The organism is Streptomyces zhaozhouensis, assembly GCF_900230195.1.
Taxonomy (GTDB): domain Bacteria; phylum Actinomycetota; class Actinomycetes; order Streptomycetales; family Streptomycetaceae; genus Streptomyces; species Streptomyces zhaozhouensis.
Genome location: NZ_OCNE01000008.1, coordinates 169,205 through 223,136, shown reverse-complemented (window position 1 = coordinate 223,136; position 53,932 = coordinate 169,205). Strand labels below are relative to the sequence as shown.

Genomic DNA, 53,932 nt, shown 5'->3' with positions numbered 1-53,932 from the left:
GTTGGCCTCGGTAGCCGACGGGGCCCTCGCCGGGGAAGCGGGCCGTGCCCTGGAAGGTGTTGCCGTCGTCGAAGAAGGTGACCGAGGCGTCTCCCTGGTCGCCGCTCCAGGTGACCGTGGTGCCGGTCGAGGGCGCGCCGTCCTCGGGAACGACGTCGCCCCGGTTGGTGATGCTGATGCTGAGGGGTTCGTCGGCCTGCCAGCCTCCGCCGCCGGTGTGGATCTCCGTGTGGTAGGTGGCCATGTGGTGTGTCCTGCCTTTCGTGTCGCGCCGGTTCGTCCGTGCGGGCCGCTGCGCCGCTGGCCGCTGCGCGAGGACAGAGGTGCCCGCGTCGCCGTGGCGCATTCGCGCGGCGGGTGGGGTGGTTTCGTAAACCACCCGGGAGGTGGGTGGGTGGGTGACGGGGTGTCGCGGGCGCTCCCGGCGGTCGGGCGGTGCGGGGGCTCGGGTTGTGGGGGCTCGGGCTGTGAGGGCTCGGGTTGTGGGAGCTGTGCGGTGGCGGGGGTGGAGGGGCGGGGGTACGCCGCTTCGCGGGGTGGGCCCGGCCCGGCGGGCGCGGAATAGGGAGGGTTCGCGGGGTGGTTGCGAGCGGCATGAACACTTCTGACAGGACCGTTGTCGTGCTGGGTGCCACCGGGCAGCAGGGAGGGGCGGTCGCCGCGGCGCTGCGCGCCGGGGGCTGGGCGGTGCGGGCGGTGGTGCGGGATCCGGCCGGTGCGCGGGCTCGGGCGTTGTCGGCCGCCGGTGTGGAGGTCGTGCGGGGTGATCTCGGCGACGCGGGGTCGCTGCGGGCGGCTTTCTCGGGTGCGTACGGCGTCTTCAGCGTGCAGCCGAGCGCGGGGCAGCCGGGTTCCGGGGTGTCCGTGGAGGAGGAGTTCCGGTTCGGGACGCGGGTCGTCGAGATCGCCGAGCGGTCCGGGGTGGCTCATCTTGTCTACAGTTCGACGGTGGCGGCGGGGCCGACGGAGACGGGGGTCGCCCATCTCGACGTGAAGAGCCGTGTCGAGGAGCGGGTCCGCGCGTCGGACGTCGCCGCGACGATCGTCCGGCCGGCCACGTTCATGGAGATCCTGACGCTTCCGGGGGCGGGGCCCGGGCGAGAGCTGTCCTTTCTGATGCGGCCCGACCAGGCCATGCAGTTCATCGCGGTGCGCGACATCGGGCGGGTCGTGGCGGGGGTCCTCGCCGCTCCGGACCGGTACGCGGGTCGGACGAGGGAGATCGCCGGGGACGCGCTCACCGGGAGGGCGCTGGCCGAGGCGCTGACGCGGGCCGCTGGCCGGCCGATCGGTTACGGCCGGCTGCCGGACGCGGTGTTGGAGGGGGACGAGGTCCTCGGTAGGACGGCCGCGCTGGTCGACAGCGGCAGGCTGGTGGGGCACGCGGATCTCGACGCGTTGCGGGCGGAGTTCCCGTTTCTGCTGCGGTTCGACCAGTGGCTGGCCGGTCCGGGGGCCGGCCTGGTGCGGGAGGCGTCGCGCTGAGCCGGGCGCGCCCCTGGTGACCGCCTGAACCGCCTGTGGTGTGGCGGGTGTTGGGGGCGGTGGGGGCGGTGGGCCGCTTGTAGGGTGAGGTTCCGGTTGGGCGAAGGTCGGCTCGGCCGGAGCCCGGGCCTCCCCCGCAGTGTCACAGCGTGAAGGACGTCATGAAGATAGGTTTCGCTCTCCCGCAGTTCCACCACCAGGCGTACGGTGTCGCGCGGACGGCCGCGTTCGCCTCCGCGATCGAGGAGGCGGGGGGCGCCAGCTTGTGGGTGGGTGACCGGAACCTGGCGGCGGTGCGGCCCCGGGTGGGTTACGGGGGGCAGGGCGACACCATTCCGGAGGAGTTGAATCCGGCCGCTGACCCGTTCGTTCTGCTCTCCGTTGCCGCGTCGGCGACGCGTCGGGTGCTGCTGGGTTCGCATGTGCTTGTCGCCCCGCTCTATCCGCCCGTGCAGCTGGCCCGGTCGCTGACGACGATCGACCTGATCAGCGGTGGGCGGCTGCTGCCGGGGTTCGGGGTCGGCTGGTCGCCCGAGGAGTACCAGGCGGCCGGGCTGGACTTCACGCGGCGCGGGGCCCGTATGGAGGAGCTGCTCGACGCGCTGGAGGCCGTGTGGACGACGGATCCCGCCCGGTACGAGGGGGCGCAGATCTCCGTGCCGGAGCATCACGCGCCGTTGAAGCCGGCGCGGCGGCCGAGGCCCCCGTTCTATCTGGGGGCCATGTCGGAGCGGGCGTTGCGTCGGGTCGCGCGGCGGGGGGACGGCTGGTTGCCGCTGGTCGTGGTGCCGAGTTATGTCGATGTCGACGGGCTGGTGGCGCAGCGCGCGCGGCTTGAGGAGTGGGCGCGGGAGGAGGGGCGGGACCCGGGGGCGATCGACACGGTGCTGCGGGTGAACATCGACGCCGGTACGAGCACGGCGCGGGTCGCCGACGCGATCAGGGAGATCCACGAGCGGACGGGCATCGAGCACTTCATGGTCGACTCGATGTACGACGTGGAGACGGTGGACGGCTCCGTGGAGCACGCCCGTGAGGTGCTGCGGCTGGTGGCGCGGGGCTGAGCGGGGGCGTCGCGGCGGGGGTCGTCCGTCCGGGCGGCCCCCGTCGGCGTCTTCCGCGTCGGGTCGTGGGGGTGGCCTCGGGTGTCGTCGAGGGGCGGGCGGCGGTGTTCCTTCGTGTCGGGCGGGCGGTGGCGTGAAAGGTGAGGTCGGTGGGGGCAGGGCGTGCTTCGCTGGGGGGATGGAAGCTGTGGCCACTGGTCTCATAGCCGTGCTCGGCACGTTGCTGGGCTCGTCGGTGACGTATCTGTTCCAGCGGCGTGCGGCGTTGCGCGCCGAGCGGTTCACCCGCGGTGAGCGGCTGCGGGAGGAGCGCATCGACGCGTACTGCGCGTACGGGGGTGCGCTGGCGAACTACCGTCGTGGGCAGTTGGACCAGTGGTTCGCGCGGCACGAGGGCCGTGGGGGCGAGGAGGCGCAGGAGCTGCGTCGGGAGACGCAGCGGCTGCGGACGGCCGCCATGGAGGCGATGTTCCGGGCCGAGTTGCTGACGGACGCGGCGGATCTGGAGGATCTGGCCCGGAAGGCGCTCAAGGAGATCGACCGTATTCCGACGGCGCGGTCGCGGGAGGAGTTGAAGGGCGCCCGGGATGTCTCGCGGTCCGCCATCTACGCGTTCGTCGCGGCCTCCCGGCGGCACGTTCCCGGGTTGGGCGGCGTCCCGCCACGGGGCGTTTCCTGAGGGTGGGGCGGCGTGGGTGCCGTCCACGGCGTCCGTGCGGCGTCCGGCGTCGAGGGGTGGCCGGGAGAGGGAAGTGAACGGGGCGGGGTGGGGGTGGTTTTCGGCCGCGCTCACGCACCGGGGCGGCGGACTGTCCGGGTCCGCCGTGGCGTGGGCCGTCTCAGCGGGGGTGCCCACCTGGGTGGGTGGGGGCGGCGGACGGCATTCCGCTCGTCGGTGTGCTCCCGGCCGTGGGGTCGCGTGGGGCAGCCGGGTCCGGCGGTCAGGGGCCGGGCTGGTCGCAGTCCTCGTCGGCCGGGGTGCTCGGGCGGCCGCCGATCGGGGGTGTCGTCGACGGGGCGGGGCGGGGGGTGGTGAGGAGGACGGCGAGGGTGGCGGCGCCCATGACGGCGGACAGGGTGGCGAAGCCGGTCGCGAAGGTCGCGGTCTGGGCGGCGAGGCCGAGGGCGAGGGAGCCGAGGCCGGTGCCGGAGTCGTAGCCGATGTTCCAGGCGACGGACGTGGTGTGCCGGTTGTCGGGTCCTGCCTGGCGGAAGGCCTGCACGAGGGTGACGCTCTGCAGCCCGCCGTAGGCCGCTCCGAGGAGGAGTGCTCCGGCGAGCAGGGCGGGGGCGGTGGCCGGTGCGGCGACGCCGGCGGCGGTCAGGGCGAGTCCGGCGCAGGCGGCGAGCAGGAGGGCGACGCCGATCGGCCGGGGTGGGACGCGGTCGGCGAGGATGCCGCAGGCCCAGCGGCCGGCGGCGGCCGTGGCGGTGAGGGTCAGCAGGCAGGCGGCCGCCGTGGTGGGGTCGGGGGTGAACTGCGGGGCGAAGGTGAGGACGGCGCCGCCGCCTGCGGTGACGAGCAGCAGCACGCACAGCGGCTGGCGGATGCGCCGCAGCACGGTGGGGGTGGGCGTGGCGCGGGGGGCGCCGTCCCGGGGGGTGTGGCTGGCGTCGTGGGCGGCGACGGCGCGGCCGAGGGCGGGGGTGAGGGGAAGCGCGAGAACGGGCAGGGCCCCGCAGGCGATGATGGCGGGGAGGGCGAACGTGTCGACCAGCCACGGCGCGGCCGGGGTGAGGACGACCTGCGGCAGGGCGATGGCGAGGCCGTAGACGCCTATGGCGGCGCCCTGCCGGCCGCGGGGGGCGAGCGCGGCGACGGCGGTGGAGCCGCAGACGGTGAGGATGCCGAAGCCGGCGCCGCGCAGCGCCGTGGTCGCCAGGATCGCGGGCAGCGTGTCGCTGAGGGCCTGGAGGGGGGCGGGCAGTCCGAGGAGCAGCGCGCCCAGGGTGAGGGTGCGGGGCCAGCCGACGCGGCGCAGTACGGCCCTGACGCGGAGTTGGGAGAGGACGGTGGCGGCCATGAGGACGGCGGTGACGAGGCCGGCGCCGAACTCGTCGGCGCCTCCGGCGACGGCCCAGGTCGGGGAGACGGGAAGCAGCAGGGCGAAGCCGGAGAAGCAGCAGAGGACCACGGCCAGCAGGTGGGTCATGCCGGGGGCGCGGAGGACGGATGCGTCGGGGGGTGCGGCCATGCGTCGGGGCGTCCTCGGTCAGGTCGTGCGCCGTCGTGGGGCGCGGTGCGCCGTCGTGGGCGCCGGGGCGTTCGTGCGTTCGCTCTCCGATGGTAGGGGCGGGCGCCGGCGCGGGGTGGCGGGGGTTCGGCCCGCCCCCGCGCCGGCGGCGCGGGGGCGCGGGGTCAGTCGCGTCGCCGCGGTCGGGACGCGGCGGCGAGGGTGGTGATCGAGGTGAGGAGGATCGCGGTGCCGGCGACGGTCGCCGAGGTGAGCCGTTCGCCGAGGAGCGCGACGGCCAGGACCGCGGCGCTGACGGGTTCGAGCAGCATCATCACGGCGGCGGTGGCGGCCGGGACGGCGGCGACGCCGGCGAAGTACAGCGGGTAGGCCACGGCGGTGGTGACGGTGGCCAGGTAGAGCAGCACGAGCGCGGCCTCGGCGCGGTGGTCGCCGTGCGGGACGGGGCCCTCGGCCCAGGCGGGGAGGAGCAGTGCGGCGGCGCCGACGAGGAAGGACCACAGGGTGAGGGCGAGGGGGTCCTCGCCGGTGCCGTGGCGGCCGGTGCGGCGGCCCAGCACGTGGGAGAGGGTGTAGCCGGTGGCGGAGAGCAGCGAGGCGGCGACGCCGGCGGGCCGCACGACGCCCGGTTCGTTGCCGAGGACGAGGACGGCGAGGCCCGTGAGGGCGCCGGCGAGCGCCCACAGCCCGCCGCGTCCGACGCGTTCGCCGAGGAAGAGGCGTCCGGCGGCGGCGGTGAGCACGGGGGCGGCGCCGAGGGTCACGACGGTGCTGACGGCGAGGCCGGTGGCCTGGACGGAGACGAAGTACGCGCTCTGGAAGACGGCCAGGCCGAGTCCGGTGCCCAGGAGCAGCGGGGCGCGGCGGCGCGCGGGGGCGGGGGTGTGGACGGGGCGTCGGCGGGTGCGGGTGAGCGCCCATGCCGGCAGCAGGAGTGCCGCGCCGGCCAGGAAGCGCCAGAACGACAGGGCCAGGGGCCCCATGTCGCCGGTGCGGTAGAGGAGTTCCGCGGCGGCGCCGGTCGTTCCCCAGGCGAGGCCGGCGAAGGCGAGGAGCGCGAAGCCGCGCCGCGGCGGGCGGGGCGTCGTCGGGGCAGGGGTGGGTGCGACGGTTCTCGACACAGAAGGTTCTCCAGAGGAAGCGGAGGAACGTGGTGCTTCTGTGCGGGCACGCCCGTGGCGCGCGGCGCGGACGGTGTCCGGCGCGCGGGTTTCGCGGTGGCCCGCTAGCGGGCCAGTGGCGGGGAGAGAACCGTGTGCGGCATGGGGTCACTCTAACGGCCGTCTCGCGGCGCGTGGTCGGGGCCCCGGCGGGGTGTTCCGGGGGTGGGGTGGCGGGGTGGGGCTCAGGTCGCCAGGGTGACGCCGAGGAGGGCGGTGGCGAGGACGAGCAGGGTGGACAGGGCGGCGAGGAGGAAGGGGCGGGGGCCGACGCGGGCCAGCTCGCCCAGGTGGACGCCGCAGCCGAGGGCGAACATGGCGGCGGTCAGCAGCGCGCTCTGGAGGAACGCGCCGGCGTCGAGGACCGGCGCGGGGAGCGGGACGAGGGAACGCAGCAGCACCGCCGCCAGGAAGCCGACGACGAAGAGCGGGACGGGAGGCGGGCGCCGCGCCGCCGGGGCCGGGTGCCCGGGGGCCCCGGCCGCCGTGGCGGGGGTGCGGGAGCGGTGGTGGAAGGCGAGGAGGGCGACGGCGGGGGCGAGCAGCAGCACGCGGGCCAGCTTGGCGAGGACCGCCGCGGTCAGGGCGTCGTCGCCGAGGACGCCGCCGACCGCGACGACTTGGGCGACCTCGTGGACGGAGCCGCCGGCCCACAGTCCCGCGGTCCGGGGGGCCAGGCCCAGCGCTCCGGCGGCGAGCGGGAGGAGGGGGATCAGCGCCGTGCCGAAGACGACGACGAGGGCGACGGCCGTGACGGTGTCCCGTTCGCTCCGCTCGTCGCGGTCGAGGGCGCCGGCGGCGCCCGCGACGGCGGCGGCGCCGCACAGGGAGAAGCCGCAGGCGATCAGCAGCGTCAGGCGGTGGGGCACGGCCAGCAGGCGGCCCAGCAGCACGGTGCCGAGCAGGCCGACGGCGACGGTGGCGGTGAGGGCCGCGAGGACGGGGGCGCCGAGTGCGGCGATGTCGGAGAGCGCCAGGCGCAGTCCGAGGAGGACGATGCCGGCGCGCAGCAGGTTCCGCGCGCAGAAGGCGAGGCCCGGCGCGAGGCGGGCCGGCGGGCGGACGATGTGGGCCAGGGCGGCGCCCAGCGCGATGGCCAGGAGCAGGGGGCTCGCGCCGGGGGCGAGAAGGCCCAGTCCATGGCAGGCGGCGGCGGCCGCGCCGGCGAGGGCGACACCGGGCAGGAGGGAGGACGGGGACGGGGGCGCCATGCCGGCCACCGTCGCAGGGGCGGTCGGGCGCCGGTAGCCGGCGATCCGCTACCGGGTCATATCATCGCGATATGGCTGCTCACCGCTCCCCCGCCGACGTGCCGAGGCTGCCGGACCTCCAGGCGTTGGCGCTGTTCGTGGCGGTGGTCGACGAGGGCAGCCTGGGGGCGGCGGCGCGGAAGCTGGGGCTGCACCAGCCGAACGCCAGCCGTCTGATCGCGCGGTTGGAGGCGGAGGCGCGGGAGCCGCTGCTGGAGCGTCATCCGCGCGGGTCGCGGCCGACGTCGGCCGGGTTGCTGTGCGCGGCGCATGCGCGGGAGTTGCTGGAATCGGCGCGGGAGTTCGACGCGTGGTTCCGGCACGGGCGGGACGGTGACGTCGTGCCGCTCGGGGTGGGGGCGAGCATGACGATCGCGGAGAACCTGCTGCCGGCGTGGCTGGCGGAGTTGCGGCGGCGCAGCCCGCGGGTGCGTGTGGAGCCGCGGGTGGACAACTCCTCGCGGGTGCTGGAGGCGGTGCGGGAGGGCGCGCTGCGGCTGGGGTTCGTGGAGACGCCGCGCGTTCCGCCGTCGTTTCACGCGCGGGTGGTGCGGGAGGACGAGCTGGCCGTGGTGGTCGCGCCCGGGCATCCGTGGGCCGCGCGGCGGGGCCCGGTGAGCCTGGCGGAGGTGGCGGCGACGCCGCTGGTGGTGCGGGAGGGCGGGTCGGGGACGCGGGAGGCGTTCGAGGAGCTGGTGGGCGGCGCGGAGTTGGCGCCCCCGGCGCAGGTGCTGCACAGCAACGCGGCGGTGCGGGTCGCGCTCGCGTCGGGTGCGGGGCCGGCGGTGCTGAGCGCGTTGGCGGTGGCCGCGCAGGTGGAGTCGGGTGAGTTGACGCGGGTGCCGCTGGCGGGTGCCCCGCCGCGGCGGCCGCTGACGGCGGTGTGGCGGGGGCCGAGGCGGCTGTCGGGGGCGGCGGCCGAACTGGTCGCGGTCGCCGCGGGGGCGCGGGGCGCGCCGGGGGCGGTGACCGCCGGCGCGGGGTGACGCGCCGGCGGCTTCTCCCGGGTCGGGTGTCTTGCGGGGGTGGTGCGGCGGGCGTGCGCGGCGGGGATGGCGCGGCGGGCGGTGGGCCGGCCCGGCGCCGCCCGGTCACCAGGTGACGGGAAGCCGGGTGAGGCCGTTGACCATGCTGCCGCGCCGCCATTCCAGCTCGTCCGGGGGGACGGCGAGCGCGAGCCCGGGAAGCCGGTCGAGCAGCACCCGCAGCGACTCCTGGAGTTCGACGCGGGCCAGGTGGGCGCCCACGCAGAAGTGCGGGCCCTTGCCGAACGCCAGATGGGGGCCGGCCGGCCGGTCCACGAGCAGCGCGTCGGGCTCGGTGAACGCCTCCGGGTCGCGGTTGGCCGAGCCGAGGACGCCGATGACCGGCTCGCCCGCGCGGACGGTGACCCCGCCGAGCGCGACGTCCTCGACGGCGTAGCGGGCGAACGAGAAGCCGCTGAGGATGGGGACGAAGCGCAGCAGCTCCTCGACGGCGCCCGGCACCAGGTCGGGCTTGAGCCGCAGGAGCGCCAACTGCTCGGGGTGGCTCAGCAGGGTGGCGAGGAAGTTGGCGATCTGGTGGGAGGTGGTCGCGAACCCGGCGTTCAGCAGGTCGGCGGCGACCGCGAACATCTCCTCCTCCGTGATCTGCCCCTCCTCGTCGCACGCCCGCACCAGGGTGCTGAGCATGTCCTCGCGCGGCCGGGCACGGCGTTCGGCGACCATGCCGCCCATGTAGGCGAAGAAGTCCCGCACCGCGGCGAGCACGGTGTCGCCCGGCAGGTCGTTGGCGAAGATGGTCTCCGCCCAGGTCCAGAACCGGTCGTGGTCCTCGGCGGGCGCGCCGATGATCTCGCAGATCACGGTGGTCGGCACGGGGATGGCGAACTCGGCCAGGAGGTCCGCCGGTTGACCGCCCGCCAGCATGGCGTCCACGCGGGCCTCGGCGACCTCCCGCACCCGGCCGCGGATCCGCTCCATCCGGCGGGCGCTGAAGTCGCGGCCGACGACGGACCGCAGACGGGTGTGGTCGGGCGGGTCCATGGAGAACAGGCCCCTGGCGGCGCGGGCCCCCTCCCGCATCCGGGGCTGGTCGCGGTCGACGGCGGCGGCGATGGAGAACCGCGGGTCGGACATCACGAGTTGGACGTCGGCGTAGCGGGTGGCCAGCCAGGCGTCGTCGCCGTGCGGCAGCCGGACCCGGCCGAGGGGGGCGCCGCGCAGCTCGGCGTAGGAGGGGTGGAGGGTGAAGCCGTGGTTGGTGGGGAAGGGGCAGGGCCCCTGCTCCTGAGGTCCGGGCACGCTGATCGCTGGCCTTCCTGAGCGGAAACGGCTGTCCGTGGGAGTCCGGCCACGCCGGGCCGGCCCTCAGTATCGGTGGCCCGGGGGGCGGTGGGGCGGCGCACCGGGCCGGGATCACCCCATCGAGCGGTGCCGCGGCCGCACGGTGACGCGGGGTCGTGCCGCGCGCGTCGGGCCCCGCGCGGGGCGTTTCCCCGGTGCGGGGGAAGGCGTTGACGACGGCGTCCACGCGGGCGTCGCCGCACGCGCCGAAGAGGCCGCGCCGGCGGCCGGCGCACCCGCCTCGGTCAGCAGCGGGCCGGTGGCCTTCCGTTGGGGCGGCGCCGGCCAGGAGGGCAGCGGCCCTCTTGCAGGACCGCGAAAAAGACAACGGGGCGGGGGCGGCGCTGTCCCGGGCTGTCCAGGGGGCGGGCGGCCGGGGTGGGGCGCCGTGGGAGCCGGTCGGCGCGCGGCCGGGTGCTGGACTCTCCCACGGGGGGAGGGTTCACGATGGTCGCGTGCGAGATGACCTTCTGACGATCGGGCGCTTCGCCCGCCTGTGCCGGCTGAGCGTGAAGCGCCTGCGGCACTACGACGAGGTGGGGCTGCTGGCCCCGCTGCGGGTGGACGCGCGGTCCGGGTACCGGTACTACGCGCCGGAGCAGGCGCGGGACGCGTTGACCGTGGCGCTGCTGCGGGACGCGGGGCTGCCGTTGGCGGCGATCCGCGACGCGCTGGCGGCCGGGCCGGACGCGCGGGCGCGGCTGCTGCGGGAGGAGCGGGAGCGGCTTGCGGCCCGGATGCGGCGGGACGCGGAACGGTGGGAGATGGTGGACCGGCTGGCGCGGGAGGGGCTGGACGGGTACGAGGTGTCGGTGGGCCCGGAGCCCGGGCTCCGGCTGGGGGTGGTGCGCTCGGCGGGGGGCGGCGGCGCGGTCGGGGACCGGGTCGGGGGGTGTGTGGTGCGGCTGTTGGCGGCGTTGGACGGGGCGGGTGCCGGGTGGGAGCCGCCGCTGTGGGGGCTGTATCCGCTGGATCCGGACGAGGGGATGGAGGTCGCGGTGGGGGCCGGGTCGCCGTCCGTGGAGGTGGCCGGGCTGGAGCGGGTGGCGGTGCCGGCCGGGCGTGCGGCGGTGACGACGCACGTGGGGCCGTACGGGCAACTGCCGCTCGCCTACCACGCGTTGTTCGGCGAGGTCTACGCGCGCGGGCTGCGGCCGCGCGGCCCGGTGCGGGAGGGGTACGTGGTGGGTCCGGGCGCGGCCGCGCCGGAGGGCTGGGTGACGCGGCTGGTGGTCGCGGTCGAGGAGGGCGGGAAGTGAGCGCGCGGGTCGGGGTGGAGGCGCGGGGCGGGCTGCACTGCGAGACGTCGACGCTGGGGGTGCTGGCGCGGCACCGGGGGGTGGGGCTGTCGGAGCCGATGCTCTTCGGGCTGGGCGCGGGGCTGTCCTTCGTGTACTGGGACGCCAAGGCGATGGACTTCCCGTTTCTCGGGGGCCGGGTGCGGCCGTTCGAGGTGACGCGTGTCCTCGCCGCGCGCCTCGGGTGGGGGCTTCGGGTGTGGGAGACGGCGTCCCCGCGCCGGGCGTGGGAGAACGTGGCGGGGGTGCTGGAGGCGGGTGATCCGGTGGGGTTGCAACTGGACAGCTCCCGGCTGGAGTACTTCTCGTCGCGGGTGCCGTTCGCCGGGCACGTCGTCGCGTTGTACGGGCATGACGGGCGGGACGCGTTCCTGGTGGACACCGGGCAGCAGGGCGGGGCGGTCTCGACGAGCCTGGCGAGTCTGGCGGAGGCGCGGGCGGCGCGGGGCCCGATGTCGGCGCGGCACCGGTCGTTCGCGCTCGACGTTCCCGAGGGGTTCTCCGCGTCGCCACAGCGGCTTCGCGGCGCGGTCCTCGACGCGATCGTGGCGTGCGCGGAGGCGTTCCTGCGTCCGCCGATCGCCAATCTGGGGTGCCGGGGGATCGAGAAGGCGGGCCGGTTGGCGCCTGGCTGGTGGGAGCGGGCGCGGGAGCCGGGGTGTGATCTGCCGTTGGCGGCGTCGTTGATGGAACGGGGCGGCACCGGTGGCGCGTTGTTCCGCAACCTGTACCGCGATTTTCTGGCCGAGTGCGCGGAGTTCGTGGACGACGGGGCGCTGCGCGCGGGGCATCGGGGGTACGCGGAGGCGGCGGTGCTGTGGTCGGAGGTGGCGGCGGCGCTGGCGCGGGCCGGGGAGACGGGTGACCGGGGCGCGTTGGTGCGGGCGGGCGCGGTGTTGGGCGAGGTCGCGCGGGTGGAGCGGGAGGCGATGGGGGCGTTGCGCGGTCTGGGAGGGTGAGGGGCGCCGCTCCCCCGCCGGCTACGGGGCGCCCTGGGCGCGGGGCTTGTGCCGGCGGCGGGCGGCGCGGGTGCGTTCGACGACGAAGACGCCGGGGTGCAGGCCACCGGTGGAGACGGTGACCTCGCGCAGCAGCCGCACGTTGCGGGTGGCCTCGACGGAGGCGCGCAGCAGTCGTTTGTCCTCGGTGAGCAGCACGGCGCGGCCCTCGGTGGTGAGCACGCGCTCCACCTCGCCGAGGAAGCGGGGGTAGAGCCGCTGGTTGGTGGCGTGCGAGCCGACCCGCTTGCCGAAGGGGAGGTTGGCCAGGACGCGGTCGACGGCGCGGTCGCGGGCGGGCAGCGCGGCGGCGTCGGCGCGCAGCAGGGTGCCGGTGGGGAAGAGCGGGGCGTTGCCCCGGGCGGCGGCGAGCGCGTCGGTGGAGATGTCGGAGCCGACGAGGGTCAGGTCGCGTCCGGTGTGGGCGGCCTCGACGAGCAGGGTGCCGGCGCCGCAGAACGGGTCCCAGACGACATCGCCTTCGCGCGGCTTGAGCAGCCGCACGAGCAGGGCGGCGACGACCGGGTTGGTGGAGGCGGGAATGCGCCGCATTTCGGGGAAACGCCGCGAGAAATACAGCGCGCCGATCTGGGCGAGCAGCAGCTTTCCGCGGCGGACGATATTGATCTGCCAGTCGCGGGGGGCGTTCCGCCATTTCAGTCCGGATTCGATCGCGTGGCGGAGGGTGGCCCTGTCGGGCAGCGCGTCGACGCGGAAACGGATCGGCTCGTCGTCCCGCGCCAGAAGCCCGATGACGCCGCTCTCACGGGAGGCGCGCAGGGCCGCGACGGCGTCGGCGTGGTCGTCCTCGCCTCCTTCCCAAGGGCCGAGGACGACGGAGAACGCCGAGTACAGGCGGAGTTCGGCCAGCGGGCGCAGGGGACCTTCCAGGCTGGCGACGACGGAGTCGGGGTAGGTGAGGGAGATCGAGGGGAGGGTGGGCTTCCCGATGTCGTGGCACTCCTGGAGCAGTCGCTCGGCCACTCCGGAAACCCCCTCCAGATGAATGGAGTCCGTCACCGCAACATCGAGCCTGAAATCAGGAACCACAGTCATCCAAACCGAGAAAACACCGACAGCGCCGAAGAGTTGACCCTACCACGGGCAATAGGCGTCGAAAGAAACGCGGGCGGCGGAATGGCGTCGGGTGGAATGCGCCGCTGCCGGCCACCGGTCGGGGTGGCGGCCTGGCGGCCCGGGGCCTGTCGGCGGGCCGCCGGCCTCGCCCGGGGAGGGCCCGGCGGAGAAGTCGCTGGCGGGGAACGGGATGCTCGTGGTGTGCTGCGCGGATGTACGTGGTGCGGAGACTGACGGCGGAGCACGCGGCGGCGGTGCTGGCGTTCGAGCGGGAGAACCGGGCGTTCTTCGCCGCTTCGGTGGGCGACCGGGGGGACGCGTACTTCGCGTCGTTCGAGGAGCGGCATCGCGCGTTGCTGGCGTACCAGGACGCGGGGACGGACCACTTCCACGTGGTGCTCGACCGGGCGGGGGCCGTGCTGGCCCGGGTCAACCTGATGGACGTGGCGGACGGTTCGGCGACGCTGGGCTACCGGGTGGCGGAGGCGGCGACCGGGCGCGGGGTGGCGACGCGCGCGGCGCGTGAGGTGTGCCGGCGGGCGGGCGCGGAGTACGGGCTGACCGAGCTGCGGGCGGTGGCGGCGTGGGAGAACGTGGCGTCGCGGCGGGTGTTGGCGCGCGTCGGTTTCGAGGAGACGGGCCCGACGCTGGTGAGCGGCCGGCCGGGGCTGGCTTTCCGGCGGGTGCTGGAGGGCGCGACGGGCGCCGCCGGTGTCGACGGCGATAACGGGGTGCGGGGCGCGGCGCGGCGTGGCTAACTTCCGTGCCATGGACGAGGACGAGTGGCTGCGGCTGAATCGTGAGAACTGGGACGACCGGGTGCGGGTGCACGCGGACAGCGCGTTCTACGACCTGCCGGGGTTCCGGGCCGGTGCCGACCCGCTGCGGCCGGTCGAGGTGGCGGAGGTGGGGGACGTGGCGGGGCTGCGGCTGCTGCACCTCCAGTGCCACATGGGTCAGGACACCCTGGCGTGGGCGCGGCGCGGCGCCGAGGTAGCGGGGGTGGACTTCTCGGCGGAGGCGGTCCGGGTGGCGCGCGGGCTGGCCGAGGAGGCGGGTCTGGCGGGGCGGGCGCGGTTCGTGGTGTCGGACGTGTACGCGGCGCGGGAGGCGTTGGAGGGGGAACGCTTCGACGTGGTGTACACGGGCGGCGGGTCGCTGGTGTGGCTGCCGGATCTGACGCGGTGGGCGGCGGTGGTCGCGGACTCGCTGCGGCCGGGCGGCTTCCTGTACCTGGCGGAGTTCCACCCGGTGACGGACATGCTGGACGAGGCCGGTGAGCGGGTGGCGTACGACTACTTCGACACGGCGCCGGGGCGCGAGGATCATCCGTACACCTACACGGACGGGCCGGAGTTGGAGCGGACGGTCTCGGTGCAGTGGCGGCATCCGCTGGGCGAGGTGGTCTCGGCGCTGGCGGGCGCGGGGCTGCGCATCGTGTTCCTGCGGGAGCGGCCGACGACGATGTTCCAGCGGTTCACGTCGTTGGAGCGCGGCGCCGCCGGGGAGTTCGCGTTCCCGGCGGGCCGGCCCTCGGTGCCGTTGATGTACGCGGTGCGGGCGGTCAGGGAGTGACCGTGGCGAGGTGGTCGCGGAGCGCGGCGATGACGGCGGGCGCCTGGTCGTTGAGGTAGAAGTGGCCGCCGGTGAAGGTGGTGAGGCGGAAGTCGCCGGTGGTGGTCAGCTTCCAGTCGCGCGCCTCGTCGAGGGTGGCCAGGGGGTCGTCGTCGCCGACGAGGGTGAGCAGCGGGCAGTCGAGGAGGGGCCCGTCGGCGTGGCGGTAGGTCTCCACGGCCTCGTAGTCGGCGCGGATGGCCGGCAGGACCATGGCCTGGATCTCGGGGTCGTCCAGCAGCTGTATCTCGGTGCCGCCGAGGCGGCGTATCTCGGCCAGGACGCCGGCGTCGTCGCGGCGGTGGACGTTCTCCTCGCGGTGGCGGCTGGGCGCGCGGCGGCCGGAGACGACCAGGGTCACCGGCGGGGTGCCGGCCTTGGTCAGGAGCCGGGCGGTCTCGTAGGCGACGCTGGCGCCCAGGCTGTGGCCGAAGAGGGCCAGCGGGCGGTCGGTGTGGGGCGCCAGCGCCTCGGCGACGCCTTCGGCGAGGGCGTCGACGGTGCGCAGCGGCGGCTCGGCGCGGCGGTTCTGCCGGCCGGGGTATTGGATGGCCAGCACCTCGGCGGCGGGGCGGAGCGCCGCCGAGACGGGGTGGAAGTAGCTGGCGGAACCGCCTGCGTGCGGCAGGCAGACGAGGCGGACGGGCGCCTCGGGCTGCGGGTGGAATCGTTGGACCCATGCGCTGGTGGTGGCCACCGCGTCCCCCTGTTTCGGTGTGGTGTGGCGGCGCGACGCCGGGCTGGTGCGTCGGGCCTCGTACCCCCGTACGTTAGATGCTCGCCGGGTGCGGCCGCCAGCCCCTTCCCGCTGGTGAGGGGGGTGTTGACGGGCGGTCAGCCGCGGCTGCCGAGCTCGGCGAGGTACTTGTTGTAGGCGGCGAGCTCGGCGTCCCCGTCGCGGTCGGCGGCGCGGTCCAGGCGGCGGGAGGTGCGCTGTTCCGAGACGTACCACTGGAAGACGAGGGCGAGGAGCACGATGACGGTGGGGATCTCGCTGAACGCCCAGGCGATGCCGCCGGCGGCCGACTGGTCGGAGAGGGCGTCGGTGCCGAGCGAGGCGGGGATCTCGGCGTAGGTGTCGATGAGCGGTTCGCTGGCCATCATCAGGGCGATGCCGAAGAAGGCGTGGAACGGCATGGTGGCGAAGAGCTCCAGCATCCGCATGAGGTGGCCGGCGCGGCGGGGGCCGGGGTCGACGCCCATGATGGGCCAGAAGAAGACCAGGCCGACGGCGAGGAAGTGGAGCATCATCCCGAGGTGGCCGAGCCTGCTGCCCATGAGGAAGTCGAAGAGCGGCGTGAAGTACAGCGCGTAGAGGCTGGCGATGAAGAGCGGGATGGTGAACAGGGGGCTGCTGACGGCGCGGACGTAGTGGCTGTGCAGCAGGGTGACGAGCCATTCGCGCGGGCCCCTGCGGCCCCGGCCGGCGGCGGGCAGGGCGCGCAGCAGGAGGGTGACGGGGGCGCCGAGGAGCAGCAGGATCGGGGAGACCATGCTGATCACCATGTGCTGGATCATGTGGGCGCTGAAGAGCACCATGCCGTAGTCGTTGAGGCGGGTGGCGGTGACGGCGGCGACGGACAGGACGCCGAGGGTGAAGGCGACGACGCGGCCGGCGCCCCAGCTGTCGCCGCGCCGCCGGAGGCGGGCGACGCCGATACCGTAGAGGGCCAGGACGAGCAGGCAGCCGACGAGGAAGAAGGAGTCGCCGCCGAGCTCGAGCGCGCGTCCCGGTGTGAGGGGTGGCAGGTCGCCGTGGCCGCCGTGTTCGCCGTGCCCCATCGTGTCACTCCCTGTGCTGTGCGCGGTACACCCGCAACCTTAGGGAACGCGCCGGTGGGGGTGGTGGCCGGGGTCCCCTCGTCGGGGCCCCGGCGAAGGGTGTCAGGCGGGGGCGGTGGCGGCGGCGATGCGCTCGGTGCGCAGGGCCTCGTACCAGCGGTCGTCGACGGGGGGCAGGGCGTTGACGTCGAGGGTGAGCTTGACGAGGAGGTCGGCGATCTGGGGGTTGCGGGCGAGGACGGGGCCGTGCATGTAGGTGCCGAAGACGGTGCCGTTCCACGCGCCCTCGGTGCCGTCCCCGGTGCCGTTGCCGTTGCCGAGGCGGACCTGGGCGAGGGGGCGGGCGGCCGGGCCGATGCGGGTGATGCCCTGGTGGTTCTCGAAGCCGGTGAGCTGCGGCAGGCCGAGCTGCGGGTCGATGTCGCCGAGGACGTCGCCGACGCAGCGCGCGCCGGTGCCGCGTTCGCTGATGACGTCGAGGAGGCCGAGGCCCTGCTGGCGCTCGCCGAGGTCGTTGATGAACTCGTGGCCGATGATCTGGTAGCCGGCGCAGACGGAGAAGATGATGGCGCCGTTCTCGACGGCGCGGGTGAGGCCCCCGTCGCGCAGCAGGCGTTCCGCGGCCAGCCGCTGGGGGCGGTCCTCGCCGCCGCCGATCAGGTAGATGTCGCCCGAGGTGGGCAGCGGCTGGTCGGAGCGGACGTCGACGCGCTCGACGCGCAGGCCGCGCTGCTGGGCGCGGCGTTCGACGACGAGCACGTTGCCCTGGTCGCCGTAGGTGCTCAGGAGGTCGGGGTAGACCCAGACCAGGCGGAGGCCTGAGGTGCTCATGGTCGCTGTCGTTCCTCTCGTCCGGGGGCGTTCGCGGGGGCCGTGGCGGCGTCAGTTGCCGACGATGCGGCGCAGGTCCTGGAACGCGGTGTAGTTGGCGATGGCCTCGATGCGGCCGGCGGGCAGCTGGGCGATGGCCTGGTCGAGGGTGTCGTAGACGCCGAAGTCGACGTTGGCGACCTCCAGGCGGACCGCGAGGTCGAGGCGGCGGTCGCCGATGACGGCGACGGGGCGGCCGGCGAGGCGGGTGTAGTCGACGTCCCACAGCCAGGAGGTGTCGGTGCCGTCGGCGCCGCGGGCGTTGACGGACAGCAGCACGGGGGCGGGCGCGGGGTCGATGAGGGAGAACGTCTCCAGCCAGCCGGCCGGGTTCTTGGCGAGGAGGAGGCGGATGTCGCGGCCCTGGTAGCTGACGACGTCGTAGCGGCCGGCGACGGCGGCGACGGACTCCATGCGCTGGAGGGCGACCTGGGGGTGGATGCCGAAGGTGGCGGCGACGGCCGCTGCGGTGGTGGCGTTGGCCTGGTTGGCGCGGCCGGGCAGCTGAAGGCGGATGGGCCAGGCGGAGCCGTGCGGGTCGATGACCTGCCCGTGGGAGAGGACCCAGGTGGGGGCGGGGCGGCCGAAGCCGCACTCGCCGCAGGCCCAGTGGGTGTCGTCGGGGCGGTGCATGACGCCGCCGCAGGCGGGGCAGGACCAGGCGTCGTCCTTCCACTCCTGGCCGGCGGCGACCCAGACGACGTTGGCGGAGGAGGAGGCGGCCCAGACGACGAGCGGGTCGTCGGCGTTGGCGACGACGGTGGCCTTGGAGTCCTGGAGGCCCTCGCGCCAGCGTTCGGCGAGCATCCGGGTCTCGGCGGCGCGGTCGAGCTGGTCGCGGGAGAGGTTGAGCAGCGCCACGATCTTGGGGTGGACGTCCTCGGCGACGGTGGTGAGGTACTTCTCGTCGACCTCGATGACGCCGTACCGCGCCTCGGCCCCGCCGGAGAGGGCGGAGGTGATGCCGGCGGGCATGTTGGCGCCCAGGGCGTTGGAGACGACGGGGCCGCCGGCGCGCAGGGCCTCGGCGATGAGCCGGGTGGTGGTCGTCTTGCCGTTGGTGGCGGAGACCAGGACGACGTCCAGGTGTCCGGCGAGGCGGGCGAGCAGCTCGGGGTCGACGCGCAGGGCGACCTTCCCGCCGATCACCGACCCGCTGCCTCGGCCGGCTGCCCGGGAAACGGCCGCCGCGGCCTTGCCGGCCGTCACGGCGAACTTGGCGCGCGCGGACAACGGCTGGGTGCTGTCTGCCATCGGTTTTCTTCCTCCTCGCCCTCGAACAGAGGCCAGCCTATCGACCTCTGGGACGGGTGCCGCACCGTGGCGCGGTGTGGGGCGCTGACGGGGTGTGAGTTCGTCACGGCGAGGGCTGCTTTCCCCCATATGACCTTTTCAACTGATATTTGGCTTTTACTCTGCTTAGAGTGCTTCTCAGAACGCCGTCGGCCGCTTGGGGAGTGAGTACTCATGGTCCTGTCCATCTCGGGAGTCGTGCTGCTGGGGATCGTGGTGTTCCTCTTTTTCCGCAAGGACGGGCTGAAGCCGTCGCACGCGGTGGTCTGCGCCCTCTTCGGCTTCTATCTGGCGGGCACCTCGGTGGCGCCGGGCATCCACGAGGGCGGGGCACGGATCGCCCAGATGCTCGGCGGGATCGCGCTGTAGTCGGCACGCGGCCCGGGGACGAGGAGCGCGCGATGCGGGCGACGGCGCACGGGAGCGAACGGCGGGGAGCGCTGGGATGGCTGGCGTGGCTGCCGTGGGTGGTGCTGCGGGGGCTGGCGCGGATGGCGGTGGCGGCGTGGTGGTGGGGCGCGCGGGGGCGGCGGCGGTTGCCGGCCGCCGCGGGGGCGGTCGGGCTGTGCGGGGTGGCGCTGTGGCTGCCGGCGGTGGGGGCCTGGCTGGTGGCGGCGCTGGTGGCGGGGGCCGTGGCGCTGGGGTGGCGGGAGGGACGGCCGGAGTGGCCGCCGCCCGAGGAGGGCCGGGACGCGGACGTCGAGCCGGAGGGCGCGGCCGTCGGGCCGTGGCCGGCGGAGGTGGTGGCGCAGCGGTTCGTCGCGGGGACGGGCGAGGTGGTGCTGGGGTGCACGGACCGCGCGGCCGCCGACCGCACGGTGCCGGCCATGGGCGCGGGGATCGTGACGGAGATGGCGCCGCTGCTGTGGCGGACGGGCAGGCGTTCCGGGGAGCCGCATCTGCTGGCGGTGGGGGCGCCGGGTGCCGGGGGGACGGGGTTGCTGCGGGCCGTGGCGTTGCAGGCGTTGGGGTGGGGTGAGGCGGTGCTGGTGGACGGCGCCGGGTCGGGCGGTTTCGGCTGCTTCGCGGGGCGGGCGGGGGTGTGGGGGGTGGAGTCGACGCCCGAGGGCGCGGTGACGGGGCTGGCGTGGGTGGCGCGGGAGACGGAGCGGCGGCTGCTGCTGGACGCGGGGGACCGGGCGACGCTGCCGCCGTTGTGGCTGCTGGTGGACCGGCCGGTGCTGCTGGCGCACCGGGCGTGGGCCGCGGGGGCGGGCGACCCGAGCGGCTGGCTCGACGTGCCGCTGCGGTACGGGCGGGAGGCGGGGGTGACGGTGGCGCTGGCCGAGCAGGTGGGGGTGTGGGAGCGGCTGGGCGACGGGGTGCTGGGGTGTCTGCGGGCGCGGGTGGCGCTGGGGGCGTTGGACGCCGCGCAGGTGTCGGCGGTGCTGGGGCGGATGCCGCCGCCGGGGCCGGCCGTGGCGGTGGGTGCGGGGTACGCGCGGTTGGGCACCGGGCCGGTGTGCCGGCTGCGGGTGCCGGCGACGCCCGATCCCTGGGACGACGAGGCGGAGCCGGCCCAACGGCGGGCGGTGTGGCGGCTGTTGCCGGCTCCGCTGGGGTCGGGAGTGGAGCAGGTCTGAGGGGCGGGTCAGGCGGGGAGGGCGGCCAGGGGATCGTCGAGGACGGGCTGCCAGGCGAGTTCGGCGGCGCCCACGAGGCTGTTGTAGTCGAGGGTGCAGGCGGCGAGGGGGACGGTGCCGCTTCTCCCCCACAGACTGCCGGCCTCGATCAGGCCGCGCAGGCGGTCCGGGTCGGCCTCCAGCAGCCAGCGGTGCAGTCCGCCGAGGATGATGCGGTCGGGGTTGAGGATGTTGACCAGGCCGGCGAGGCCGAGGCCGAGGCGGTCGATGACCGCGTGGGCGGCGCCGCGCACGGCGGGGTCGGTGGCGTACTCGGTGCGCAGCAGCTCACGGGTCTGGTCCAGCAGGGAGCCCTCGGGGCCCGGGGTGCGGCCGGCGGCCTCCAGCAGGGCGAGCGGGTCGGTCTCGACGTCGAGGCAGCCCCGACTGCCGCAGTGGCAGGGGCGGCCCGCGGGGTCGACGGTCAGGTGGCCGACCTCCAGGGCGAGGCCCGCGCTGCCCGAGTGCAGTCGGCCGTCGAGGACGAGGGCGCCGCCGACGCCCCGGTGGCCGGTGGCGACGCACAGCAGGTGGGCGGCGCCCTGGCCGGCGCCGTGGCGGTGTTCGGCGAGGGCGGCGAGGTTGACGTCGTTGCCGCAGTAGCCGGGGGCGTCGACGCCGGCCTCGGCGAGGCAGTCGTTGAAGAGGTCGCGCACGGGGGCGCCGGCCGGCCACGCGAGGTGGAGGGGGTTGAGGGCGGTGCCCTCCGGCTCGGCGACGGCGGACGGGACGGCGAGGCCGGCGCCGACGCAGTGGCGGCCGGTCTCGCGCAGCAGGTCGGCGCCGGCGGCGACGACCTGACCGAGGATCTCCTTGGGGTCGGCGGCGACGGTGGTGCACGCGGGGGTGGTGGCGTGGAGGTGGCCGCCGAGCCCGACGAGGGCGGCGCGGAACCCGTCGGCGTGCACCTGGGCGGCCAGCGCGACGGGTCCGCCGGGGTCGATGGCCAGCCGGTGGGAGGGGCGGCCGTGGCTGCCGGTGGCGCCGCCGGGGCGGGAGTCGACGGTGATGAGGCCGAGCGTCTGGAGTTCGCTGGCGACGGCGCCTGCGGTGGCGCGGGTGACGCCGAGAGCGGTGGTGAGGACGGCACGGGTGGGGGCGCGGCCGGTGTGGACGAGTTCGAGCGCGGGGCCCAGCGCGTTTCGGCCACGTTCCAGTCTGGTGCGGGTGTGGGTCACGCTCCTATTCTGGCTTTGTGTCTCCCATAAACAAACTGCGGGCGCTGGTGTCGCCCGCCGCAGGTGGCGGCGGTGCCGGCCGCGGGCCGACGCCGCGTGAACTGGTGCGCGCGCGGGCGGCGTTGACGGCGTTCTTCGCGGTCGACGGGTTCGTCTTCGCCGGCTGGGTGGTGCGGATTCCGGACGTGAAGGAGCAGACCGGGGCCTCCCCCAGCGCGTTGGGGCTGGCGCTGCTGGGGGTGTCGGTGGGCGCGGTGGTGACGATGACGCTGACGGGGCGGTTGTGTCAGCGCTTCGGGACCCACCGGGTGACGGTGCTGGCGGGCGCGCTGCTGGTGGGGAGCGTCGCGCTGCCGGCCCACGCGGGGTCGGCGGTGGGGCTCGGCGCGTTGCTGCTGGTGTTCGGGGCGGGGTTCGGCGGGGTGAACGTGGCGGCGAACAGCGCCGCGGTGGACCTGGTCGCGGCGCTGCGGCGGCCGGTGATGCCGTCCTTCCACGCGGCGTTCAGCCTGGGCGGGATGGTGGGCGCGGGGTTGGGCGGGCTGGTGGCGGACCGGCTGAGCGCGGCGGTGCACCTGGCGTTGCTGGCGGCGCTGGGGATGGCGGTCGTGGTGGGGGCGGGGCGCACGCTGTGGCGGTCGACCGCGCGGGGCGGGTCCGGGGCGTCCGCGTCCGGGGCAGCGGCGCCCGGGGCGTCCACGTCCGGGGCAGCGGCGCCCGGGGGCGCGGGGGCGCGCGGCGCGGTGGGGTGGCTGGTGGCGGTGCTGGGGCTGATCGCGCTGTGCACGACGTACGGGGAGGGGGCGATGGCGGACTGGAGCGCGCTGCATCTGAAGGACACGCTGGGGGCGAGCGCGGGCGTGGCGGCGGCCGGCTACGCGCTCTTCGCGCTGGCGATGACGGTGGGTCGGCTGACGGGTTCGGCGGTGCTGGCGCGGCTGGGGACGACGCGGGCGCTGGTCGCGGGGGGAGCGCTGGGGGCGTTCGGGATGCTGCTGGGGGCGCTGGCGCCGACGCTGTGGCTGGCGTTGGTCGGGTTCGCGCTGACGGGGCTGGGGCTGGCCAACGTCTTCCCGATCACCATCGGCACGGCGGGGCAGTTGGCGGGGCCGCGCGGGGTCGCCGCGGCGTCGACGATCGGGTACGGGGGGATGCTGGCGGGGCCGGTGGCGATCGGTTTCCTGGCGGACTGGTTCAGCCTGGCGACGGCGCTGCTGACGGTGGCCGCGCTGGCGGGGGTGGCGGCCGTGACGAGTTGGGCGGCGCGGGGTGCGCTCGGTCATCCGGGCTCGTGACGGATGTCATTACCGACGGGTAACCGGGTCTGGTAGTTTTCGGGTCATGGCCCTACGTTCCGTCACTCCCCGCTGGTTGTGCCGCCTGATGCGCTGGTGGCCGCCGTTCCGCGCGGCCGGGATCAAGGTGGAGCACATCGCCGACGACTGGACCTCGGCCCGGGTGCGGATGCGGCTGCGCCGGTTGAACCGCAACTACTTCGGCACCCAGTTCGGCGGCTCGCTGTACTCGATGTGCGACCCGTTCTGGGCGATGCTGGTGCTGCACCGGTTGGGTCCCGGGGAGTACGTGGTCTGGGACAAGGCGGCGGAGATCGAGTACGTGGCGCCGGGGCGGGGCGACGTGACGGTGGAGTTCGTGCTCGACGACGCCCGGGTCGCGGAGATACGCGAGGCCACCGCCGACGGTGCCAAGGCGCTCCCCTGGTTCGACTGCGTGGTGCGGGCCGAGGACGGTTCGGTGGTGGCCCTGGTGCGCAAGCAGATCTATGTGCGGCGGAAGCGTCCGGCGGTTCAGCCCAGCCAGCCGGGGCGGACCAGCCCGGACTCGTAGGCGGCGACGACGAGTTGGGCCCGGTCCCGGGCGCCCAGCTTGACCATGGCCCGGCTGACGTGGGTCTTGGCGGTCAGCGGGGAGAGCACCAGCCGGCGGGCGATCTCCTCGTTGGACAGGCCGAGGCCGACGAGGGCCAGGACCTCGCGCTCGCGGTCGGTGAGCCCGGCCAGCGGGAGGGTCTGCTCGGGCGCCTTGGAGCGGGCGGCGAACTCGGCGATGAGGCGGCGGGTGACGCCCGGCGAGAGCAGGGCGTCGCCGGCGACCACGGCGCGGGTGGCACGCAGCAGTTCGTCGGGTTCGGTGTCCTTGACGAGAAAGCCCGAGGCGCCGGCGCGGAGGGCCTCGAAGACGTAGTCGTCGAGTTCGAAGGTGGTCAGCATCACGACGCGGACGGAGGTGAGTTCGGGGCGGGAGGTGATGCGGCGGGTGGCGGCCAGGCCGTCCAGGACGGGCATCCGGATGTCCATCATGACGAGGTCGGGGCGCAGTTGGCCGACCAGGGTCAAAGCTTCGCGGCCGTCGGCGGCCTCGGCGACGACCTCGATGTCGGGCTGGGCGTCCAGCAGCGCGCGGAAGCCCGCGCGGACCAGGGCCTGGTCGTCGGCGAGCAGGACGCGGATCATCCGTTCTCCCGTGGGGTGGTGTCCTCGTGGGCGGGCGGGCCCGGGGGGCCGTACGGCAGGTCCGCGGTGACGGTGAAGCCCCCGTCGTCGCGGGTGGTGGCGGTGACGCCGCCGCCGAGGGCGGCGGCCCGCTCCCGCATCCCGACCAGGCCGTTGCCGCCGGCGCCGCGCGGGTCGCCGGTGGCGGGCCCCTCGTCGTCGACGGTCAGCCGCAGCCCGTCGGGAGTGTAGGCGAGCCGGACGCGGGCGGTGCGGGAGGCGGAGTGCCGCACGGTGTTGGTCAGGGCCTCCTGCACGATGCGGAAGGCGGCCAGGTCGGCGCCGGGCGGCAGCCCGGTGGGGCGGCCCTCGGTGGTGAGGGTGGCCTCCAGCCCCGCGTCGCGGGCCTGGGCGAGGAGCTCGGGCAGCCGGTCGACGCCCGGCGAGGGGGCGCGGGGCGCCGCGCCGGGTGCGCGCAGCGCCTGGAGCACCTGGCGGACCTCGCCCAACGCCTCCTTGCTGGCCGCCTTGATGGTGGTCAGGGACGCGCGGGCCTGTTCGGTGTCGCTGTCCAGGAGCGCCAGGCCCACGCCGGCCTGCACATGGATCACGGAGATGCTGTGGGCGAGGATGTCGTGCAGCTCGCGGGCGATGCGCAGCCGTTCCTCGTCGGCACGGCGTCGGGCGGCCTCGGCGCGCTCCCGCTCCTCGCGCCGGTGGCGTTCCCCGCGCGCCCTGGCCAGTTCGGCGAGGGCGAGCAGGGCGACGATCCAGGCGGCGGTCGCGGTGTCGGAGGCCCAGTCGACGGGGCCGTCGTCCTCGGGCGGCAGCCAGCGGTGGAGCCAGTGGCCGCTGATCAGGCGGCCCAGCCACAGCGTGCCCAACGCGCCCCAGGCCGCGGACCGTTCGCCGGCCACGGCGGCGCCGAAGGTGGCGACGAGCACGCTGAGGAAGACCGGCCCGTAGGGGTACCCCGCGCCCAGATACAGCAGGGTGAGCGCGGCGGTGCCCCAGGCGGCGGCCGCCGGGTGGCGCCGGCGGGCCAGGAGCAGCAGTGGCCCGGCGGCGAGCAGCGCGTAGCCGCCCGGGTCGAGGGCGACCCGTTCCGGCTGGTCCCGGGCGGCGAAGTGGCTGCCGACCAGCTGCACCAGCAGCACGGCCGCCGTGGACGCCCACGGCAGCCGTGCGACGGCGGTCAGCGGCGAGGTCATGCCGGTCACCGTAGCGGCCGGCGCCCCGCCGGGGCGTCAGCCCGCGGGCGGCACCGCCGCTACTCCCTCCGTCGTACGCGCCGCCGGGAGCGGGGCCGGGGCGGGCGGCGGCTCCTCGCTCAGCCCGATCCGTTCGTGCAGCCTGCGCAGCGGGCGCGGCGCCCACCAGTTGGCGCCGCCTGCCAGCCGCATGAACGCGGGCAGCAGCACGGTCCTGATCAGCGTCGCGTCGACGAGGATGACCAGGGCGGTGCCGACGCCCAGTTCCTTGAGGAAGACGATGCCGCTGGTGGCGTACGTGGCGAAGGTGACGACGAGGATGCCGGCGGCCGCGGTGATCAGCGGCGCGGTGCGGCGCACGCCGGCGACGACGGCCGCCTGGGTGTCGCCGGTGCGGCGGTGTTCCTCGGCGATGCGGGACAGGAGGAAGACCTCGTAGTCCATCGACAGCCCGTAGGTGACGCAGAACATCAGCAACGGGATGCTGGGTTCGATGGAGCCGGTGGGGGTGAAGCCGAGGACGCCGGAGAGGTTGCCGTCCTGGAAGACCCACACCAGGGCGCCGAACATCACGCCCAGGCTCAGCAGGTTCAGGACGGTGGCCTTCAACGGCAGCAGGACGCTCCCGGTCAGCAGGAAGAGCACCAGCGCGGTGGCCGCGAGGACGAGCAGGGCCAGCAGCGGCACCCGGGAGAGCAGTTCCGAGCGGAAGTCGCTGGTCTCCGCCGGGTAGCCGCCGACCTCGGTCGCTACCGGGGCGGGTACCTGCCGCAGGTCGGCGACGAGCCCGGGGACGTCCCCGGCCATCGCCCGCTGGGTGGGCACCACGGTCAGCAGCGTGGAGCCGTCGTCGCCCGACATCCCGGCGGAGGCGGCGCCCGGCGCAGCGGCGAGTTCCCCGTCGCGGTGGGTGCCGGCGGGCGAGAGCACCTGGAAGACGCCGGGGTGGCGGGAGAGCGCGGCGGCGTAGGCGGCGGTGTGCCGCTCGCCGAGGCGGCTTCCGGGCGCGGTGACGACGAAGAGGGTGTCGGTGGGCTCGGCGGCGAAGTGCGCGGCGGTCTCCTCCGCGACGACGCGGCTGGAGGTGCCCTCCGGCAGGGTGCGTTGGTCGGGCAGCCCGAAGCGCAGCCCCAGCACGGGCGAGGCCGCCACCAGCAGCACGGCCAGCCCGGCGGCCCCGATGACCAGCGGCCGGCGCAGCACGGCCCGCGCCGCGCGCTCCCACCAGCGGGCGGCGCGTTCGCCCCGGCCCGGCGCCTCGAAGCGGTGTCCGTAACGGGCCAGGGCGGCGGGCAGCACCACGGTCGCGCCGGCGACGGAGGCCAGCACCACCAGCACCCCCGCGTAGGCGAAGGAGCTGAGGAAGAAGAACGGGAAGACGAGCAGGGCGGCCAGCGAGACGGCGACGGTGACGCCGCTGAAGAGCACGGTGCGGCCCGCGACGGCAACGGCGCGGGCGACCGCCGCCTCGGTGGGCAGCCCGGCGGCGCGCTCCTCGCGGTAGCGGTTGATGACGAACAGGCAGTAGTCGATGCCCAGGCCGAGGCCGAGGACGAGGGCGAGGTTGGCGGCGAAGGTGGACACCGGCGTGAACTGGGCGAGCAGCCGCAGCCCCGCGAGGGTGGCCACCACGCTCAGCAGCCCGACGCCGACGGTGACCAGGGCCGCGACGGTGCGCCGGTAGACCAGGGCCAGCAGCAGGGTGACGGTGGGCAGCACGATGAGTTCGGCGGTGAGGAAGTCGGCGGTGGCCTGCTCGCCGACCTGCCGGGAGACCTCCTCCTGGCCGCCGACGGCGACGTCGACGAGGTCGTCCTCCTGGGTCAGCCGGGGCGAGAGGTCGGCGAGTTCGGCGCGGGTCTCGGTGGCGTCGCCCTCCAGCCTGGCGAGGACGAGCGCGCGGGCGCCGTCCTCGGCGCGCAGCGCGGCGTCGTTCTCGTCCCAGTAGGCGGAGACGTCCGTGACCATCGGGTGGTCCGCGAGGTCGGCGGCCAGGCGTCGGCCGGCCGCGGCGACCCCGGGGTCGTCGACGTCGCCCGCCTTCGCGGTGACGAGCAGCGCGAGATTGGGGTTGCCGGTGCCGTACCGCTCGCGCAACACCTCCTGGACGCGCACGGACTCGGTGCCGGGGGCGTCCCAGCGGGCCAGTTGCAGGGCGGCGGGCGCCCCCGCGCCGAACAGCCCGAGCAGCGGCAGCAGCACGGCGGCGGCCAGCAGGATCGCGCCGGACCGGCGCACGGCGAAGCGGCCGACGCGGGCCAGAGGGCCGGTGCCGGCGGGGCGGGGTCGTGGTGCCATCAGAGGGTGGTGCCTTCCTGGAGTGCGGGCCGCCACCGTGCCGGACGCCGCTGACCGGGCGCTGGAACGCCCGCTGGAAGAACCGCTGGAACGCCCGCCGGCCGCGTAGGCTCGGACTCATGGCGGAGGCTGTACGTGGTGAACTGCTGGGGCCCCTCAGGGTGTTGCGCGAGGGGCGGGAGCTGCCCCTGGGCCCGCCCAGGCAACAGGCCGTGCTGGCGGTGCTGTTGCTCCAGGAGGGGCGGCCGATCACGTTCGGGGCACTGGTCGACGCGGTGTGGGGCGACTCCCCGCCGGGGCAGGTGCGCAACCTGGTGCAGAAGTACGTCTCGGGCATCCGCCGCGCCCTGGGCGCGGACGCCGGGCCGCGCTGGACCGGCAGCGGCTACGTGCTGGCCGGGATGGCGATCGACGATCTGGCCGAGCGGAGGGCGCTGTTGGCGCGCGCGGCGCACGCCAGGGGCGCGGGAGAGCTGGCGCACGCCGAGGAGTTGGCGGCGCGCGCCGAGGCGCTGTGGCGCGGGGAGTTCGCCGAGGGGCTGGCCGGGCCGCTGCTGGCGGCCGAGCGCCGGCGCTGGGCCGAGAAGCGCCTGCTGGTGCTGGAGGCCAGGATGGAGGGGCTGGTGGAGCGCGGCCGGTACCACGAGTGCGTGCACGAGCTGATGCGGCAGGTGGCGGCGCACCCGCTGCGCGAGCGGCTGGTGTGGCTGCTGATGATGGCGCTGTACCGGGGCGGCCGGTCGGCGGACGCGCTGTTGGCGTACGAGGAGACGCGGGTGCGGATGGCGCGGGAGTTGGGCTGCGACCCGGGGCCCGAGCTACGCGCCCTGCACCAGCGCGTCCTGCGTCAGGACCCGGCCCTCTCCCCCGGCTCGTCCCTCGTCTCCTGACCGTGCGCCTCGTGCCGCCGGTCCAGGGCGCTGAGCGTCCGGCGGGCGACGGGGTGGGTGCGGACCAGGCCGGCGAGCGTGGTCGAGCCGCGGGTGATCTGGGTGAACGCGGCCCACGCCGGCCGGAAGCCGATGAGGGCGGTGTGGAAGAGCTTGGGCCGGTGGGAGAACGCGGCCAGCAGCCGGCGGCCGACGCCCATCTCCACGCCGAGGCCCGACTTGATGGCGAAGGTGTAGTTGAGTGCCTGGCGGCGCGCGTCCACCGCGTCCGGCGCCTCGGCGATGCGCACCGCCCACTGGCCGGCGAGGCGCCCGGAGCGCAGCGCGAACGAGATGCCCTCCCTGGTCCAGGGCTCCAGCAGCCCGGCCGCGTCCCCGCAGACCAGGACCCGTCCCCGGGAGAGCGGGGAGTCGTCGGTGCGGCAGCGGGTGAGGTGCCCAGAGGAGACGCTGGGCTCGAACCCGGCCAGGCCGAGGCGGCCGACGAAGTCCTCCAGGTAGCGCTTGGTCGCCGCGCCCTCGCCCCGGGCGGAGATGACGCCGACGGTCAGCGTGTCGCCCTTGGGGAAGACCCAGCCGTAGGAGCCGGGCAGCGGGCCCCAGTCGATCAGGACCCGGCCGCGCCAGTCGTCGGCGACCTCGGGCGGGACCGGGATCTCCGCCTCCAGGCCGAGGTCCACCTGGTCCAGCCGGACCCCGACGTGCGCCCCTATCCGGCTGGCGCTGCCGTCGGCGCCGACGACCGCCCTGGCCAGCACGGTCTCGCCGCCGGACAGGACGACGGCGACGGTCCGCCGGTCCGGGACGGCCGGGCCGTGCTGTTCGACGCGGGAGACGGTGACGCCGGTGCGCAGCCGCGCGCCGGCCTTGACGGCGGCCTGGGCCAGACGCTCGTCGAACTCGGGTCTGTTGACCAGGCCGAAGAGCATCCGCTTGGAGCGGCGGGTGCGGGTCAGCCGGCCGTTGAGCGAGAACGTGACGGCGTGCACCCGGTCGCGCAGCGGCAGTTCGAAGCCGGGCGGCAGCGCGTCGCGGGTGGGGCCGATGATGCCGCCGCCGCAGGTCTTGTACCGGGGCAACTCGGCCTTCTCCAGCAGCAGTACGCGCCGGCCGGCCTCCGCGGCGGCACGGGCGGCCGACGAGCCGCCGGGCCCGGCCCCCACCACGACGACATCCCAGACGGTCCGGTCCTCGGCTTCGTTGTCGCTGCTCACGATGTGCCCGTGCTCCCCGATACGGTCGTGCTTGCCTCGCCGCTGTGCATCCTAGTGCGGGGTGATCGGGAAGGTTTCCCGGGCCGACCGCCGGGCCGAGGCGTTGTCGGTGCCCTGTGACATCATCGGCCGCACCGATGTTCGGACACGGTGCACCGGAGGCCGTGCGCCGACGCCATGCCAGGTCCCGCGCGCCGACCGCCGCCCGTCCGAGGAGAGTTCCATGCCGCACATCCCGCAGCACGCCGACGTCGCCGCGACGGTGGCCGCCGCCCTGCCGGCCGCCCGGGAGGAGTTGGCCGAGCTGGTCGCGTTCCGCTCGGTCGCCGACCCGGCGCAGTTCCCGGTCGAGGAGTGCCGGGCGGCGGCGCGTTGGATCGCGCGGGCGCTGGAGGCCGAGGGCTTTCCCGAGGTCGAGGTGGTGGAGACGCCGGACGGCACGGAGTCGGTGATCGGCCGTCTGCCGGGCCCCGAGGGCGCGCCGACGGTGCTGCTGTACGCGCACTACGACGTGCAGCCCCCGCTGGACGAGGCGGCGTGGACCTCGCCGCCGTGGGAGCTGACCGAGCGTGCCGGCCGCTGGTACGGGCGGGGCGCGGCGGACTGCAAGGGCGGCCTGATGATGCACCTGCTGGCGTTGCGCGCGCTGCGGGCCAACGGCGGCGTCCCGGTCGGCGTCAAGGTGGTCGTCGAGGGCTCGGAGGAGCAGGGCACCAGCGGTCTCGAGGAGTACGCGCGGGCGCATCCGGAGGTGATGGCCGCCGACGTGCTGGTGATCGGGGACACGGGCAACGTGCGGGCGGGCCAGCCGACGGTGACGGCGAGCCTGCGGGGGATGTCCGTGCTGAAGGTCTGCGTGGACACGCTGGAGGGGAACCTGCACTCGGGCGCGTTCGGCGGCGTGGCGCCCGACGCCCTGGTGGCGCTGGTGCGGATGCTCGACTCGCTGTACGACGCGGCGGGTTCGCCGGCGGTCGACGGGCTGGACGCGGGCGGCACCTGGTCAGGCACGGAGTACCCGGAGGCGGATTTCCGCGCCGACGCCGGGGTGTTGGACGGCGTGGGGCTGGTCGGCTCGGGGTCGGTGGCCGACCGGTTGTGGTCCCGGCCCTCGTTGACGGTGATGGGGATCGACTGCCCGCCGGTGGTGGGCGCGACGCCCTCGGTGCAGGCGGGCGCGCGGGCGCTGCTGGGGCTGCGGGTGCCCCCGGGGATGGACGCGCGGGAGGCCGGCGACCTGGTGGAGGCGCACCTGCGGGCCAGGGCTCCGTGGGGTGCGCGGGTGACGGTGGAGCGGCAGGGCGAGGGGGCGGCGTTCCGGGCGGACGTGGAGAGCCCCGCGTACGCGGCGATGGCCTCGGCGATGCGGGACGCCTACGACGGCACGGAGATGGCGGTGGTGGGCCAGGGCGGTTCGATCCCGCTGACGGCGACGCTCGGCGGGCTGTACCCGGAGGCCGAGGTGGTGATGATCGGGCTGAGCGACGCGGCCGCCCGCATCCACGCGGTGGACGAGAGCGTCTCACCCGAGGAGTTGGAGCGGATGTCGGTGGCCGAGGCGCTCTTCCTCGCGCGGTTCGCGGCGTCCGCCGCCGGCTGAGCCGGCCGGCGGCTTCCGCGCGGCGGGGGGGGCGGGCCTCGGTGGGGGCACGCGGCGCGCCGTTGCGGGTCGTGGGTCCGGTGTGCGCGGGCGCGGCCGACCGGCGCCGGCTGAGCCGGCCGGCGACCGGCGACCGGCGACCGGCGACCGGCGACCGGCGACCGGCGACCGGCGACCGGCGAGTATGGACGCGGTCTACCGGTTGGCGGTTTCGTGCGAGGCGCTCCGGTGTGCGCGGCCGACCGCGCGGCCCACCGCGTTGCGCGCCGCGAGGCCCGGTCGGGTGCGGGGCACCATGAGCCGGGAGAGCAGGCGGACGCGCCGCTGCCGCGGGCCCACCTCACGGCGGAGCCGGGACTCGTAAGCCGCGAAGGCGCGGACGTGATCACCGGGATGGGCGGCGAGCTCTTCCGCGAGGGCGTACGCGCCCGCCATCGCCATGCTGGACCCGTCGCCCAGCAGCGCCGTCGCCGCCGCCGCGTCCCCGAGCAGCACGACCCGCCCCCTGGACCACGAGGGCAGCCGGACGGTGGTCAGGGCGTCGAAGAACGGCGCCGGGTGGTCGACGAACGTCGCCACGAGTTCTGGCGCCCGCCAGGCGATGTCGGCGTAGGCGTCGGCCACGGTCCGCTTGTGCAGTGCGGTGTTCTTGCGGTCATGGGGCGCCAGCGGCGCGGTCCGGAAGGTGAAGATCGCGAGCGGAGTCTTCCGGGAGGGGTGGACGACGAGCATCCGGTTCGGCGCGGTCAGCATCGTCATCTCGCTCGGGTCCTCGACGGCGTCGGGTTCCAGTGGGACGGTCGCGCCGTACAGGCCCAGATGGCGCGTGAAGCGCTGCTCGGGGCCGAACACCAGTCGCCGCACGGTGGAGTGCGCCCCGTCGGCACCGACCACCAGGTCGAAGCGCCGTGGCGCGGACCGCCGGAAGGTGACGTCGACCCCGTCCTCGTCCTGGCGGAGGGCGGTGATCGTGTCGTCGAACACGAACTCGGCCTCGGTCTGTGCCGCCCGGTGGAGCACCTCGGACAGGTCGGCCCGCGTGACCTCGACCGTCGGCGCCTTGTCCGAGGTGAGCGGGAGCCGCAGTATTCGCCTGCCGGCGGGGTCGAGCAGGGTCAGTGACCGATTGCGAGTGGCGAGCTCGCGGAGCCGCGGGAGGACGCCCATGTGCTGGGCGACCGGGATCGCGGGCCCCTTCACGACGATCGCGCTCCCCCCGGAGCGGAGCTGCCGGGCATGTTCGACGACTGTCGGCCGGTATCCGGTGCGGGAGAGCCAGTACGCGAGGGCGGGCCCCGCGATTCCGGCACCGACGATGAGCACCTCGGGCTTCTTCATGATGGCGACCTCTCAGGTACGAAAAATATCGTACCTAAGGGGAGCACAGTCTTCAGGTACGATGCAAGTCGTACCTGAAGGGGGTGCCACATGGCCGGGACACACCGGACGGACCCGGAGGCCGACGCGCTCGAACTGGGGGCGGTCCTGCGCGCTCTCGCCGACGAGCACCGCCGCGCGGTGATGGTGGAGTTGGCCGCCGACCGCGGCGACAGCGAGCGGGGCTGCCACTCGTTCGACCTTCCGATCTCGAAGCAGACCCAGACCCACCACTTCCGGGTCCTGCGCGAGGCCGGACTCATCGACGAGATCGACTACGGCAACCGCAAGGGCATCCGGCTGCGTCGCGCCGACGTCGAGAGGAGATTCCCCGGACTGCTCGCCCTCCTGGAGGCGGAGTCCGTACGCCGACTCGACCGAGCTACAGGTGATTGAGGTAGAAGGTGGTCAACCGGTCGACGGCGGCGTCGACGTACTCGGGTTCGTCGTACATCTCGTAGTGCCCGGCGCCGTCGACCACCATGAGGTCGACCGGGTTGGGGGCCATCTCCCACAGCCTCATGCCGGCGTCGTAGGTGCCGGTGTCGCCGACGCGGCCGGCGAGGATGACCTGGAGCGGCTGGGTCAGGAGCTGGTCGACCAGGTGGAACGCGTCGTAGCCCAGCAGGAGTGAGTCGCCGCGCGACAGGCGGCGGTTGGTGGAGTGTTCGTCGCCGCCGCGCTCGGTGCGGTAATAGGTGATCGCCTGGAGGGTGTCGATGTCGGTCAGACCGGCAGCCGCGGCCTCCTCCAGGGTGTCGGGCAGCCAGTTCACACGGGTGAGCTCCCCCGAGCGGCACTCCTCGACGCGCGCGTCGGCGAGGGCGTCCAGTGCGGCGACCGGGCCCTCGGGCTGGAAGCCGCGGAACGAGGTGCCCATGTCCCCGGGGACGACCGTGCCGACCGCTTTGATGCGGTGGTCGGTGCGGGCGGTGTGCACGGCGTAGCCGCCGCCCGCGCAGATGCCGAGAACACCGATGCGTCGCGGGTCGACACCGGGGGTCGTGGTGAGCGTGTCGACGGCGTACGAGATGTCCTCGCCGCGGCGGTAAGGGTCCTCGAGGTCGCGCGGCTCGCCCCCGCTCTGCCCCTGGTGGGCGGGGTCGAAGACGAGCGCGGCGATGCCGCGGGCGGCGAGGCGGGACGCGTAGCCGGCGCCGATCTGCCCCTTCACGCTGCTACCGGGGGTGGAGAGCACCACGGCGCGCAGTGGCGCGGCGCCATCGGAGTCGTCGGGGAGGTGCAGGTCGGCCGCGAGCTCGATCGGTCCGCGCGGGATCGTGAGGCGCCGAAGCATGGATGAGGCCCTTCGTGAGGTTATCGTTCCGTGGGCGTCCAGTACGAGACCAGCACTGGTACACCTTGCAACCAATACAGAATTGTACCTCTTGGATCGGAGACAGGGGCTCGCATGACCGTCGACGGGGCGCAGCTGTGGACGCTGAACCAGCGGCTGCTGAGTGTCGTGATGGACGCCTGCACGCGGGAGCTGGCTGATCTCGGGTTGGAGACCAAGGAGTTCCTCGTCCTGGCCGAAGTGGAGGGGTCGCCCTACCCGGCCGAGATCGCGACAGCGCTGCTGCTCCCCAGGGCGAGTGTCACGGTCTATGTCCGCAACCTCGCCGCCAAGGGGTTCATCCGGCGGGAGATCGACGATGTCGATCTGCGGCGGCACCGGCTCGTACTCACCGATGACGGCACACGGGCGCGGGACCGAGCGCTGGCGGCGCTCGCCGCGGAGTACGACCGCAGACTGGCGAGGATCACTCCGCGGGACCGCACCGAACTGCGGCGCATCCTCACGGAGATGCTCGCCCCGCCCACCTGAGTCCGTCGTCGCGGCCGCCTCGCCTGCCCGGTGCGTCCGCCTCGCACCGGCTGACCGACCGGCACCCACGCCGTCGGCGAGGTCGACCGACCGGGTCACGTACGCGGACGGACCGCGCGGACTCCCCGGACGCGCGTCCTCGGACCGGGTGGGCCGGCCCGAGGGCGTCGCTGACGGCCCATGGACCGTCAGATCCTTCGACGGTCTCGTTTGCCCCGCTGCCCACCCCGCTCAACAGCCGCCGGGGCCCGCCGGTCACGCCCGGCCGCGGCCCGCCGGCCCGCCGCGCCTCCGGCGACCGCGTGACCAGCCGCTCTTCGAGCCCGTCCGACCCCACGCGTCAGGGGCTGAACCGCTCCCGCCCCCGGGGTCCGTCCCCGCGCCGGAGCGCGGGGACACCACCCGCGACGGCGGAGCGGGAGACCACCCCGCCCCGCCAGACGATCCACACCCCGGACCGCCGCTCGCGACCAGCGCGAGGACGCCGACGACGGCACGCGCCGGACCCGCGATCCGCACGCGCCTGTCGCACCGGGCTCAGTGGCGGGAGGCGCGGCGGCGCACGAGCATCGCGCCGCCGGCGACGGAGGCGACGGTGAGCCCGGCGCCGGCCAGCAGCATGGGCGCGAGCCCGGACTGCGTGCCGCCGACGCCGGCCTGGGCGCCGAGGCTGGGCTTGGTCGTCGAGGTCGCGGTCGGGGTCGCGCTGGGCGCGGGCGTCGCCGTGGCCGCCGCGATGGTCAGCCGGGCGGTGGCGGTCCTGTTGCCGCAGGAGAAGACCACGTCGTACTGGGCGCCGCGGCGGGCGTCGGTGTCGACGGTCGTGCGGGCGCTCTGGAGTTCGCCTGGCATCCCGAGGACGACGCGGTCGAAGACGGGCGACTCGGCGGTGGCCTCGAAGTCGGTGCAGCCGGTGACGGTGAGGTCGACGGCGCCGCCGGGGCGGACCGTGCCGGGCGAGACGCTGTAGCCGAAGTCGACGCCCTGGGCGGGCGCCGCGTCGTCGACCGCGTGGGCGGCCGGCGCGGCGGTCAGGGTGAGGGTGACGCCGAGCCCGGCGGCGGCCAGCGCGGTCCGTACTGTGCTCATCGGGGGACTCCTTTGTCGCGGGTTCTGCCTCGGGTTCTCGTCACGGGGGCCGTCGCGGCGACAGCCGGGGGACTGTCACGAATGCGCCGAATACGGGGCGTTCCCCCTCGTCTGGTCCGACCTAACCACGGTGCGTGGGGGGCAACACCCCAGCGGAGGCGAACGGGTGAGCGTCCGGCTCCGTTCGCGTCACTCGGCGCCGGTGAGCGTCGCGTAGACCACGACGTTGTCGCGGTAGCCGCCGGTCTCGGGCTCGAAGCTGCCGCCGCAGGTGAGGATCCGCAGCTCCGGCCGGTCGGTGTCGCGGTAGACGCGCTCGGGGAGTTGGTCCTTGGCGTAGACGGCGGTCTCGTAGACGGTGAAGGTCACCTCGACGCCGTCCTCGCGGACCACGTGCACGGTGTCGCCGGGGGCCAGTTCGCCCAGCCCGTAGAAGACGGCGGGGCCCGAGGCGTTGTCGACGTGCCCGACGAGGACGGCGGTGCCAGCGGCGCCGGGGGCGGCGGCGTCGCGGAACCAGCCCGCGAGGTTGTCGACCTCCTGCGGCGGGGCGTCGACCCAGCCCTCGGGGTCGAGGCCGACGGAGGTCAGGGGCGCGTCGACGCCGATGGCGGGGATGGTGACCCAGGTCGGTTCGGCCCGGGCCAGCGGCGCGGGGCCGGCGCCCGTGGGCGGGGCGCTGGCGGCGCCGGGGGCGGGCCGGGGCGGGCCCTCGTCGGGGGCGGCCACGGCGCCGGCCATCATGGTCAGCCCCAGGGCGACGGTGCCGGCCATCAGGCCGAAGGCGGCGCGGGTGCCCCAGCCCAAGGTCTCCTCGGGGCAGGGTTCTTCCGGCCGGCGCGCGACGGGCCGGTGCTCGCCGAGACGCATGGTCACCGCCCGTGGGAGTCCTCCCCGCTGGTCCGGGGCCGTCGCCCCCACGCTAGGGCGGCCCGGCCGGGCGCGCGATTCCGGTGGGCTCCCCGGGGCGCCGATCGGGTCAGGCGCCGATCGGGTGACCGCGTTCCAGGTAGAGGGGGCTCCCCTGGGCGCGGGCGCGCAGCGCGGCGCGGAGCCGGGCGAACCGGCGGGCGTCGAGAAGCTGTTCGGCCTCGGCCTCGGTGACCAGGCGCCAGGCGCGGAGTTCTTCGGGCGGCAGCAGCAGCCCCGCCAGCCGTTCCGCGGGCAGCACGCCGCCGTCGAAGAGCAGCCGGACGCCACCGAAGCCGCGCGCCCTGGGCGGTTCCCAGTCGACGACCAGCGGCGTGGGCTCCTTGTCCAGGGTCAGGCCGAGCTCCTCGACGATCTCGCGGGCGGCCGCCAGGGTGGGGGCCTCCCCCGACTCGACGACGCCGCCGGGGAACTCCCAGCCCGGCTTGTAGGTGGGGTCGACGAGCAGCACCCGGCCGCGTTCGTCGAAGAAGAGCACCCCGGCGGCCAGGGTCTCGGCGCGGGGCGGCGCGGTCTGCACGATGGGGCAGGCGCCGGCGCCGCTGCGCACGCCGTCGGCGAGGGCCTCGGCGGTCTGCCGCGGGGTCAGCTCGGAGGCGGCGACCGGGTGGGCGTCGCCGGTCAGCCAGGAGAGGGCCGCGTCGTACTGCGCGAGCCGGTCGAGGCAGCGGGCGCGGACCGCGTCGCCGTCGACGGCGGCCCGCTGGTCTATCCGCGCCCGCAGAAACGTTTCTTCCGTCTGGAGCAGGAAGTGCCGCACCGGGATGCGGCGGGCGGCGAGCCCGCCGAAGATCTCGTCCCGGTACGCCTGGCTCAGCAGGCTCATCGGCGTGATCAACGGCCCCGGCAGCTCCGCGAGGAGCGCCGAGGCCGTGTCCACCACGAGGCTCCGCCAGGAGGGCAGGTCCTGGTAGTCGTCGACCTCGGCGAGCCGCTCCTTGGGGAGCATCCCGCGCAGCTGGTCGCCGATCCGCTCCGGCTCGAACAGGGTGCTGCCCGGCAGCAGATGGAGCAGTTCGTGCGCGGCCGTGGTCTTGCCGGCACCGAACGCGCCGTTGAGCCAGATGATCACGAACCCCCTCCTTCTTTGTCCAGGTGTCAGTTGCCCGCTTCACCCCGGGACAAAAACGTCCCGCTCTCCCGCCAGCTCGCCGCCGCCGCGCCCACCAGCCCCGCGTCCGTGCCCAGTTGGGCGGGCACCACGTCGATCCCCTGGACGTAGGGCAGCGTGGCGTACTCGGCCAGCGCCCGCCGCACCGGGGCGAACAGCACCTCCCCCGCCTGGCTCACGCCGCCGCCGATCACCACCGTCTCCAGCTCGACCAGGGTGGCGGTGGCCGCGATCCCGGCGGCCAGCGCGCGGGCCGAACGGTCGAACGCCTCCCGCGCCACCGGGTCGCCGGCCGCCGCGGCCGCCGCCACCCCCGCCGTGGTCGCGTCCCCGCCCTGGTCGGCGGGGCGCCAGCCGGCGGCCAGGGCGTAGCGGGCGATGTTGGTGCCGCTGGCGATCCGCTCCACGCAGCCGCGCCCGCCGCAGGGGCAGAGGTCGCCGTTGAAATCCACGCTGATGTGACCGATGTGGCCGGCGTTGCCCGTGGGGCCGGCGTAGAGCCGGTCGTCCACGATCAGGCCGCCGCCGACGCCGGTGGAGACCACCATGCAGAGCGCGTTCCGCCGGCCCCTGGCCGCGCCGCGCCAGTGCTCGCCTGCGGCGATGGCGGCGCCGTCCCCGACCAGGGTGACGGGCAGTTCGCCGACCACCCCCCGCACGCCCTCGACGAGGGGGAAGTCGCGCCAGACCGGGATGTTGACCGGACTGACCGAGCCGAGCCTGGCGTCCAGCGGTCCTGCGCTGCCGATGCCCAGCGCCCGCACCCGAGACCAGTCACCGCTCTCGGTGAGGCGGGTGACCACGTCGGTCACCGCGCGCAGCACGGCCGCCGCCGACTCGCGGGCCGGGGTGGGGCGTTGCGCGCGGTGGAGCAGTTCCCCCTCGCCGGTCACCAGGGCCCCGGCGATTTTGGTGCCGCCGATGTCCACGGCGGCGACAAGATCAGTGGTCATGAGCGGAAAGCCTGGTCTGTGGGAGCACGGTTGTCCAGTCCGCTCAGCGCCCGCCGGGGGCAGGCCGGGGCGCGGCGTACTCCGTCAGGCGCCCCGCGGTGAGCCCGGTGCGCCCGTGCACCTCGTCCTCGGTGAACGCCCCACAGCGCAGTCCGCGCAGCAGGAAACCGGCCAGGGCCCGCGCGGTCGCCGGCTCGTCGAGCGTCGCGCCCCGCGTGCCGGCCACGTAGTCGGCGAGCCGGCCCGCCGCCTCGTCGAGGCCGGCGCGGTAGAAGGCGTAGCCGGCGGCGTAGCGGGTGGGCAGGTGGCCGGGGTGCATGTCCCAGCCCTGGTAGTAGCCGCGGGCCAGGGCGCGGGTGACCAGGCGGTGGTGCAGCCGCCAGGCGGCCAGGACCCGTGCGGCGGACCCGACGGGCAGCACCTGGGTCGAGCCGTCGGACAGCCGCACCCCGGTGCCGGCGGCGGCCAGTTGCATCACGGCCTTGGCGTGGTCGGCGGCGGGGTGGTCGGGCGCCTGGTGGGCGGCGCTGATGCCGAGCGCCGCGCTGTAGTCGAACGTGCCGTAGTGCAGCCCGTCGACGCGGCCCTCGCCGTGGTCGACGAACCGGGCGACGGTGGCCGTGCCGTCGGGGCCGAGGACGGCCGCCGGCGTCTCGATCTGGATCTCGAACCGCAGGCGGCGCTCCGGCAGTCCGCAGGCCCGCTCCAGCGCCTCGCACAGCCGGACCATGGCGGTCACCTGCCGGGGGTGGCTCACCTTCGGGAGGGTGAGCCGCAGCCCCTCGGGCAGCGGGCCGTGGGCCAGGAGCGCGGTGAGGAAGACGTCCAAGGTGCGGCAGGCGCGGTCGCGGACGGGCGCCTCCATGCTCTGGCACCGGATGCCGACGAACGGCGGGCCCGCGCCCCGCGCGGACGCGGCGGCGACCCGGGCCGCGGCCTCGGCGGCGACGGCGTCCTCCTCGGCGTCCGGGCGGGGGGCGAAGCCGTCCTCGAAGTCGAGGCGCAGGTCCTCGACGGGCTCGACGGCGAGCTTGGCGCGCACCCGGGCGTAGAGGTCCTCGGGGTCCGGCACCGCCGTGCCGAGGGCGGCGGCGAACGCGCCGGCGTCGGGGGCGTGCTGGTCGAGCAGTTCCAGCGCGGCGGCCCCCCACTCGGCGGGGGTGGTGGCGGTGTGGCGGTCGGCCGGCACGTAGACGGTGTGCACCGGCTGCCGGGTGCCGGGGTCGCCGGGGTAGCGGCGGGCCAGTTCGGCGTCGACGTCGGCCAGTTGGCGGTCGAGCGCGGCGGGGAGGGCGGGCGGCAGGCTGCGGGCGGCTTCGCGGGTCATGGGGCCCCTTCCGTGGTCGGCGTTCCGCACGTCGCCCCGGCGTCCCGTCGCGGGGGGCGGGCGCGCGGTGACCCGGGTCACGCCGTGGCACGCCGTGTCATGCCGTGTTCATCCGGCGACGACGTGTCGTCACGGAGGGTTGATCACCGGGCAAAGGCGCCGTAAACGCGGTCGCCGAGGCTGGTGTCACGGCGGAGGGTTCCGCCGGTCCCGGAGCGGAGGAGACGGATCATGGAGTACCACCACCTGCTGGCCGCGTTGGCGATGGAGCAGTGGAACGAGGACACGGGCAGCGGCCCGCCGCCGGTCGTCTCGGACCTGGAGGCGGACAGGCGCGCCGGGCGCGGCGGCGCGCCGGAGCCCGAGCCGGCGCGCTCGGGCTCCGGCCGGCGACGGCTGCGGTCGCGTCTGCGACGAAGGCGACCGGTCGTGGCCGCGACGCCCGCCCCGGCCACCTGACGGCCGCGGCGGCGCCGGCCCCCGCGGGCACGGACGCCGCCGCGGTCGAACGGCCTCAGCCCTTGCGGGTGTTGACCTGCTCGGTGAGGGCCGGCACCACCTCGAAGAGGTCGCCGACGACGCCGTAGTCGACCAGCTCGAAGATCGGGGCGTCGGAGTCCTTGTTGATCGCCACGATGGTCTTCGAGGTCTGCATACCGGCCCGGTGCTGGATCGCGCCGGAGATGCCGGCGGCCACGTACAGCTGCGGGGAGACCGTCTTGCCGGTCTGCCCCACCTGGTGGGAGTGCGGGTACCAGCCCGCGTCCACCGCCGCGCGCGAGGCGCCGACCGCGCCGCCGAGGGAGTCGGCGAGGGCCTCGATCAGCGCGAAGTTCTCCGCGCCGTTGACGCCGCGTCCGCCGGAGACCACGATCGCGGCCTCGGTGAGCTCGGGGCGCCCGGTCGACTCGCGCGGGGTGCGGGAGACCACCCGGGTGCCGGTGGCCAGCGGGCCGAAGGAGACCGACAGCTCCTCGACGGTGCCGGCGGCCTGGGCGGGCTCGGGGGTCACCGCGTTGGGCTTGACGGTGATCACCGGGGTGCCCTGGGTGACGCGCGAGGTGGTGGTGTAGGCGGCGGCGAAGACCGACTGGCTGACCACCGGGCCCTCGTCGCCCGCGGTGATGTCGACGGCGTCGGTCAGCAGACCGGAGTCGGTGCGCAGCGCGAGGCGGGCGGCGATCTCCTTGCCCTCGGGCGAGGAGGAGACCAGCACGACCGCCGGTGAGACGGCGTCGACGGCGGCCCGCAGGGCGTCGACCTTCGGGGCCACCAGGTAGTCGGCGAACTCGGGGGCGTCGGCGGCCAGCACGCGGGTCGCGCCGTGCTCGGCCAGGGTGGCGGCGGCGGTCTCGGCGCCGGGGCCGAGGTGGACGGCGACGGGGTCGCCGAGGCGGCGGGCGAGGGTCAGCAGCTCCAGGGTGGGCTTGCGGACGGCGCCTTCCAGGTGGTCGACGAGGACGAGGACTTCAGCCATGAGTGCGTTCTCCAGCGGGTTGCGAGGGGCGGGTCGGGGACTCCTCGGGGCCGGTGGCGGCCCGGGGTAGCGCGCGGCGCGGTGTCAGACGAACTTGCGCTCGGCGAGGAAGGCGGCCAGCTTCTCGGCGCCGTCGCCCTCGTCGGTGACGACCTCGCCGGCGGTGCGCGCGGGGCGCGGGGTGGCCGACTCGACCTTCGTCCGGGAGCCTTCGGGGCCGACCTGCTCGGTCTCGATGTCCAGGTCCTCCAGGTCCAGGCTCTCCACCGGCTTCTTCTTGGCCGCCATGATCCCCTTGAAGGAGGGGTAACGGGCCTCGCCCGACTGGTCGGTGACCGAGACGACCGCGGGCAGCGCGGCCTGGAGCCGCTCGGTGGCGGCGTCCCCGTCGCGGCGCCCGGTGACCTCGCCCTCGGCCACGGAGACCTCCGACAGCAGCGTCACCTGGGGCACCTGGAGCCGCTCGGCGAGCAGCGCGGGCAGCACGCCCATGGCGCCGTCGGTGGAGGCCATGCCGCAGACGACCAGGTCGTAGCCGACGTGCTCGACCGCCTTGGCCAGCACCAGCGAGGTGGCGAAGACGTCGCTGCCGACCATGTCCTCGTCCTCGATGTGCACGGCCTTGTCGGCGCCCATGGACAGCGCCTTGCGCAGCGCGTCGTTGGCGTCCTCGGGGCCGGCGGTCACGACGGTGACCTCGGCGTCGTCGGCGTCCTCGGCGATCCGCAGGGCCTGCTCGACCGCGTACTCGTCCAGCTCCGACAGCAGCCCCTCGGACTCGCGGTCGGTGGTCAGGTCCTCGGTGAAGCCGCGGTCGCCCGTCGCGTCGGGTACGTACTTCACACAGACAACGATCTTCAAGCTCACGACGGCGCTCCTACAGCTAGTCGGTCCGCAACGGGCACTGGCAAGATCAACCCGGTAGTTACTCGCCAGTACACTACTGGTATCCCCCTCGGGCAAGCATGTCTCACTGTGACATGGCCTACGTTGGCACCCCCCTCGTGCCGCCGGCGCCCGGGGCCTTCCCCGCGAGGTCAGCCACCGGTGTCAGTCCCCGATCGCCGCGCCCAGGGCGGCGATCACGTCCGGGCGCCGGGGCGCTCCGGCGGCGCGGACGACGACGTTCCCCGAGGCGTCCAGCACCAGCGTGGTGGGGGTGGCCCGCACGCCCACGGCGCGCACCAGGTCGAGGTGGGACTCGGCGTCGACCTCGACGTGGAGGACGCCGGGCACCAGGGCGGCGACGTCGGCCAGCACGGCGCGGGTGGCGCGGCAGGGCTGGCAGAAGGCGGTGGAGAACTGCACCAGTGTGGCCCGCTCCCCCAGCGCCGGGACACCGAGTGCCGCCGGGTCCAGCCGGTCGGGCGCCGGCCCGTGTGCGTCGCTCATCGCGCTCCCCTCCCCCGCGCCCCCGGGCGCGGTCGGCCGCCGTGGACCGCTCCGCCGTTTTCCGAGGTCCCGGCATGGACAGCCTGCCAGAACCGACGTGCCCCCGGCGCGCCGTTCCCCGTTCCCGACCGACCGGGCCGGGGGCCGGCCGGTCGCGGAAGACAGGGGGTGGCGCGGGGTGGCGTTCCCCTCCGCTTTCGGGCACGATCGGGCGTCCCTGGAAGTTACGGTGGCGTAGGTTGCCACTTCGAAAGAGGTTCCTCGTATGGCAGAGTTCGTGTACCCGCCGGTCGTCGCTACCGCGCGGACCATGTTCAAGGTGCTCGACCTGCGCTTTGACATCACCGGCGAGGAGCATGTGCCGCGTCGGGGTGGCGCGGTGCTGGTCAGCAACCACATCGGCTATCTGGACTTCATCTTCGCGGGCTTCGCGGCCCGGCCGGCGAAGAGACTCGTCCGGTTCATGGCCAAGGACTCGATCTTCCGGCACCGGGTGTCGGGGCCCCTGATGCGGGCGATGAAGCACATCCCGGTGGACCGGGCGCGCGGAGACCAGGCGTTCGCGCCGGCGCTCGAGGCGCTGCGGTCCGGCGAGATCGTCGGGGTCTTCCCCGAGGCGACGATCTCGCCGTCGTTCACGCTGAAGAAGTTCAAGTCGGGTGCGGCGCGCATGGCGCAGCAGGCGGGGGTGCCGCTGCTGCCGGTCGCGCTGTGGGGCACGCAGCGCTTGTGGACCAAGGGGCGCAAGCGCGACCTGCGGCGCAACCACATCCCGATCACCATCAGGATCGGCTCGCCGATGGAGGCCGACCCCGACGAGTCGGCGGCGGGCATCACCGACCGGCTGCGGGAGCGGGTGCAGCACCTGCTGGAGGCCGCGCAGACCGCCTACCCGGACAAGCCGGAGAAGCCCGAGGACGCCTGGTGGCTGCCGGCGCACCTGGGCGGGACGGCGCCGCCGCCGGCCGCCGGACTGGCCTGAGCCGCCGAGGGGAGGGCGCCCGCGCGTGGGCGCCCTCCCCCGCTGGCGTGCCGCCGGGTCAGCCGCCCAACTCGGCGCGGATCGCGGCGAGGAAGCCGTCCACGTCCTCCTCCGTGGTGTCGAAGGAGCACATCCAGCGGACCTCGCCTGCCGCCTCGTTCCAGAAGTAGAACGGGTAGCTCTTCATCAGCCGGCGGCTGGCGTCCTGCGGCAGGGTGGCGAAGACGGCGTTGGCCTGGACGGGGTGGCTGATCTCCACGCCGTCGACGGCGGCGACGCCGTCGGCGAGCCTGCGGGCCATGGCGTTGGCGTGCCGGGCGCCGCGCAGCCACAGGTCCCCGGCGAGCAGCGCCTCCAACTGGGCCGCGACGAAACGGGTCTTGGACGGCAGCTGCATGGACAGCTTGCGGACGTGGAGCATCGCGCGGACCCGTTCCGGGGCGAGCACGACCACGGCCTCGCCGAACAGCAGCCCGTTCTTGGTGCCGCCGAACGACAGCACGTCCACGCCGACATCGGTGGTGAACGCCGACAGCGGCAGGTCGAGGGCGGCGGCGGCGTTGGCGAGCCGGGCGCCGTCGAGGTGGACGGCCATGCCCCGCTCGTGGGCGAACTCGGCGACGGCCGCGATCTCCTCCGGCGTGTAGACGGTGCCCAGCTCGGTGCTCTGGGTCAGCGAGACCACCTGCGGGGTGGCGCGGTGCTCGTCGTCGAAGCCGAACGCCTCGCGCGCCACCAGCTCCGGGGTGAGCTTGGCGCCCGGTGCCTCGACGGGCAGCAGCTTGAGGCCGCCGACGCGTTCGGGGGCGCCGCACTCGTCGGTGTGGATGTGGGCGTGGGCGGTGCAGACGACCGCGCCCCAGCGGTCGGTGAGCGCCTGGAGGCCGACGACGTTGGCTCCGGTGCCGTTGAAGACGGGGTAGACCTCGGCGCGGGGGCCGAAGTGGCCGCGCATGACCTCGCCGAGATGGGCGGTGTACGCGTCCGCGCCGTAGGCGGACTGGTGTCCGCCGTTGGCCAGGGCGAGCGCGGCGAGCACCTCGGGGTGGGCTCCGGAGTAGTTGTCCGAGGCGAAGCCGCGCAGGCCGGGGTCGTGGTGGCGGGTGGCGTCGGTGGGCTGGCCGGGCTGGCCGGAGGGGGCGGTCACGGCTTCGGGGTGAGCCACAGGCGGTTTCCGTTCACTTCCTGGGTCGGGGTGGTCCACAGCCGGCTGACGGCGTCGGCGAGGTCGGTGACGTCGGTGAAGCCGGCGAACCTCGCCTTCGGCTTCTCGGCGCGCATCGCCTCGGTGACCAGGGCCTTGACCACCAGCACGGTGGCCGCGGCCGGCGGCGGGGCGTCGTCGGCCGCGGCCTTGCGGAAGGCGTCGGCCAGGGCCAGGGTCCACGCCTCGGCGGCGGCCTTGGCGGCGGCGTAGGCGGCGTTGCCCGCGGTCGGCCTGCTGGCGCCGGCGGCGCTGACCAGGGCGAAGCGGCCGTTGCCCGAGCGCTCCAGCGGGCCCTGGAAGGCGAGCGAGGTGTGCTGGACCGTGCGCACCAGCAGGTCGTGCAGCGCCTCCCAGTCGGCCAGGTCGGTCTCGGCGAACCCGGCGGAACCGCGCCACCCGCCGACCAGGTGGACCAGGCCGTCGACGCGGCCGAACTCGCGCTCGGTCTTCTCCGCCCAGGCACGGGCGGAGTCCAGGCTCAGCAGGTCGACGGTGTCGCCGACGACGGTGGCGCCGCCGTGCGCGAAGCGGGCGGCGTCGACGCCCCGGGCCAGCCGCTCCGGGTCGGCGTCGGCGGCGACGACGGTGGCGCCGGCCTGGGCCAGTCGCAGCAGGGTGGCGTGCCCGGCGGGGCCGCCGGCGCCGGCGACGGCGACCACCGCGCCCTCCAGCGCGCCACCGGCCCTGGGGGTCTCACCGGTGATGGGGGTGTTCATCCACGTCTCCTCGTCGAATCCCTCGTGTCCGGCGGCGTCCCGCGCCGGTCAGGCGGCCTGTTCGCCGGCCCGCTCGGCGGTGATGCCCCGGGTGGACTCGATCACCTTACGGAGCTTGCGGCCCAGCGCCTCGTAGAAGAGGCTCAGCGGGAACTCGTCGGGCAGCACCTCGTCGACGAGCTTGCGGGGCGGCAGGGTGAGGTCGAGGGCGTCGGGGCCCTTGGCCCAGACGGAGCCGGGGTGCGGGGAGAGGTACGCGGCGACCAGGTCGTAGGCCTTGAGCCAGTGCACGATCTTGGGGCGGTCGATGCCGCGCCGGTAGAGCGTCTCGATCTCCTCGCGCAGCGCGGCGGTGACCTCGCGGGCGCGGTCCCAGTCGACGGTGAGCCGGTTGTCCCGCCAGCGCAGCGCGTCGTGCTGGTGGAGGTAGGCGAAGAGCAACTGGCCGCCGAGACCGTCGTAGTTGCGCACCCGGGCGCCGGTGACGGGGAAGCGGAAGAGGCGGTCGAGCAGCACCGCGTACTGCACGTCGCGGCCCTGCGGGTAGCCGTCGTCGGCGAGCCTGCCGGCCTCGTGGAAGGCGGTGAGGTCGCAGCGCAGCTCCTCCAGGCCGTACATCCAGAACGGCTGCCGCTGCTTGATCATGAACGGGTCGAACGGCAGGTCGCCGTGGCTGTGGGTGCGGTCGTGGACCATGTCCCAGAGCACGAACGTCTGCTGGCACCGCTGCTGGTCGGTGACCAGCCCCTGGGCGTCCTCGGGGAGGACCAGGCTGGTGACCTCGCAGGCGGCGCCGATCACGCGGCGGAAGCGGGCGGCCTCGCGGTCGCAGAAGATGCCGCCCCAGGAGAAGCGCGCGGGAGCCTCGCGCACGGCGATGGTCTCGGGGAAGAGGACGGCCGAGTTGGTGTCGTAGCCGGCGGTGAAGTCCTCGAAGGTGATGCCGAGGAAGAGCGGGTTGTCGTAGCGGGTGCGTTCCAGTTCGGCGAGCCAGTCCGGCCAGACGACGCGCAGGACGACCGCCTCCAGGTTGCGGTCCGGGTTGCCGTTCTGCGTGTACATGGGGAAGACGACCAGGTGCTGGCGGCCGTCGACGCGCTCGGCCGTGGGGCGGAAGGCGAGCAGGGAGTCCAGGAAGTCGGGGACGCCGAAGCCCGACGCGGCCCAGCGGCGCAGGTCGGCGACCAGCGCGCGGTGGTAGTCGGCGTCGTGCGGCAGCAGCGGACTCAGGCGCTCGACCGCGTCGACGACCGACTCGATCCTCCGGGTCAACTCGGCGCGCCCCGGGGCGCCTTCGGCCTCCAGGTCGATGGAGCCGTCCTTCGCCTGGGCCGGCCTGATCGCGGCGACCGCGTCACGCAGCACGGGCCACGCGGGATGTGCGATCACGCGGTCCGCCGTCGATCCCTCGCCCTTCGCCGCGATCGACGCAAGACTTTCCGTCATGTCCCACCCTCCACAGAAGATTATCCGTTCGGATAACGGTATCCGTTGAAGATTGGCCGATCAACCGGTCGGTCGGGCTCCGGTCCCGCCGCTGGGTAGGGTGACGGCCATGGGGCCGCTGCTGACCGTGGGACACCGTGGGCTGATGGGTGTGGAGCCGGAGAACACCCTGCGTTCCTTCCGCCGTGCGCGGCGCGAGGGGCTGGACGCGGTGGAGCTGGACCTCCACCTGAGCGCGGACGGCGCGCTGGTGGTGATGCACGACGCGCGGGTGGACCGCACCACCGACGGGCGCGGCGCGATCGCCGAGCTGTCGCTGCGCGAGCTGCGCCGGCTGGACGCGGGCCTGGGCGAGCGGGTGCCGACCCTGGACGAGGTGGTGACCGAGATCGACGGGCACCTCCAGCTGGAGATCAAGGACGCCGCCGCGGCCAGGGAGCTGGCCGCGCTGGTCGCCGCCCGGGGACTGACCGGGCGGGTCACCGCGATCTCGTTCCACGACACGGCGCTGGCCGCGTTCGCCGAGGAGCTGCCGCACGTGCCGCGCGGGCTGGTCACCGGCACCTCGACGGCCACGGCGCCGGAACGGGCCGCGGCGCTCGGCTGCGGTCTGGTCTCCTGCGAGCTGGGGTGGCTCACACCCGAGGTGGTGGAGCGCTGCCGGGCGGCGGGGCTCGCGGTGCTCACCTGGACGGTCAACACCGACCGGGAGCTGGCGCGGGCCCGCGCCCTCGGCCTGGACGGGGTGGTGACCGACCGGCCGGAGATCGTGCGGGAGGTCAGGACAGCGGCTTGACCAGCACGACGAACTCCAGGTCCGGGCGGCGCGGCACGCCGAACCGCTCGTCGCCGTAGGGGAAGGGCAGCCGCTCGCCCGTGAGCCGGAAGCCGCGCCGCTCGTACCAGGCGATCAGCTCCGGGCGCACGGAGACCACCTGCATCACCATCCGGGCGGCGCCCCAGTCGCGCCTCGCCCTGGTCTCGGCCTCGGCCAGCACCCGGCGTCCTACGCCCGCGCCCTGCAGGCCGGGGCTGACGGCGAACATCCCGAAGTGCGCGGCGAGCGTGCCGTCCGACTCCGGGCTGCGCCTGAGGTGGCAGCAGGAGACCAGCCGGCCCTCGTTCCGCACGGTCAGCAGCAGGCTGTCGGGGTCGGTGACGACCTCGCGCACGGCCTCGGGGTCGGTGCGCTGGCCGTCCAGGTAGTCGGCCTCGGTGGTCCAGCCGGCGCGGCTGGCCTCCCCCCGGTAGGCGGACTCCACCAGCGCCACCACCTCGGGCACGTCCGCCTCGCCCGCGATGCCGAACATCAGCTCTGCCGTCGTCGTCACGCCCGCATCCTAGGGCAGGGCCTCACGACCGGCGCCCCCGCGCCCCCCGCGCCCCCGTGCGCCGCCGTGGGGCACGGCGGGGGCGGGCAGCCTCCGCGCGGGAAGGGAACGCGGGGAGGCGGGATGAACGGGCCGGAGCTGGTGTGCTGGCTGCTGGTCGCGGTCCCCGGGGGCACCGGCGCCTGGTGTCTGGCGCGGCTGCGGCGGGCGGCCCCCGCCGGCCGGCAGGGGCGGGCGCTGGAGGCCGCGATGGGGCTGTCCATGGCGCTGATGGCGGCCGGGATGGCCGGCGGGCCCGCGGCGCCGGGCTGGGTGCTGGTCGTGGTGAGCGCGGCGACGGTGGCGGGCGCGCTGCCGCCGCTGGGGCTGCGGGCGCGGCACCGGGCGCATCACGCGGTGGAGGGCGCCGGGATGCTCTACATGGCGCTGGCGATGGCCGGCGGGGGGCACGGAGCGCACGCGGCCCACGGCGCGGGCGCCGGCGTGCCGGCGCTGACGGGGGCGCTCCTGCTGTACTGCGCGCTTCAGGTGCTGCGCACCGCGCCCGGGCTCGTCCCGGCCGGCGGGGGCGCGGAGCCGGCCGTGCGGGCGGGAGGGGACGGCGGGGGCGACGGCGAGGAGGACGAGACGGCGGCGGCCTGCCGGCTGGTCCTCACGGTGGGGATGGCGGCCATGCTGCTGGCCATGTGAGCGGCCGGGCGCGCGGTGAGGCGTTGCTCACGCCGGTGCACACCCGTGCGAGGGGCGGCCCGGCGGGGCTCTAGTCTGGTGACATGGTGATCACCATCACGCTGCTGGTGCTGGGCGGGCTGACCGCCGCGGTGGCCCCCCGGGTGTTGGCGCGGGGCGCGTGGGCCGACCGGGAACCGGTGCTGGCCCTGTGGATGTGGCAGTGCGTGGTGGCCGCCGTGCTGCTGTGCTGCGTGCTGGCCATGGCGCTCTCCGGCGCCGCCGGGTGGGGCGCGGTGCGCGGCGGTCTCTTCGCCCCCGCGCCGGCGCAGGTGGTGGACGCCTACGCGCTCCACCCCGACGGGGACCGGCTGGCGGCGGCGATGGCGCTGCTGCTGGCCTGCGGCGGGCTCTGGACGGCGGTGGCGCTGACCCGCGAGGTGCGCCGGGCCCGGGCCCAACGGCGGCGCAGGCGGGCCGAGCTGCTGGCGCGTTCCCCGTTGCTGCCGGGTGAGGCGGCGCGGTCGGCCGAGCCGCTGGTGGTGCTGGAGGACGAGCGCGCCGACGCCTGGCTGCTGCCCGGCTCCCCGCCCCGGCTGGTGATCACCACGGCCGCGCTGCGCAGGCTCAACCGCCGGCAGCTGGACGCCGTACTGGCGCACGAACGCGGCCACGCGCGGGCCCGTCACCACTGGCTCCAGCACTGCGCCGGCGCGTTGGCCAGCGGCTTCCCCGGCGTCCCGGTCTTCGAGGCGTTCCGGGCACAGGTGCACCGGCTGGTGGAGCTGAGCGCGGACGACATGGCCTCCCGCCGCTTCGGCCGGCTGACGACGGCGCTGGCGCTGGTGGGGCTGAACGAGGAACGCGGCGTCTTCGGCTGCCACGAGCACGGGGACGTCCCGCGCCGCGTCAACCGGCTGCTGGAGCCGGAGCGCCGCCTGGCCCCGGCGCGGCGGCTGCGCCTGACGGCGGCGGTCACGCTGGTCCCGGTCGTCCCCCTGCTGGTGGCCTTCGCCCCGGGCCTCAACGCCCTGGCCTGACGCCGGGCGCGCCCTCGGCCGCCCGGCAGGTCCGCCCGGTCACCCCGCGCGGCGGCAAGCGTGCTGGTGCGAGCCACCCCGACGGGAAAGAATCGGGACATGACGATCAGGGGTGTGCTCTTCGACTTCTCCGGGACCCTGCTGCGGATCGAGCCGGCGCTCAACTGGCTGCGGGTGGGCCTGGAACGCGTCGGCGTCGAGGTTCCCCCGGACGAGCTGCGGCGGCTCGCGGCGGAGCTGGAGCGGGCCGGGGCGCTGCCGGGGGGCTCGGAGCCGGAGGAGATCCCGCCGGAGCTGCGCGGGCTGTGGGACGCGCGGGACATCGACGCGGCGGGCCATCGGCGGCTGTACGTGACGTTGTCCCGACGGGTGGAGCTGCCGGGGCCGCCGGAGTTGCACGAGGTGCTGTACGACCGGCACATGGAGCCGACGGCCTGGCGTCCCTACCCGGACACCGGGCCGGTGCTGGCGCGGCTGCGCGAGCGCGGCGTGCCGGTGGCGGTCGTGAGCAACATCGGCTGGGACCTGCGACCGCTCTTCGCGGCGCACGGGCTGCTGGAGTGGGTGGACGCCTTCGCGCTGAGCTTCGAGCACGGGGTGCAGAAGCCCGACCCGCCGCTGTTCGCCTGGGCCTGCCGGGAGCTCGGCGTGGCGCCGCAGCAGACGCTGATGGTGGGCGACAACGCCACGGCGGACGGCGGGGCCACCGCGCTGGGCTGCACCGTGCACCTGGTGCGGCACCTGCCGGCGGACGAACGTCCGGGGGATCTGCTGCCGGTCCTGGACCTGGTGGGCTGAGGGACCGGGGAAGGCGGCTCGCTGGCGGTATCGGACGGTCCCCCGCGCCGCCCGATACCGCCACCGGCCTGGCTTCGCCCATGGCCGGGCGAAGGTCTGGCTGTCCGGCTGAGTATATTGGCTGCCAGCCAGTCAACGGGAGCCCAGCATGTCGCCTCGAAGCTCATCGGTCAATGAGGAAATGCGCCGACGTTCCCGCGAACGGCTTCTCCAGGCGACCGTCGAGCTGGTCGCCGAGCGCGGCTACGAGGCCACGACCTTGGGGGACATCGCCGATCGGGCGGGGGCGGCACGCGGGCTGATCTCCTACTACTTCCCGGGGAAACGTCAGCTTCTGCAGTCGGCCGTGCACCGCCTGATGCACCGGACGCTGGACGCCGCGCTGGAACGGGAGCCGGCGCCCTCGGGCCCCGGGGCCGGCCGGGAGCGGCTGGCGCGGGCGATCGACGCGATCCTCGGGCTGGCGGCGGACCAGCCGGTGCTGATGCGGGCGCACATGGCGGGCCTGTTGCAGTACGAGGGGTTCATCCAGTGCGCCGAGCAGCAGCGGCTGGCGTTCCTGCTGCGCGAGACGGTCGTCGCCTTCGGCTCGACCGATCCGGACACCGACTACCGGGTGCTGCGCGCGCAGCTGATGGGGTCGGTGGTGGCGCAGCTGCTGCCGGGGGCACCGATGCCCCCGGCGCGGCTGCGCGCGGAGCTGTTCGCCCGTTACGGGCTGGAGTGGGAGCTGGGGGTGCCGCCGGGCGCGCGGCCGCCCGGCGGCACCCTGGACGCGGGGTCGACTCAGCGGTAGGTGGGCTGGGTCTGCGCGTTCAGCTCGTCCAGGTGGACGCGGCGGGCCGGGTCGGTGCGGCGGTCGTCGATCCGCAGCACGTCCAGGCCCTTCTGGTCGTTGGAGTAGACGTGGCCGTTGTAGTAGTAGGCGGACCAGCTGCCGCCGAACGCGAGCTCGTCGCCGTTGACCGGACCGCGTTCGAAGTAGCCGATCTCGCGCGGGTCGTCGGAGTCGGTGAACTCCCAGACGGAGACGCCGCCCTGGTACCACGCCTGGACCATGATGTCCCGGCCGGGCACGGGGATCAGCGAGCCGTTGTGGGCGACGCAGTTCTCGGTGGTCGACTGGTGGCGCGGGATCTTGTAGTAGCTCTGGAACGACAGGGCGCGGTCGTCGCCCCGGCCGGTCACGTGGTAGATGCCGTTGGCACCGAACTCGTCGCCCACGGTGGCGTCGCAGGTGGGCGCGCCGCCGCCGCCGAGCTCGTCGGTGAAGACGATCTTGCTGCCGTCCTGGCTGAAGGTGGCCGAGTGCCAGAAGGCGAAGTGCTCGGCGTCCTGCACGCGGTCCAGCACCCGGGGCCGGTCGGGCCGGGAGATGTCCATGAGGACGCCGTCGCCCATGCAGGCGCCGGCGGCCAGGTCCAGGGCCGGGTAGGCGGTGATGTCGTGGCAGCCGGTGGTGGCCGAGCCGTCCTCGTCACCGGGGAATCCGCCGTCGGGGAAGAGCACCTCGAAGCGGGAGAGCGCGGCGCGCTCGGGGGCGCGCCGGGGCACCTTCACGATGGAGATCCCGTCGTGCGGCGGCTGGCAGTCGGGGAACGACGCGTCCGGCGCGTAGGAGGAGACGTAGACGTAGACGTCGCGCCGCTCCGGCACCAGCGTGTGGGTGTGGGAGCCGCAGGCGGTCTCGACGGCGGAGACGTAGCGCGGCTCGCGGACGTCGCTGATGTCGAAGACGCGGATGCCCTCCCAGGAGTCGGCCTCGGTCGCCGGCTGGCCCTCGCTGGAGCAGGAGTCGTCGCTGCGCGAGGAGTCCACCGACAGGAAGAGCAGGTCGCCGGTCACGGAGATGTCGTTCTGCGACCCGGGGCACAGGACCCGGGTGACCAGCCGGGGTGAGCGGGGCCGGCTGATGTCGTAGACGACGAAGCCGTCGTAGTTGCCCGCGAAGGCGTACTCGCCCTGGAAGGCGATGTCGCTGTTGGTGCCCGAAAGGCCCTCCTCCCGGGGGATGTTGGCCAGCTGCGTGATGTTGTCGCTGTGCACGATCTCGTCGACGCCGGGTATCCCGTCGTCGCCGGCCGCTCCGGCGCGCCCGCCGGGCCCCTCACCGCTCTCCACCTCGGTGGTGGGGTCCCGGTCCGGGTCGGGGGTGGCGGCGGCGGGTCCGGCCAGGACCAGGGTGGCCAGCAGCCCGGTGAGCGCGGCCGACAGGCCGAGCCTCCCCCGGCGTCGGCGTGCTCGCTGGAAGGGTGTCACGTCTCTCCTCCGGTTTCCGCAGGGGTGACCGCGGTGTTGGCGCCCGAGTGCGTACCCTTCAGTATGGATAGCTGCATGTACATATCAATATTGGCAACAAAACTGTCATCTCCCGTAACAGGAGGCCCCCGTTGACGGACCGTCCGCGCACCGCGCTCCGCCGCTTCCGTTCCCTCGCCCCGACGGCCGCCCTCGCGCTCGCGGCGTGCGCGGGGTTGACCGCGTGCGGCGGGGGCGGCTCCGCCTCGGCGAGCGAGGAGGGACCTCCGGTCATCGCGCCGGGCGCGCCGGGCGACGACGCGGAGACGCTGAGCCCCGAGGAGGCGGCCGAGCGGCTTCCCGAGGCCGGGGAGCCGGACGCCGCCGACGTCGCCTACATGCACATGATGATCACGCACCACGGCCAGGCCCTGGAGATGAGCGACCTCGCGCTCGCGCACGCCGAGGAGGCGGGGGTGCGGGGCATCGCGGAGCGCATCAGGGCCTCGCAGGCGCCCGAGATCGAGGTGATGCGCGCCTGGTTGACCGAGCGGGGCGAGGACGAAGGGGGCCAGCACGGCGAGCACGACGGCCACGGGGGACACGGCGAGCACGACGGCCACGGCGGGGACGGGGAGATGCCGGGGATGGCCTCGCCCGAGGAGCTGGCGGAGCTGTCGGACGCCAGGGGCGCGGAGTTCGACGCGCTCTTCCTGGAGCTGATGATCCGCCACCACGAGGGCGCGGTGACGATGGCGGGCGAGGTGCTGGGCTCCACGACGGACCCCTCCGTCGAGCAGTTGGCGACGGACGTGCTCGCCACGCAGCACACGGAGATCGACCGGATGGGCCGACTGGCCTGAACGGCCGGGCGGCGCGCTCGGGCCCGCGCGCCGCCCGGCCGGTGGGGTCAGTCGCGGGTGAGGCGGTAGGTCATGCTGTCCACGACGACACAGGCGCCGGGGGACATGACGATCACCCGCAGCGTTCCGGTGCGGCGGTCGTAGTCGACGCCCTGCGCCTCGTACGCGCCGGAGCAGGCGCTGCGCAGCGGGAGTTGGCGCAGGGCGGTGACGTTGCCGTCGACGTCCCCGCCGTCGAGGGCGGCGGCGAGATCGACCTGGAGCAGCGGCTTGGTGGTG

Annotated in this window: 55 protein-coding genes (2 of these 55 cut by a window edge); 24 read left to right on the top strand and 31 right to left on the bottom strand. The window is 75.0% G+C overall.

All coding sequences use genetic code 11. The annotated features are described in order from the left end of the window. A protein-coding gene (locus CRP51_RS14130) for a hypothetical protein (protein WP_097231524.1) crosses the window boundary here: on the bottom strand, positions 1-244 show its 5' portion. The gene continues 11 nt to the left of window position 1, outside the view; 244 of the gene's 255 nt are visible here — the first part of the coding sequence; its start codon is at positions 242-244; its stop codon lies off the left edge, out of view. A 350-nt stretch (positions 245-594) separates the two neighbouring features. Here CRP51_RS14130 and CRP51_RS14125 point away from each other — a divergent pair, with 350 nt between their 5' ends. The 3 genes from CRP51_RS14125 to kilB all read left to right on the top strand — a co-directional run bounded on the left by CRP51_RS14125 (position 595) and on the right by kilB (position 3,228). After that, complete coding sequence (locus CRP51_RS14125) at positions 595-1,485, top strand: NmrA/HSCARG family protein (RefSeq protein ID WP_097231551.1); 891 nt, start codon at positions 595-597, stop codon at positions 1,483-1,485. Between the two features lie 161 nt (positions 1,486-1,646). Continuing rightward, positions 1,647-2,549 (top strand): TIGR03619 family F420-dependent LLM class oxidoreductase, encoded by a 903-nt coding sequence (locus CRP51_RS14120; RefSeq protein ID WP_097231523.1) that lies wholly within the window; start codon positions 1,647-1,649, stop codon positions 2,547-2,549. Between the two features lie 178 nt (positions 2,550-2,727). Beyond that, positions 2,728-3,228, top strand: coding sequence for a plasmid transfer protein KilB (kilB, locus tag CRP51_RS14115; protein WP_097231522.1), 501 nt, complete (start codon positions 2,728-2,730; stop codon positions 3,226-3,228). Between the two features lie 262 nt (positions 3,229-3,490). Here the strand turns inward: kilB and CRP51_RS29985 are convergent, their stop codons facing one another. The 3 genes from CRP51_RS29985 to CRP51_RS14100 form a co-directional block, all read right to left on the bottom strand. Further along, entirely contained in the window at positions 3,491-4,744 is a 1,254-nt protein-coding gene (locus tag CRP51_RS29985; protein ID WP_097231521.1) for an MFS transporter, read from the bottom strand. 164 nt (positions 4,745-4,908) lie between these two features. After that, a complete protein-coding gene (locus CRP51_RS14105; RefSeq protein ID WP_245880574.1) occupies positions 4,909-5,865 on the bottom strand; it encodes a DMT family transporter in 957 nt (318 codons plus the stop codon). A 224-nt stretch (positions 5,866-6,089) separates the two neighbouring features. Continuing rightward, a complete protein-coding gene (locus tag CRP51_RS14100; RefSeq protein ID WP_097231520.1) occupies positions 6,090-7,115 on the bottom strand; it encodes a YeiH family protein in 1,026 nt (341 codons plus the stop codon). A 71-nt stretch (positions 7,116-7,186) separates the two neighbouring features. Here CRP51_RS14100 and CRP51_RS14095 point away from each other — a divergent pair, with 71 nt between their 5' ends. After that, on the top strand, positions 7,187-8,140 hold the full coding sequence (locus CRP51_RS14095) for a LysR family transcriptional regulator (protein ID WP_097231519.1): 954 nt from the start codon (positions 7,187-7,189) through the stop codon (positions 8,138-8,140). A 105-nt stretch (positions 8,141-8,245) separates the two neighbouring features. On the opposite strand, the gene CRP51_RS14090 is transcribed toward CRP51_RS14095, so the two are convergent. Continuing rightward, positions 8,246-9,439 carry a cytochrome P450 gene (locus CRP51_RS14090; RefSeq protein ID WP_097231518.1) on the bottom strand — a complete coding sequence of 398 codons (1,194 nt, stop codon included), beginning with the start codon at positions 9,437-9,439 and terminating at the stop codon, positions 8,246-8,248. A gap of 497 nt (positions 9,440-9,936) precedes the next feature. Between CRP51_RS14090 and CRP51_RS14085 the strand changes: the two genes are divergently transcribed. Together CRP51_RS14085 and CRP51_RS14080 are read left to right on the top strand one after the other, a co-directional pair. Next, positions 9,937-10,740 carry a MerR family transcriptional regulator gene (locus tag CRP51_RS14085; protein WP_097231517.1) on the top strand — a complete coding sequence of 268 codons (804 nt, stop codon included), beginning with the start codon at positions 9,937-9,939 and terminating at the stop codon, positions 10,738-10,740. Next, positions 10,737-11,738 (top strand): BtrH N-terminal domain-containing protein, encoded by a 1,002-nt coding sequence (locus tag CRP51_RS14080; protein ID WP_097231516.1) that lies wholly within the window; start codon positions 10,737-10,739, stop codon positions 11,736-11,738. The genes CRP51_RS14085 and CRP51_RS14080 overlap by 4 nt, the downstream gene beginning before the upstream one ends. A gap of 21 nt (positions 11,739-11,759) precedes the next feature. Here the strand turns inward: CRP51_RS14080 and CRP51_RS14075 are convergent, their stop codons facing one another. After that, the gene (locus CRP51_RS14075) at positions 11,760-12,797 is read right to left on the bottom strand and encodes a methyltransferase domain-containing protein (RefSeq protein ID WP_170970548.1); all 1,038 of its coding nucleotides are present in this window, start codon (positions 12,795-12,797) and stop codon (positions 11,760-11,762) included. A 269-nt stretch (positions 12,798-13,066) separates the two neighbouring features. Here CRP51_RS14075 and CRP51_RS14070 point away from each other — a divergent pair, with 269 nt between their 5' ends. Further along, the gene (locus CRP51_RS14070; RefSeq protein WP_097231514.1) at positions 13,067-13,612 is read left to right on the top strand and encodes a GNAT family N-acetyltransferase; all 546 of its coding nucleotides are present in this window, start codon (positions 13,067-13,069) and stop codon (positions 13,610-13,612) included. A gap of 10 nt (positions 13,613-13,622) precedes the next feature. Further along, positions 13,623-14,429: a class I SAM-dependent methyltransferase gene (locus CRP51_RS14065; RefSeq protein WP_097231513.1), complete on the top strand. Its 807-nt coding sequence runs from the start codon at positions 13,623-13,625 to the stop codon at positions 14,427-14,429. Here CRP51_RS14065 and CRP51_RS14060 read toward each other — a convergent pair. From CRP51_RS14060 to CRP51_RS14045, 4 genes are all read right to left on the bottom strand, one after another. Then, positions 14,419-15,165 carry a thioesterase II family protein gene (locus CRP51_RS14060; RefSeq protein ID WP_097231512.1) on the bottom strand — a complete coding sequence of 249 codons (747 nt, stop codon included), beginning with the start codon at positions 15,163-15,165 and terminating at the stop codon, positions 14,419-14,421. The genes CRP51_RS14065 and CRP51_RS14060 overlap by 11 nt on opposite strands. 137 nt (positions 15,166-15,302) lie before the next feature. Beyond that, on the bottom strand, positions 15,303-16,250 hold the full coding sequence (locus CRP51_RS14055) for a cytochrome c oxidase assembly protein (protein ID WP_097231511.1): 948 nt from the start codon (positions 16,248-16,250) through the stop codon (positions 15,303-15,305). A 102-nt stretch (positions 16,251-16,352) separates the two neighbouring features. Continuing rightward, positions 16,353-17,081 carry a type 1 glutamine amidotransferase gene (locus tag CRP51_RS14050; RefSeq protein ID WP_097231510.1) on the bottom strand — a complete coding sequence of 243 codons (729 nt, stop codon included), beginning with the start codon at positions 17,079-17,081 and terminating at the stop codon, positions 16,353-16,355. A 51-nt stretch (positions 17,082-17,132) separates the two neighbouring features. Beyond that, on the bottom strand, positions 17,133-18,374 hold the full coding sequence (locus CRP51_RS14045) for a MurT ligase domain-containing protein (protein WP_097231509.1): 1,242 nt from the start codon (positions 18,372-18,374) through the stop codon (positions 17,133-17,135). Between the two features lie 213 nt (positions 18,375-18,587). Between CRP51_RS14045 and CRP51_RS14040 the strand changes: the two genes are divergently transcribed. After that, positions 18,588-18,782, top strand: a complete 195-nt coding sequence (locus tag CRP51_RS14040) for a hypothetical protein (protein ID WP_097231508.1) — start codon at positions 18,588-18,590, stop codon at positions 18,780-18,782. A 32-nt stretch (positions 18,783-18,814) separates the two neighbouring features. Beyond that, positions 18,815-19,996, top strand: a complete 1,182-nt coding sequence (locus CRP51_RS14035; RefSeq protein WP_097231507.1) for a hypothetical protein — start codon at positions 18,815-18,817, stop codon at positions 19,994-19,996. 8 nt (positions 19,997-20,004) lie between these two features. Here CRP51_RS14035 and CRP51_RS14030 read toward each other — a convergent pair whose 3' ends face one another. Beyond that, positions 20,005-21,213 carry an ROK family protein gene (locus CRP51_RS14030; RefSeq protein WP_097231506.1) on the bottom strand — a complete coding sequence of 403 codons (1,209 nt, stop codon included), beginning with the start codon at positions 21,211-21,213 and terminating at the stop codon, positions 20,005-20,007. Positions 21,214-21,230: 17 nt separating this feature from the next. Between CRP51_RS14030 and CRP51_RS14025 the strand changes: the two genes are divergently transcribed. Then, entirely contained in the window at positions 21,231-22,508 is a 1,278-nt protein-coding gene (locus tag CRP51_RS14025; RefSeq protein WP_439333164.1) for an MFS transporter, read from the top strand. Positions 22,509-22,554: 46 nt separating this feature from the next. Beyond that, positions 22,555-23,061, top strand: coding sequence for a DUF4442 domain-containing protein (locus CRP51_RS14020; RefSeq protein WP_212615905.1), 507 nt, complete (start codon positions 22,555-22,557; stop codon positions 23,059-23,061). Here the strand turns inward: CRP51_RS14020 and CRP51_RS14015 are convergent. Genes CRP51_RS14015 through CRP51_RS14005 form a run of 3 tightly spaced genes read right to left on the bottom strand, consistent with a single transcriptional unit; the run spans position 23,022 to position 27,175 of the window. Continuing rightward, on the bottom strand, positions 23,022-23,687 hold the full coding sequence (locus CRP51_RS14015; protein ID WP_097231503.1) for a response regulator: 666 nt from the start codon (positions 23,685-23,687) through the stop codon (positions 23,022-23,024). The two genes, CRP51_RS14020 and CRP51_RS14015, sit on opposite strands and share 40 nt — an antisense overlap. Continuing rightward, on the bottom strand, positions 23,684-24,877 hold the full coding sequence (locus CRP51_RS14010) for a sensor histidine kinase (protein ID WP_097231502.1): 1,194 nt from the start codon (positions 24,875-24,877) through the stop codon (positions 23,684-23,686). Before CRP51_RS14010 ends, CRP51_RS14015 begins: the two co-directional genes overlap by 4 nt. A gap of 36 nt (positions 24,878-24,913) precedes the next feature. Continuing rightward, the gene (locus tag CRP51_RS14005; protein WP_097231501.1) at positions 24,914-27,175 is read right to left on the bottom strand and encodes an MMPL family transporter; all 2,262 of its coding nucleotides are present in this window, start codon (positions 27,173-27,175) and stop codon (positions 24,914-24,916) included. Between the two features lie 119 nt (positions 27,176-27,294). Between CRP51_RS14005 and CRP51_RS14000 the strand changes: the two genes are divergently transcribed. Beyond that, positions 27,295-28,065 carry an AfsR/SARP family transcriptional regulator gene (locus tag CRP51_RS14000; RefSeq protein ID WP_097231500.1) on the top strand — a complete coding sequence of 257 codons (771 nt, stop codon included), beginning with the start codon at positions 27,295-27,297 and terminating at the stop codon, positions 28,063-28,065. Here the strand turns inward: CRP51_RS14000 and CRP51_RS13995 are convergent. Beyond that, positions 28,023-29,279: a geranylgeranyl reductase family protein gene (locus tag CRP51_RS13995; RefSeq protein ID WP_099459305.1), complete on the bottom strand. Its 1,257-nt coding sequence runs from the start codon at positions 29,277-29,279 to the stop codon at positions 28,023-28,025. The two genes, CRP51_RS14000 and CRP51_RS13995, sit on opposite strands and share 43 nt — an antisense overlap. Positions 29,280-29,502: 223 nt before the next feature. Here CRP51_RS13995 and CRP51_RS13990 point away from each other — a divergent pair, with 223 nt between their 5' ends. Continuing rightward, on the top strand, positions 29,503-30,879 hold the full coding sequence (locus CRP51_RS13990; protein ID WP_097231498.1) for a dipeptidase: 1,377 nt from the start codon (positions 29,503-29,505) through the stop codon (positions 30,877-30,879). 195 nt (positions 30,880-31,074) lie between these two features. Here the strand turns inward: CRP51_RS13990 and CRP51_RS13980 are convergent, their stop codons facing one another. Then, on the bottom strand, positions 31,075-32,217 hold the full coding sequence (locus tag CRP51_RS13980; protein WP_097231497.1) for an FAD-dependent monooxygenase: 1,143 nt from the start codon (positions 32,215-32,217) through the stop codon (positions 31,075-31,077). A 90-nt stretch (positions 32,218-32,307) separates the two neighbouring features. Between CRP51_RS13980 and CRP51_RS13975 the strand changes: the two genes are divergently transcribed. Continuing rightward, on the top strand, positions 32,308-32,652 hold the full coding sequence (locus CRP51_RS13975) for an ArsR/SmtB family transcription factor (RefSeq protein ID WP_097231496.1): 345 nt from the start codon (positions 32,308-32,310) through the stop codon (positions 32,650-32,652). Here the strand turns inward: CRP51_RS13975 and CRP51_RS13970 are convergent. Further along, positions 32,639-33,553: an alpha/beta hydrolase gene (locus CRP51_RS13970; RefSeq protein ID WP_097231495.1), complete on the bottom strand. Its 915-nt coding sequence runs from the start codon at positions 33,551-33,553 to the stop codon at positions 32,639-32,641. The genes CRP51_RS13975 and CRP51_RS13970 overlap by 14 nt on opposite strands. 114 nt (positions 33,554-33,667) lie before the next feature. Between CRP51_RS13970 and CRP51_RS13965 the strand changes: the two genes are divergently transcribed. Next, positions 33,668-34,084, top strand: coding sequence for a MarR family winged helix-turn-helix transcriptional regulator (locus CRP51_RS13965; protein ID WP_097231494.1), 417 nt, complete (start codon positions 33,668-33,670; stop codon positions 34,082-34,084). Between the two features lie 537 nt (positions 34,085-34,621). On the opposite strand, the gene CRP51_RS13960 is transcribed toward CRP51_RS13965, so the two are convergent. The 5 genes from CRP51_RS13960 to CRP51_RS13940 all read right to left on the bottom strand — a co-directional run bounded on the left by CRP51_RS13960 (position 34,622) and on the right by CRP51_RS13940 (position 39,494). Then, positions 34,622-35,173 (bottom strand): hypothetical protein, encoded by a 552-nt coding sequence (locus tag CRP51_RS13960; protein ID WP_097231493.1) that lies wholly within the window; start codon positions 35,171-35,173, stop codon positions 34,622-34,624. A gap of 189 nt (positions 35,174-35,362) precedes the next feature. Beyond that, the gene (locus tag CRP51_RS13955) at positions 35,363-36,043 is read right to left on the bottom strand and encodes a class F sortase (RefSeq protein WP_170970552.1); all 681 of its coding nucleotides are present in this window, start codon (positions 36,041-36,043) and stop codon (positions 35,363-35,365) included. A 109-nt stretch (positions 36,044-36,152) separates the two neighbouring features. Then, positions 36,153-37,175, bottom strand: a complete 1,023-nt coding sequence (locus tag CRP51_RS13950) for an NUDIX hydrolase (RefSeq protein WP_097231492.1) — start codon at positions 37,173-37,175, stop codon at positions 36,153-36,155. Positions 37,176-37,201: 26 nt separating this feature from the next. Next, positions 37,202-38,167, bottom strand: a complete 966-nt coding sequence (locus CRP51_RS13945; protein ID WP_097231491.1) for an ROK family protein — start codon at positions 38,165-38,167, stop codon at positions 37,202-37,204. Positions 38,168-38,210: 43 nt separating this feature from the next. Next, positions 38,211-39,494 carry a DUF6986 family protein gene (locus tag CRP51_RS13940; RefSeq protein ID WP_097231490.1) on the bottom strand — a complete coding sequence of 428 codons (1,284 nt, stop codon included), beginning with the start codon at positions 39,492-39,494 and terminating at the stop codon, positions 38,211-38,213. A 231-nt stretch (positions 39,495-39,725) separates the two neighbouring features. Here CRP51_RS13940 and CRP51_RS13935 point away from each other — a divergent pair, with 231 nt between their 5' ends. Next, positions 39,726-39,953 (top strand): hypothetical protein, encoded by a 228-nt coding sequence (locus CRP51_RS13935; protein WP_097231489.1) that lies wholly within the window; start codon positions 39,726-39,728, stop codon positions 39,951-39,953. 55 nt (positions 39,954-40,008) lie between these two features. On the opposite strand, the gene CRP51_RS13930 is transcribed toward CRP51_RS13935, so the two are convergent. From CRP51_RS13930 to CRP51_RS13920, 3 genes are all read right to left on the bottom strand, one after another. Further along, on the bottom strand, positions 40,009-40,971 hold the full coding sequence (locus CRP51_RS13930) for an electron transfer flavoprotein subunit alpha/FixB family protein (protein ID WP_097231488.1): 963 nt from the start codon (positions 40,969-40,971) through the stop codon (positions 40,009-40,011). 84 nt (positions 40,972-41,055) lie between these two features. Beyond that, entirely contained in the window at positions 41,056-41,838 is a 783-nt protein-coding gene (locus tag CRP51_RS13925; RefSeq protein ID WP_097231487.1) for an electron transfer flavoprotein subunit beta/FixA family protein, read from the bottom strand. Between the two features lie 183 nt (positions 41,839-42,021). Next, positions 42,022-42,363 carry a TlpA family protein disulfide reductase gene (locus CRP51_RS13920; protein WP_097231486.1) on the bottom strand — a complete coding sequence of 114 codons (342 nt, stop codon included), beginning with the start codon at positions 42,361-42,363 and terminating at the stop codon, positions 42,022-42,024. Positions 42,364-42,628: 265 nt separating this feature from the next. Here CRP51_RS13920 and CRP51_RS13915 point away from each other — a divergent pair, with 265 nt between their 5' ends. After that, entirely contained in the window at positions 42,629-43,345 is a 717-nt protein-coding gene (locus tag CRP51_RS13915; RefSeq protein ID WP_097231485.1) for a lysophospholipid acyltransferase family protein, read from the top strand. A 58-nt stretch (positions 43,346-43,403) separates the two neighbouring features. On the opposite strand, the gene CRP51_RS13910 is transcribed toward CRP51_RS13915, so the two are convergent. Genes CRP51_RS13910 through CRP51_RS13900 form a run of 3 tightly spaced genes read right to left on the bottom strand, consistent with a single transcriptional unit; the run spans position 43,404 to position 46,714 of the window. Continuing rightward, on the bottom strand, positions 43,404-44,510 hold the full coding sequence (locus CRP51_RS13910) for a threonine aldolase family protein (protein WP_245880573.1): 1,107 nt from the start codon (positions 44,508-44,510) through the stop codon (positions 43,404-43,406). Then, the gene (locus CRP51_RS13905; RefSeq protein WP_097231483.1) at positions 44,489-45,268 is read right to left on the bottom strand and encodes an SDR family NAD(P)-dependent oxidoreductase; all 780 of its coding nucleotides are present in this window, start codon (positions 45,266-45,268) and stop codon (positions 44,489-44,491) included. Before CRP51_RS13905 ends, CRP51_RS13910 begins: the two co-directional genes overlap by 22 nt. 48 nt (positions 45,269-45,316) lie before the next feature. After that, entirely contained in the window at positions 45,317-46,714 is a 1,398-nt protein-coding gene (locus CRP51_RS13900; RefSeq protein WP_097231482.1) for a DUF6421 family protein, read from the bottom strand. A 109-nt stretch (positions 46,715-46,823) separates the two neighbouring features. Between CRP51_RS13900 and CRP51_RS13895 the strand changes: the two genes are divergently transcribed. After that, complete coding sequence (locus CRP51_RS13895) at positions 46,824-47,510, top strand: glycerophosphodiester phosphodiesterase (protein WP_245880572.1); 687 nt, start codon at positions 46,824-46,826, stop codon at positions 47,508-47,510. Here CRP51_RS13895 and CRP51_RS13890 read toward each other — a convergent pair. Then, on the bottom strand, positions 47,494-48,024 hold the full coding sequence (locus CRP51_RS13890; RefSeq protein WP_097231481.1) for a GNAT family N-acetyltransferase: 531 nt from the start codon (positions 48,022-48,024) through the stop codon (positions 47,494-47,496). The genes CRP51_RS13895 and CRP51_RS13890 overlap by 17 nt on opposite strands. Positions 48,025-48,168: 144 nt before the next feature. Here CRP51_RS13890 and CRP51_RS13885 point away from each other — a divergent pair, with 144 nt between their 5' ends. The 4 genes from CRP51_RS13885 (at position 48,169) to CRP51_RS13870 (ending at position 51,348) form a co-directional block, all read left to right on the top strand. Next, positions 48,169-48,735, top strand: a complete 567-nt coding sequence (locus CRP51_RS13885; protein ID WP_097231480.1) for a DUF5134 domain-containing protein — start codon at positions 48,169-48,171, stop codon at positions 48,733-48,735. Between the two features lie 83 nt (positions 48,736-48,818). After that, entirely contained in the window at positions 48,819-49,754 is a 936-nt protein-coding gene (locus tag CRP51_RS13880; protein ID WP_097231479.1) for a M56 family metallopeptidase, read from the top strand. Between the two features lie 99 nt (positions 49,755-49,853). Beyond that, entirely contained in the window at positions 49,854-50,552 is a 699-nt protein-coding gene (locus tag CRP51_RS13875; RefSeq protein WP_097231478.1) for an HAD family hydrolase, read from the top strand. A 148-nt stretch (positions 50,553-50,700) separates the two neighbouring features. Further along, on the top strand, positions 50,701-51,348 hold the full coding sequence (locus tag CRP51_RS13870; RefSeq protein WP_097231477.1) for a TetR/AcrR family transcriptional regulator: 648 nt from the start codon (positions 50,701-50,703) through the stop codon (positions 51,346-51,348). On the opposite strand, the gene CRP51_RS13865 is transcribed toward CRP51_RS13870, so the two are convergent. Further along, the gene (locus tag CRP51_RS13865) at positions 51,339-52,811 is read right to left on the bottom strand and encodes an LVIVD repeat-containing protein (protein WP_097231476.1); all 1,473 of its coding nucleotides are present in this window, start codon (positions 52,809-52,811) and stop codon (positions 51,339-51,341) included. The genes CRP51_RS13870 and CRP51_RS13865 overlap by 10 nt on opposite strands. Before the next feature lie 131 nt (positions 52,812-52,942). Here CRP51_RS13865 and CRP51_RS13860 point away from each other — a divergent pair, with 131 nt between their 5' ends. After that, positions 52,943-53,653, top strand: coding sequence for a DUF305 domain-containing protein (locus tag CRP51_RS13860; protein WP_097231475.1), 711 nt, complete (start codon positions 52,943-52,945; stop codon positions 53,651-53,653). 47 nt (positions 53,654-53,700) lie between these two features. Here CRP51_RS13860 and CRP51_RS13855 read toward each other — a convergent pair whose 3' ends face one another. Beyond that, positions 53,701-53,932: the 3' end of a hypothetical protein gene (locus CRP51_RS13855; protein ID WP_097231474.1), read on the bottom strand. The gene runs 659 nt beyond the window's last position; 232 of the gene's 891 nt are visible here — the last part of the coding sequence; the start codon falls outside the window, past its right edge; the stop codon is at positions 53,701-53,703.

Excerpts from the sequence above, each read along its gene's own strand:
- CRP51_RS13990 (WP_097231498.1), top strand. The coding sequence starts at position 29,503 with ATGCCGCACATCCCGCAGCACGCCGACGTCGCCGCGACGGTGGCCGCC.
- CRP51_RS14045 (WP_097231509.1), bottom strand. The coding sequence starts at position 18,374 with ATGGCAGACAGCACCCAGCCGTTGTCCGCGCGCGCCAAGTTCGCCGTG.
- CRP51_RS13935 (WP_097231489.1), top strand. The coding sequence starts at position 39,726 with ATGGAGTACCACCACCTGCTGGCCGCGTTGGCGATGGAGCAGTGGAAC.
- CRP51_RS14050 (WP_097231510.1), bottom strand. The coding sequence starts at position 17,081 with ATGAGCACCTCAGGCCTCCGCCTGGTCTGGGTCTACCCCGACCTCCTG.
- CRP51_RS13870 (WP_097231477.1), top strand. The coding sequence starts at position 50,701 with ATGTCGCCTCGAAGCTCATCGGTCAATGAGGAAATGCGCCGACGTTCC.
- CRP51_RS13940 (WP_097231490.1), bottom strand. The coding sequence starts at position 39,494 with ATGACCCGCGAAGCCGCCCGCAGCCTGCCGCCCGCCCTCCCCGCCGCG.
- CRP51_RS14010 (WP_097231502.1), bottom strand. The coding sequence starts at position 24,877 with ATGACCTCGCCGCTGACCGCCGTCGCACGGCTGCCGTGGGCGTCCACG.
- CRP51_RS14055 (WP_097231511.1), bottom strand. The coding sequence starts at position 16,250 with ATGGGGCACGGCGAACACGGCGGCCACGGCGACCTGCCACCCCTCACA.
- CRP51_RS13970 (WP_097231495.1), bottom strand. The coding sequence starts at position 33,553 with ATGCTTCGGCGCCTCACGATCCCGCGCGGACCGATCGAGCTCGCGGCC.
- CRP51_RS14095 (WP_097231519.1), top strand. The coding sequence starts at position 7,187 with ATGGCTGCTCACCGCTCCCCCGCCGACGTGCCGAGGCTGCCGGACCTC.
- CRP51_RS13960 (WP_097231493.1), bottom strand. The coding sequence starts at position 35,173 with ATGAGCACAGTACGGACCGCGCTGGCCGCCGCCGGGCTCGGCGTCACC.
- CRP51_RS13975 (WP_097231496.1), top strand. The coding sequence starts at position 32,308 with ATGGCCGGGACACACCGGACGGACCCGGAGGCCGACGCGCTCGAACTG.
- CRP51_RS13875 (WP_097231478.1), top strand. The coding sequence starts at position 49,854 with ATGACGATCAGGGGTGTGCTCTTCGACTTCTCCGGGACCCTGCTGCGG.
- CRP51_RS13880 (WP_097231479.1), top strand. The coding sequence starts at position 48,819 with ATGGTGATCACCATCACGCTGCTGGTGCTGGGCGGGCTGACCGCCGCG.
- kilB (WP_097231522.1), top strand. The coding sequence starts at position 2,728 with ATGGAAGCTGTGGCCACTGGTCTCATAGCCGTGCTCGGCACGTTGCTG.
- CRP51_RS14000 (WP_097231500.1), top strand. The coding sequence starts at position 27,295 with ATGGCGGAGGCTGTACGTGGTGAACTGCTGGGGCCCCTCAGGGTGTTG.
- CRP51_RS13900 (WP_097231482.1), bottom strand. The coding sequence starts at position 46,714 with ATGACGGAAAGTCTTGCGTCGATCGCGGCGAAGGGCGAGGGATCGACG.
- CRP51_RS13945 (WP_097231491.1), bottom strand. The coding sequence starts at position 38,167 with ATGACCACTGATCTTGTCGCCGCCGTGGACATCGGCGGCACCAAAATC.
- CRP51_RS13905 (WP_097231483.1), bottom strand. The coding sequence starts at position 45,268 with ATGAACACCCCCATCACCGGTGAGACCCCCAGGGCCGGTGGCGCGCTG.
- CRP51_RS14100 (WP_097231520.1), bottom strand. The coding sequence starts at position 7,115 with ATGGCGCCCCCGTCCCCGTCCTCCCTCCTGCCCGGTGTCGCCCTCGCC.
- CRP51_RS13920 (WP_097231486.1), bottom strand. The coding sequence starts at position 42,363 with ATGAGCGACGCACACGGGCCGGCGCCCGACCGGCTGGACCCGGCGGCA.
- CRP51_RS14005 (WP_097231501.1), bottom strand. The coding sequence starts at position 27,175 with ATGGCACCACGACCCCGCCCCGCCGGCACCGGCCCTCTGGCCCGCGTC.
- CRP51_RS14040 (WP_097231508.1), top strand. The coding sequence starts at position 18,588 with ATGGTCCTGTCCATCTCGGGAGTCGTGCTGCTGGGGATCGTGGTGTTC.
- CRP51_RS13890 (WP_097231481.1), bottom strand. The coding sequence starts at position 48,024 with ATGTTCGGCATCGCGGGCGAGGCGGACGTGCCCGAGGTGGTGGCGCTG.
- CRP51_RS13930 (WP_097231488.1), bottom strand. The coding sequence starts at position 40,971 with ATGGCTGAAGTCCTCGTCCTCGTCGACCACCTGGAAGGCGCCGTCCGC.
- CRP51_RS14125 (WP_097231551.1), top strand. The coding sequence starts at position 595 with ATGAACACTTCTGACAGGACCGTTGTCGTGCTGGGTGCCACCGGGCAG.
- CRP51_RS13955 (WP_170970552.1), bottom strand. The coding sequence starts at position 36,043 with ATGCGTCTCGGCGAGCACCGGCCCGTCGCGCGCCGGCCGGAAGAACCC.
- CRP51_RS13895 (WP_245880572.1), top strand. The coding sequence starts at position 46,824 with ATGGGGCCGCTGCTGACCGTGGGACACCGTGGGCTGATGGGTGTGGAG.
- CRP51_RS13915 (WP_097231485.1), top strand. The coding sequence starts at position 42,629 with ATGGCAGAGTTCGTGTACCCGCCGGTCGTCGCTACCGCGCGGACCATG.
- CRP51_RS14015 (WP_097231503.1), bottom strand. The coding sequence starts at position 23,687 with ATGATCCGCGTCCTGCTCGCCGACGACCAGGCCCTGGTCCGCGCGGGC.
- CRP51_RS14020 (WP_212615905.1), top strand. The coding sequence starts at position 22,555 with ATGGCCCTACGTTCCGTCACTCCCCGCTGGTTGTGCCGCCTGATGCGC.
- CRP51_RS14065 (WP_097231513.1), top strand. The coding sequence starts at position 13,623 with ATGGACGAGGACGAGTGGCTGCGGCTGAATCGTGAGAACTGGGACGAC.
- CRP51_RS14070 (WP_097231514.1), top strand. The coding sequence starts at position 13,067 with ATGTACGTGGTGCGGAGACTGACGGCGGAGCACGCGGCGGCGGTGCTG.
- CRP51_RS14120 (WP_097231523.1), top strand. The coding sequence starts at position 1,647 with ATGAAGATAGGTTTCGCTCTCCCGCAGTTCCACCACCAGGCGTACGGT.
- CRP51_RS14035 (WP_097231507.1), top strand. The coding sequence starts at position 18,815 with ATGCGGGCGACGGCGCACGGGAGCGAACGGCGGGGAGCGCTGGGATGG.
- CRP51_RS13885 (WP_097231480.1), top strand. The coding sequence starts at position 48,169 with ATGAACGGGCCGGAGCTGGTGTGCTGGCTGCTGGTCGCGGTCCCCGGG.
- CRP51_RS13965 (WP_097231494.1), top strand. The coding sequence starts at position 33,668 with ATGACCGTCGACGGGGCGCAGCTGTGGACGCTGAACCAGCGGCTGCTG.
- CRP51_RS13980 (WP_097231497.1), bottom strand. The coding sequence starts at position 32,217 with ATGAAGAAGCCCGAGGTGCTCATCGTCGGTGCCGGAATCGCGGGGCCC.
- CRP51_RS29985 (WP_097231521.1), bottom strand. The coding sequence starts at position 4,744 with ATGGCCGCACCCCCCGACGCATCCGTCCTCCGCGCCCCCGGCATGACC.